The sequence below is a fragment of the Streptomyces massasporeus genome, from assembly GCF_014648995.1.
GTDB lineage: Bacteria > Actinomycetota > Actinomycetes > Streptomycetales > Streptomycetaceae > Streptomyces > Streptomyces massasporeus.
Window position 1 is genome coordinate 166,905 of record NZ_BMSE01000009.1, and the last position, 56,665, is coordinate 223,569.

At 71.7% G+C, this 56,665-nt stretch carries 49 protein-coding genes, 1 pseudogene and 1 riboswitch (2 of these 51 only partly in view); of the genes and pseudogenes, 29 read left to right on the forward strand and 21 right to left on the reverse strand.

Features of this window, described 5'->3' with window-relative positions:
• Positions 1–140: the final stretch of a geranylgeranyl reductase family protein gene (locus IE153_RS21200; RefSeq protein ID WP_030839958.1), read on the forward strand. 1,153 nt of this gene lie to the left of the window's left edge; 140 of the gene's 1,293 nt are visible here — the last part of the coding sequence; its start codon lies beyond the left edge, outside the window; the stop codon is at positions 138–140.
• A gap of 87 nt (positions 141–227) precedes the next feature.
• Here the strand turns inward: IE153_RS21200 and def are convergent, their stop codons facing one another.
• Both def and IE153_RS21210 read right to left on the reverse strand, forming a co-directional pair.
• Positions 228–854 carry a peptide deformylase gene (gene def / locus IE153_RS21205; RefSeq protein ID WP_189591451.1) on the reverse strand — a complete coding sequence of 209 codons (627 nt, stop codon included), beginning with the start codon at positions 852–854 and terminating at the stop codon, positions 228–230.
• A gap of 380 nt (positions 855–1,234) precedes the next feature.
• Positions 1,235–2,065 carry a C40 family peptidase gene (locus tag IE153_RS21210; protein WP_142160736.1) on the reverse strand — a complete coding sequence of 277 codons (831 nt, stop codon included), beginning with the start codon at positions 2,063–2,065 and terminating at the stop codon, positions 1,235–1,237.
• 724 nt (positions 2,066–2,789) lie between these two features.
• Between IE153_RS21210 and IE153_RS21215 the strand changes: the two genes are divergently transcribed.
• The 15 genes from IE153_RS21215 to recQ all read left to right on the forward strand — a co-directional run bounded on the left by IE153_RS21215 (position 2,790) and on the right by recQ (position 21,215).
• A complete protein-coding gene (locus tag IE153_RS21215; RefSeq protein WP_003974383.1) occupies positions 2,790–3,149 on the forward strand; it encodes an NADH-quinone oxidoreductase subunit A in 360 nt (119 codons plus the stop codon).
• A gap of 13 nt (positions 3,150–3,162) precedes the next feature.
• Positions 3,163–3,717, forward strand: coding sequence for a NuoB/complex I 20 kDa subunit family protein (locus tag IE153_RS21220; protein ID WP_018528252.1), 555 nt, complete (start codon positions 3,163–3,165; stop codon positions 3,715–3,717).
• Positions 3,714–4,454, forward strand: a complete 741-nt coding sequence (locus tag IE153_RS21225) for an NADH-quinone oxidoreductase subunit C (RefSeq protein WP_189591452.1) — start codon at positions 3,714–3,716, stop codon at positions 4,452–4,454. The genes IE153_RS21220 and IE153_RS21225 overlap by 4 nt, the downstream gene beginning before the upstream one ends.
• The gene (locus tag IE153_RS21230; protein WP_189591453.1) at positions 4,451–5,773 is read left to right on the forward strand and encodes an NADH-quinone oxidoreductase subunit D; all 1,323 of its coding nucleotides are present in this window, start codon (positions 4,451–4,453) and stop codon (positions 5,771–5,773) included. Before IE153_RS21225 ends, IE153_RS21230 begins: the two co-directional genes overlap by 4 nt.
• Positions 5,770–6,681, forward strand: coding sequence for an NADH-quinone oxidoreductase subunit NuoE (nuoE, locus tag IE153_RS21235; RefSeq protein ID WP_189591454.1), 912 nt, complete (start codon positions 5,770–5,772; stop codon positions 6,679–6,681). The genes IE153_RS21230 and nuoE overlap by 4 nt, the downstream gene beginning before the upstream one ends.
• Positions 6,681–8,027 (forward strand): NADH-quinone oxidoreductase subunit NuoF, encoded by a 1,347-nt coding sequence (nuoF, locus tag IE153_RS21240; RefSeq protein WP_435811960.1) that lies wholly within the window; start codon positions 6,681–6,683, stop codon positions 8,025–8,027. The genes nuoE and nuoF overlap by 1 nt, the downstream gene beginning before the upstream one ends.
• On the forward strand, positions 8,024–10,528 hold the full coding sequence (locus tag IE153_RS21245; protein WP_189591456.1) for an NADH-quinone oxidoreductase subunit G: 2,505 nt from the start codon (positions 8,024–8,026) through the stop codon (positions 10,526–10,528). Before nuoF ends, IE153_RS21245 begins: the two co-directional genes overlap by 4 nt.
• A complete protein-coding gene (gene nuoH, locus IE153_RS21250; RefSeq protein WP_189591457.1) occupies positions 10,525–11,898 on the forward strand; it encodes an NADH-quinone oxidoreductase subunit NuoH in 1,374 nt (457 codons plus the stop codon). Before IE153_RS21245 ends, nuoH begins: the two co-directional genes overlap by 4 nt.
• Positions 11,891–12,556 (forward strand): NADH-quinone oxidoreductase subunit NuoI, encoded by a 666-nt coding sequence (gene nuoI, locus IE153_RS21255; RefSeq protein ID WP_189591458.1) that lies wholly within the window; start codon positions 11,891–11,893, stop codon positions 12,554–12,556. The genes nuoH and nuoI overlap by 8 nt, the downstream gene beginning before the upstream one ends.
• The gene (locus IE153_RS21260; protein ID WP_189591459.1) at positions 12,553–13,395 is read left to right on the forward strand and encodes an NADH-quinone oxidoreductase subunit J; all 843 of its coding nucleotides are present in this window, start codon (positions 12,553–12,555) and stop codon (positions 13,393–13,395) included. Before nuoI ends, IE153_RS21260 begins: the two co-directional genes overlap by 4 nt.
• The gene (gene nuoK / locus IE153_RS21265; protein WP_003992252.1) at positions 13,392–13,691 is read left to right on the forward strand and encodes an NADH-quinone oxidoreductase subunit NuoK; all 300 of its coding nucleotides are present in this window, start codon (positions 13,392–13,394) and stop codon (positions 13,689–13,691) included. Before IE153_RS21260 ends, nuoK begins: the two co-directional genes overlap by 4 nt.
• Before the next feature lie 15 nt (positions 13,692–13,706).
• On the forward strand, positions 13,707–15,671 hold the full coding sequence (gene nuoL, locus IE153_RS21270; RefSeq protein ID WP_189591460.1) for an NADH-quinone oxidoreductase subunit L: 1,965 nt from the start codon (positions 13,707–13,709) through the stop codon (positions 15,669–15,671).
• A 5-nt stretch (positions 15,672–15,676) separates the two neighbouring features.
• Complete coding sequence (locus IE153_RS21275; protein ID WP_189591461.1) at positions 15,677–17,248, forward strand: NADH-quinone oxidoreductase subunit M; 1,572 nt, start codon at positions 15,677–15,679, stop codon at positions 17,246–17,248.
• Positions 17,245–18,894 carry an NADH-quinone oxidoreductase subunit NuoN gene (gene nuoN / locus IE153_RS21280; RefSeq protein WP_189591462.1) on the forward strand — a complete coding sequence of 550 codons (1,650 nt, stop codon included), beginning with the start codon at positions 17,245–17,247 and terminating at the stop codon, positions 18,892–18,894. Before IE153_RS21275 ends, nuoN begins: the two co-directional genes overlap by 4 nt.
• A gap of 209 nt (positions 18,895–19,103) precedes the next feature.
• A complete protein-coding gene (gene recQ / locus IE153_RS21285; RefSeq protein WP_189591536.1) occupies positions 19,104–21,215 on the forward strand; it encodes a DNA helicase RecQ in 2,112 nt (703 codons plus the stop codon).
• A 44-nt stretch (positions 21,216–21,259) separates the two neighbouring features.
• Here recQ and IE153_RS21290 read toward each other — a convergent pair whose 3' ends face one another.
• The 8 genes from IE153_RS21290 to fahA form a co-directional block, all read right to left on the reverse strand.
• On the reverse strand, positions 21,260–24,082 hold the full coding sequence (locus IE153_RS21290; protein ID WP_229829090.1) for a fumarate reductase/succinate dehydrogenase flavoprotein subunit: 2,823 nt from the start codon (positions 24,080–24,082) through the stop codon (positions 21,260–21,262).
• Between the two features lie 11 nt (positions 24,083–24,093).
• A complete protein-coding gene (locus IE153_RS21295) occupies positions 24,094–24,939 on the reverse strand; it encodes an ABC transporter ATP-binding protein (RefSeq protein WP_229829091.1) in 846 nt (281 codons plus the stop codon).
• A complete protein-coding gene (locus IE153_RS21300) occupies positions 24,923–25,831 on the reverse strand; it encodes an ABC transporter permease (RefSeq protein WP_189591463.1) in 909 nt (302 codons plus the stop codon). Before IE153_RS21300 ends, IE153_RS21295 begins: the two co-directional genes overlap by 17 nt.
• Positions 25,828–27,189, reverse strand: a complete 1,362-nt coding sequence (locus IE153_RS21305) for an ABC transporter substrate-binding protein (RefSeq protein WP_438817927.1) — start codon at positions 27,187–27,189, stop codon at positions 25,828–25,830. The genes IE153_RS21300 and IE153_RS21305 overlap by 4 nt, the downstream gene beginning before the upstream one ends.
• Positions 27,190–27,234: 45 nt before the next feature.
• A complete protein-coding gene (locus tag IE153_RS21310) occupies positions 27,235–27,462 on the reverse strand; it encodes a 4Fe-4S dicluster domain-containing protein (RefSeq protein ID WP_003992261.1) in 228 nt (75 codons plus the stop codon).
• Positions 27,463–27,495: 33 nt separating this feature from the next.
• Positions 27,496–28,284, reverse strand: coding sequence for a GntR family transcriptional regulator (locus tag IE153_RS21315; protein WP_031109733.1), 789 nt, complete (start codon positions 28,282–28,284; stop codon positions 27,496–27,498).
• 140 nt (positions 28,285–28,424) lie between these two features.
• Positions 28,425–29,363: a M56 family metallopeptidase gene (locus IE153_RS21320; RefSeq protein WP_097223142.1), complete on the reverse strand. Its 939-nt coding sequence runs from the start codon at positions 29,361–29,363 to the stop codon at positions 28,425–28,427.
• Positions 29,364–29,580: 217 nt separating this feature from the next.
• A complete protein-coding gene (gene fahA / locus IE153_RS21325; protein ID WP_189591464.1) occupies positions 29,581–30,792 on the reverse strand; it encodes a fumarylacetoacetase in 1,212 nt (403 codons plus the stop codon).
• A gap of 310 nt (positions 30,793–31,102) precedes the next feature.
• Here fahA and IE153_RS21330 point away from each other — a divergent pair, with 310 nt between their 5' ends.
• The 5 genes from IE153_RS21330 (at position 31,103) to IE153_RS21350 (ending at position 38,277) form a co-directional block, all read left to right on the forward strand.
• Positions 31,103–32,362 carry a DegT/DnrJ/EryC1/StrS family aminotransferase gene (locus tag IE153_RS21330; RefSeq protein WP_189591465.1) on the forward strand — a complete coding sequence of 420 codons (1,260 nt, stop codon included), beginning with the start codon at positions 31,103–31,105 and terminating at the stop codon, positions 32,360–32,362.
• Positions 32,355–34,622: a lipopolysaccharide biosynthesis protein gene (locus tag IE153_RS21335; protein ID WP_229829093.1), complete on the forward strand. Its 2,268-nt coding sequence runs from the start codon at positions 32,355–32,357 to the stop codon at positions 34,620–34,622. The genes IE153_RS21330 and IE153_RS21335 overlap by 8 nt, the downstream gene beginning before the upstream one ends.
• A 120-nt stretch (positions 34,623–34,742) precedes the next feature.
• Positions 34,743–36,710, forward strand: a complete 1,968-nt coding sequence (locus IE153_RS21340; protein WP_229829094.1) for a glycosyltransferase — start codon at positions 34,743–34,745, stop codon at positions 36,708–36,710.
• The gene (locus IE153_RS21345) at positions 36,707–37,135 is read left to right on the forward strand and encodes a hypothetical protein (protein WP_189591466.1); all 429 of its coding nucleotides are present in this window, start codon (positions 36,707–36,709) and stop codon (positions 37,133–37,135) included. Before IE153_RS21340 ends, IE153_RS21345 begins: the two co-directional genes overlap by 4 nt.
• On the forward strand, positions 37,132–38,277 hold the full coding sequence (locus IE153_RS21350; protein WP_229829095.1) for a glycosyl hydrolase: 1,146 nt from the start codon (positions 37,132–37,134) through the stop codon (positions 38,275–38,277). Before IE153_RS21345 ends, IE153_RS21350 begins: the two co-directional genes overlap by 4 nt.
• A gap of 13 nt (positions 38,278–38,290) precedes the next feature.
• Here IE153_RS21350 and IE153_RS21355 read toward each other — a convergent pair whose 3' ends face one another.
• Genes IE153_RS21355 through IE153_RS21365 form a run of 3 tightly spaced genes read right to left on the reverse strand, consistent with a single transcriptional unit; the run spans position 38,291 to position 41,595 of the window.
• Positions 38,291–39,133 carry a polysaccharide deacetylase family protein gene (locus IE153_RS21355; RefSeq protein WP_229829096.1) on the reverse strand — a complete coding sequence of 281 codons (843 nt, stop codon included), beginning with the start codon at positions 39,131–39,133 and terminating at the stop codon, positions 38,291–38,293.
• A complete protein-coding gene (locus IE153_RS21360; RefSeq protein WP_229829097.1) occupies positions 39,130–40,503 on the reverse strand; it encodes a glycosyltransferase family 2 protein in 1,374 nt (457 codons plus the stop codon). Before IE153_RS21360 ends, IE153_RS21355 begins: the two co-directional genes overlap by 4 nt.
• Positions 40,504–40,524: 21 nt before the next feature.
• On the reverse strand, positions 40,525–41,595 hold the full coding sequence (locus tag IE153_RS21365; RefSeq protein WP_438817929.1) for a GNAT family N-acetyltransferase: 1,071 nt from the start codon (positions 41,593–41,595) through the stop codon (positions 40,525–40,527).
• 186 nt (positions 41,596–41,781) lie between these two features.
• Between IE153_RS21365 and IE153_RS21370 the strand changes: the two genes are divergently transcribed.
• A complete protein-coding gene (locus tag IE153_RS21370; protein WP_189591468.1) occupies positions 41,782–42,630 on the forward strand; it encodes an HAD family hydrolase in 849 nt (282 codons plus the stop codon).
• Here IE153_RS21370 and IE153_RS21375 read toward each other — a convergent pair.
• Positions 42,594–43,373 (reverse strand): transglycosylase SLT domain-containing protein, encoded by a 780-nt coding sequence (locus tag IE153_RS21375; protein ID WP_189591469.1) that lies wholly within the window; start codon positions 43,371–43,373, stop codon positions 42,594–42,596. The two genes, IE153_RS21370 and IE153_RS21375, sit on opposite strands and share 37 nt — an antisense overlap.
• Positions 43,374–43,376: 3 nt before the next feature.
• A riboswitch (cyclic di-AMP (ydaO/yuaA leader) is annotated at positions 43,377–43,554 on the reverse strand.
• A 500-nt stretch (positions 43,555–44,054) separates the two neighbouring features.
• Between IE153_RS21375 and IE153_RS21380 the strand changes: the two genes are divergently transcribed.
• The 4 genes from IE153_RS21380 to IE153_RS21395 all read left to right on the forward strand — a co-directional run bounded on the left by IE153_RS21380 (position 44,055) and on the right by IE153_RS21395 (position 48,467).
• Positions 44,055–45,065, forward strand: a complete 1,011-nt coding sequence (locus IE153_RS21380) for a polyprenyl synthetase family protein (RefSeq protein WP_189591470.1) — start codon at positions 44,055–44,057, stop codon at positions 45,063–45,065.
• 231 nt (positions 45,066–45,296) lie between these two features.
• Positions 45,297–46,538, forward strand: coding sequence for a LolA family protein (locus IE153_RS21385; RefSeq protein ID WP_189591471.1), 1,242 nt, complete (start codon positions 45,297–45,299; stop codon positions 46,536–46,538).
• A 41-nt stretch (positions 46,539–46,579) separates the two neighbouring features.
• A complete protein-coding gene (locus IE153_RS21390) occupies positions 46,580–47,566 on the forward strand; it encodes an ABC transporter ATP-binding protein (RefSeq protein WP_189591472.1) in 987 nt (328 codons plus the stop codon).
• Positions 47,553–48,467, forward strand: a complete 915-nt coding sequence (locus IE153_RS21395; protein WP_189591473.1) for an ABC transporter permease — start codon at positions 47,553–47,555, stop codon at positions 48,465–48,467. The genes IE153_RS21390 and IE153_RS21395 overlap by 14 nt, the downstream gene beginning before the upstream one ends.
• Before the next feature lie 3 nt (positions 48,468–48,470).
• Here the strand turns inward: IE153_RS21395 and IE153_RS21400 are convergent, their stop codons facing one another.
• The 3 genes from IE153_RS21400 to IE153_RS21410 all read right to left on the reverse strand — a co-directional run bounded on the left by IE153_RS21400 (position 48,471) and on the right by IE153_RS21410 (position 50,814).
• On the reverse strand, positions 48,471–49,052 hold the full coding sequence (locus tag IE153_RS21400) for a flavodoxin family protein (RefSeq protein WP_189591474.1): 582 nt from the start codon (positions 49,050–49,052) through the stop codon (positions 48,471–48,473).
• An 83-nt stretch (positions 49,053–49,135) separates the two neighbouring features.
• Positions 49,136–50,260 (reverse strand): amidase family protein, encoded by a 1,125-nt coding sequence (locus tag IE153_RS21405; RefSeq protein WP_189591475.1) that lies wholly within the window; start codon positions 50,258–50,260, stop codon positions 49,136–49,138.
• Positions 50,261–50,310: 50 nt separating this feature from the next.
• On the reverse strand, positions 50,311–50,814 hold the full coding sequence (locus IE153_RS21410; RefSeq protein WP_189591476.1) for a DUF6668 family protein: 504 nt from the start codon (positions 50,812–50,814) through the stop codon (positions 50,311–50,313).
• Positions 50,815–50,973: 159 nt separating this feature from the next.
• Here IE153_RS21410 and IE153_RS21415 point away from each other — a divergent pair, with 159 nt between their 5' ends.
• Positions 50,974–52,374, forward strand: a complete 1,401-nt coding sequence (locus IE153_RS21415) for a tetratricopeptide repeat protein (RefSeq protein WP_189591477.1) — start codon at positions 50,974–50,976, stop codon at positions 52,372–52,374.
• A gap of 15 nt (positions 52,375–52,389) precedes the next feature.
• Here the strand turns inward: IE153_RS21415 and IE153_RS21420 are convergent, their stop codons facing one another.
• Together IE153_RS21420 and IE153_RS21425 are read right to left on the reverse strand one after the other, a co-directional pair.
• The gene (locus IE153_RS21420) at positions 52,390–53,340 is read right to left on the reverse strand and encodes a M28 family metallopeptidase (protein WP_189591478.1); all 951 of its coding nucleotides are present in this window, start codon (positions 53,338–53,340) and stop codon (positions 52,390–52,392) included.
• Positions 53,341–53,557: 217 nt separating this feature from the next.
• Entirely contained in the window at positions 53,558–54,031 is a 474-nt protein-coding gene (locus IE153_RS21425; RefSeq protein ID WP_189591479.1) for a VOC family protein, read from the reverse strand.
• Between the two features lie 69 nt (positions 54,032–54,100).
• Between IE153_RS21425 and IE153_RS21430 the strand changes: the two genes are divergently transcribed.
• Entirely contained in the window at positions 54,101–54,676 is a 576-nt protein-coding gene (locus IE153_RS21430) for a CGNR zinc finger domain-containing protein (protein ID WP_189591543.1), read from the forward strand.
• Here the strand turns inward: IE153_RS21430 and IE153_RS21435 are convergent.
• A complete protein-coding gene (locus tag IE153_RS21435; RefSeq protein ID WP_189591480.1) occupies positions 54,663–55,112 on the reverse strand; it encodes a winged helix-turn-helix transcriptional regulator in 450 nt (149 codons plus the stop codon). The genes IE153_RS21430 and IE153_RS21435 overlap by 14 nt on opposite strands.
• Positions 55,113–55,279: 167 nt before the next feature.
• On the opposite strand from IE153_RS21435, the pseudogene IE153_RS21440 reads away from it, so the two are divergent.
• A pseudogene (locus tag IE153_RS21440) lies at positions 55,280–56,359 on the forward strand (MFS transporter); the annotation flags it as partial.
• 80 nt (positions 56,360–56,439) lie between these two features.
• Here the strand turns inward: IE153_RS21440 and rarD are convergent.
• On the reverse strand, positions 56,440–56,665 hold the 3' portion of the coding sequence (gene rarD / locus IE153_RS21445; RefSeq protein WP_308432200.1) for an EamA family transporter RarD. 788 nt of this gene lie beyond the right edge of the window; 226 of the gene's 1,014 nt are visible here — the last part of the coding sequence; its start codon lies off the right edge, out of view — the gene reads right to left on this strand; its stop codon occupies positions 56,440–56,442.

The window sequence follows — 56,665 nt, forward strand, 5'->3', positions numbered from 1 at the left end:
TCGCGGCCCAGCGGGGTCTCACGCACCCGATGCTGATGAAGTTCACGCTGAAGCTCCTCGCGAACCTCACCGACCCGACGGGCGGCGACGCGATGGACCGCATCATCAACGGGCTGAGCAGGGTGGCCCCGAAGGCCTGATCGAACCGGCGGCCCCGGCGGGCTGCCGGCTTGCGCCGACACCACGGGCCGAGCGGGAAGCCGCCTCCCGTGGTGCCGGCGGTCCGATCAGGCGTTCAACGCCGCGATGTTGGCGGCCCGGCGTGCGTACACCGACTCCCGCCGGTCCGCCGTCTGCCGCAGCGCGGCCTTCCGCTCCCGCGCGGAGAGCCGGTCCAGGTAGAGCTGTCCGTCGCAGTGATCGGCCTCGTGGGCGAGGCAGCGGGCGAAGTACCCGGTGCCCTCGATCACGAGCGGCTCGCCGTCCCGGTCGACGCCGCGCACCACGGCCCGGTCCGGACGCGGCACGTCCATGGTGGCGCCCGGCACGGAGAGGCAGCCCTCCGCCTCGTCGAGGAGCCTCCTGCGCGAGGCGTCGAGCGGATCCAGGACCGGGTTGACGATGTGCCCGACGTGCCGCACCCCGTCGTCGTCCGGACAGTCGTACACGAACACCCGCAGATCGACCCCGACCTGGTTCGCCGCGAGCCCGGCCCCGTCCGCGGCGTACATGGTCAGGAACATGTCGGCGATGAGCGCGGCGAGGTCCGGACCGAACTCGGTGACGTCCCGGCACGGCTTGTGCAGGACCTCCTCGCCGGCCTCGGTGATGCGCCGGACCTTCCCCCGCCGGGCCTCGGGCGCGAGCCGCGGGTACGAGTCGACGGGCCGTCCCTGCACGAAGACGCTTGGCATCGGTTGTCTCCCTGTGATGGTGCCGTGGTGGCGGGAGAGCGGGCTTCCGGCATCGGGAGCCCTCCCCGCCCTTCGGCACTCATCACAACAGAACACCCGGACCGGCCCCAGGAGCAGTCCGGTCACGCGGGGCGGCCGGCGTCAACGCCCGGCCAGGCCGTGACAATTCGGGCGCAAGGTGCCGGAGTGACGGGGGCGCACGGACGGGCCGCGATGAGGGGTGGCCCCAGAAGGGCCCTGAAGGGCCCTGGAGCGGCCCGGAGCCGGGCCGAGAGGGTTACGGGGCCTGGACGGCCCCGGACAGGCCGGGAGGGCCGATGCCTCACCACGGCAACGACCCTCGAGCCCGAACGTACGGATGTGTCAGACGACGTGTGACGTCAGAGGACGCGCACCGCGCCCGACGCCGGGTAGCCCGACAGGTCCTGGATGACGACGCCCTTGGACGGGTTGGCCGCGTCCAGGTACTGGCCGTTCCCGATGTAGACACCCACGTGGTACGCGGAGCCCTTGCCACCCCAGTACAGGATGTCGCCGACCTGGACGCTGGACAGCGGCACGTCCGTGCCGGCCATCGACTGGTCCTGCGAGACGCGCGGCAGATCCACACCAACCTGCTTGTACGCGGCCTGCACGAGGGAGGAGCAGTCCCAGGCGTTGGGACCGGTGGCGCCCATGACGTAGGCGTCGCCCACCTGGGCCTTGAGGAACGCGATGACCGTCGCGACGCTGCCGCTGGCGGGGGCCGACACGGACGTCGAGGTGGACGCGGAGGCGGAGAGGGTGGTGCGCTCGGCGCTGCGCGTGGCGCGCTCGGCGGCGGCCTTGCGGGCGGCCTCGGCGGCCTTCTTCTTGGCCTCCGCCTTCTTCGCCGCGGCGAGGTCCTTCTTGGCCTCCGCGGCGGCCTTGGCGGCGGCCGCGTCACGCTCGGCGCGCAGCTCGTAGTTCGCGGCGGTCTGCTGGGTCGCGGCCGCGGACTGGGCGACCTGAGCGGACAGGTCGGCCGTCAGGGTGGGCAGTTCGATGGTCTGCGTCACCGGCTCGGCGGCGCTCGCCGAGGCCGAGGCACCTGCCGCCGCCATGCTGAGGACGCCACCGGCAACTCCGGCACGCACGGCGATCGAAGAGGTCGCGCTGCGGCGGGGTTTCCGGTGGCTGCGTATGTGAGCGGTGTGGGACATGGGAATAACCGGTACCAGGGGCTCCTTCATATCTTCAAGAAACGTGTGCTGCGCCACAGTTGTTCATCCGGGCCCTCAAAACCCCCGAACGAGGCCCTTTATTGACGCCGTAACGGACATTGCGGGCGGCCCGTGACCGGGCTGTGATCACGGTGTTTGATCAATACGCCCGAATTGCCCCGCGCCTACCATCGGTTGGCTTGATTGGCCAAGCCCCGTTCTCATGGGTCTCTCATCAATGTGACGGAGGTCACGGAACGGCTGCCCCGCCGGTCGCGTCCCGGCGCGTAGATCACGGCAGGGTCACGACCTCGCGAAGATCGTGAACGCGTGCACGCGTCCACACTCCGCCTCGCATGTCCCCTGATGTGTGAACGCGCCTCTATCAAGAGATCAAGTCCATCACCAATTTGCATGCAAGAGAACCCTCTTGATATTGAGACGACCCCTCCGGCCTGCACTGACGAGCCAAAATGTCACCTCTCGTGATCACTCGGACGCTTCGCGTGTGAAGATCACCGCTCATCCGACTTCATGATCGATCGCCAGGTGGTGGAGATCACAAAGGTTGAGTAATACCCCGTGTCGCAGATCACAGAGCGTCGGGCATAAGATGCACGCGGTTGGGCTTGTGACCTGCTTCACATGTTCCCGATCTTCGCCGGGGCGGGCGGGGTTCGAGGGACAGGTGGGGCGGGCGTGAGCCCGACGCAAACCGCCAGCAGTCAGTGCCGACTGAGAGGAGCGAGGAGCGGTGAACGCTTATGCGCCCATCCTCGTACTGGGAGCCCTCGGGGCAGGCTTTGCGATCTTCTCCGTGGTCATGGCCACGTTGATCGGGCCCAAGCGGTACAACCGGGCCAAGCTCGAGGCCTACGAGTGCGGTATCGAGCCGACCCCCACGCCGGCCGGCGGCGGGCGCTTCCCCATCAAGTACTACCTGACGGCGATGCTCTTCATCATTTTCGATATCGAGATCGTCTTCCTCTACCCCTGGGCCGTCACCTTCGACGCCCTGGGGATCTTCGGGCTCGTGGAGATGCTGCTCTTCGTGCTCACCGTCTTCGTCGCGTACGCGTACGTATGGCGGCGCGGCGGCCTGGAATGGGACTGAGGGGCCACACGTCATGGGACTCGAAGAAAAGCTGCCGAGCGGCTTCCTGCTGACCACCGTCGAGCAGGCCGCGGGCTGGGTGCGCAAGTCGTCCGTCTTTCCTGCCACGTTCGGCCTCGCCTGCTGTGCCATCGAGATGATGACCACCGGAGCGGGCCGCTACGACCTGGCGCGCTTCGGCATGGAGGTCTTCCGGGGCTCGCCGCGCCAGGCGGACCTGATGATCGTCGCCGGCCGGGTCAGCCAGAAGATGGCGCCGGTGCTCCGGCAGGTCTACGACCAGATGCCGAACCCCAAGTGGGTGATCTCCATGGGGGTCTGCGCCTCGTCCGGCGGCATGTTCAACAACTACGCCATCGTCCAGGGCGTCGACCACATCGTGCCGGTCGACATCTACCTCCCCGGCTGTCCGCCCCGGCCGGAGATGCTCATGGACGCGATCCTCAAGCTGCACCAGAAGATCCAGAGCTCCAAGCTCGGCGTGAACGCCGAGGAGGCGGCCCGCGAGGCGGAGGAAGCGGCGCTCAAGGCGCTGCCCACCATCGAGATGAAGGGGCTGCTGCGGTGAGCGACGCGAACGGCAACGGGGTCAACCCCGAGAAGGACCTCTCCGCGGAGAACCTCCCGGGCCAGCGCGGCCAGGGCGGTGAGGAGATCCGCGTCCAGCGCGGCATGTTCGGCGCCAACAACGGCGGAGACACCTCCGGCTACGGCGGCCTGGTCCGCTCGGTCCGGCTCCCGGGACCGGCGAGCCGCCCCTACGGCGGATGGTTCGACGAGGTCGCCGACGAGCTCGAGGGCGCGCTGGAGGAGCAGGGCCTGGTCCCCGCCAACGCCATCGAGAAGACGGTCGTCGACCGCGACGAGCTGACCTTCCACATCGAGCGCGAACACCTCGTCCGCGTCGCCCGCACCCTGCGCGACGACCCGGCCCTGCGCTTCGAGCTGTGCACCGGCGTCAGCGGCGTGCACTACCCGAACGACAAGGGCCGCGAGCTGCACGCCGTCTACCACCTGCGCTCGATCACCCACAACCGGCTGATCCGCCTGGAGGTCAGCGCCCCCGACAGCGACCCGCACATCCCGTCGCTGTTCGAGGTCTATCCGACGAACGACTGGCACGAGCGCGAGACGTACGACTTCTTCGGAATCGTCTTCGACGGCCACCCCGCCCTGACGCGGATCATGATGCCGGACGACTGGCAGGGCTTCCCGCAGCGCAAGGACTACCCCCTCGGCGGCATCCCCGTCGAGTACAAGGGCGCCCAGATCCCGGCTCCGGACCAGCGGAGGTCGTACTCATGAGCACTTCCCACGCCTCCCCTCGGGAGACGACCGAGGGCACCGTCTACACGGTCACCGGCGGCGACTGGGACGAGGTCGTCCAGTCCGCGGCCCGCGCCGACGACGAGCGCATCGTCGTCAACATGGGCCCGCAGCACCCGTCCACCCACGGCGTGCTCCGTCTGATCCTGGAGATCGACGGCGAGACCGTCACCGAGGCCCGCTGCGGAATCGGTTACCTGCACACCGGCATCGAGAAGAACCTCGAGTACCGGACGTGGACGCAGGGCACCACCTTCGTGACGCGCATGGACTACCTGACGCCGTTCTTCAACGAGACGGCGTACTGCCTCGGCGTCGAGAAGCTCCTCGGCATCGAGGACCAGATCCCGGACCGCGCCTCGATCATCCGCGTGCTCCTGATGGAGCTGAACCGCCTCTCCTCGCACCTGGTGTGCATCGCCACCGGCGGCATGGAGCTCGGCGCGACCACGATCATGATCTACGGCTTTCGTGATCGTGAACTCATTCTCGATATCTACGAGCTGATCACCGGCCTGCGGATGAACCACGCGTACATCCGCCCCGGCGGACTCGCCCAGGACCTGCCGCCCGGCGCGGTGGACCAGATCCGCGAGTTCGTGAAGAAGATGAAGAAGAACCTCCCGGAGTACGACAAGCTCGCCACCGGGAACCCCATCTTCAAGGCGCGTATGCAGGACGTCGGCTATCTCGACCTGGCCGGCTGCATGGCCCTCGGCGCGACGGGCCCGATCCTGCGCTCCACCGGCCTGCCGCACGACCTGCGCAAGGCGCAGCCGTACTGCGGCTACGAGACGTACGACTTCGAGATCCCGACCGCCGACACCTGCGACTCCTACGGCCGCTTCCTCATCCGGCTGGAGGAGATGCGCCAGTCCCTCCGGATCGTCGAGCAGTGCCTGGACCGGCTCCAGCCCGGCCCGGTCATGGTCGCCGACAAGAAGATCGCCTGGCCGGCCCAGCTCGCCCTGGGCCCCGACGGCCTCGGCAACTCCCTCGACCACATCAAGAAGATCATGGGCACCTCCATGGAAGCCCTGATCCACCACTTCAAGCTGGTCACCGAGGGCTTCCGCGTCCCGCCGGGACAGACGTACACGGCGGTCGAGTCGCCCAAGGGCGAACTCGGGGTGCACGTCGTCTCCGACGGCGGCACCCGCCCCTACCGGGTCCACTTCCGGGACCCGTCCTTCACCAACCTTCAGGCCATGGCTGCGATGTGCGAGGGCGGCCAGGTCGCCGACGTCATCGTCGCCGTCGCGTCCATCGACCCCGTGATGGGAGGCGTCGACCGGTGACCACATCGTCTTCCGAGCGGGGCGTCAGCCTGGGCATGCCCGAACTGCCCGCCCCTGCCTACCCGGACGACGTCCGGGCCCGTCTGGAGACGGACGCGCGCGAGATCATCGCCCGCTACCCCGACTCCCGGTCCGCCCTGCTGCCGCTGCTGCACCTCGTGCAGGCGGAGGAGGGGCACGTCACCCGCACCGGCATGCGGTTCTGCGCGGACGTGCTCGGCCTGACTACGGCCGAGGTCACCGCGGTCGCCACCTTCTACACCATGTACCGCCGCCGCCCGAGCGGCGACTACCAGGTGGGGGTGTGCACCAACACCCTGTGTGCCGTCATGGGCGGGGACGCGATCTTCGAGGAGCTCCAGGAGCACCTCGGCGTCGGCAACGGCGAGACCACCGGCGACGGCAAGGTCACCCTGGAGCACATCGAGTGCAACGCGGCCTGCGACTTCGCGCCCGTCGTGATGGTCAACTGGGAGTTCTTCGACAACCAGACCCCGGCCAGCGCCAAGAGCCTCGTCGACGACCTGCGCGCGGGACGGCCGGTCACGCCCACCCGCGGCGCGCGCATGTGCACCTTCAAGGAGACCGCCCGGATCCTGGCCGGCTTCCCCGACGAGCGGGACGGTGCCGTGGAGTCCGGCGGAAGCGCGGGACCCGCTTCCCTGATCGGCCTGAAGCTCGCCAAGGGGGAGGCCTCTCCCGCCCGCGTGGTGCACCCGCGCGGTGAGGCGGCCCGGACCGGGGCACCGCACGAGCCGTCACCGACCGAGCACCTGAGCTCGCACGACGCGCCGCAGGACACATCGGCCTCCGACCCTTCCCACCCGTCGCCCCCCACCGCCCCTGATGGAGGGGCTTCGCCCCGCCCCGCTGATACGGCCGGGCCCACCGCCGAGGAGGGGGAGTGATGACCTTGGCACCCGAGCTGAAAGACACCAGCCCCGAGAAGCTGCTCGCACCGGTGCTGTCGGCCTTCTGGGACGAGGACAAGTCCTGGACGCTGGACGTGTACCGCAGGCACGACGGCTACGAGGGGCTGCGCAAGGCGCTCGCCATGTCGCCGGACGACGTGATCGCGTACGTCAAGGACTCCGGTCTGCGCGGGCGCGGCGGCGCGGGATTCCCCACCGGGATGAAGTGGCAGTTCATTCCCCAGGGGGACGGAAAGCCGCACTATCTCGTTGTCAACGCCGACGAGTCGGAGCCGGGGACGTGCAAGGACATCCCGCTCCTCTTCGCGAACCCGCACAGCCTCATCGAGGGCATGATCATCGCGTGTTACGCCATCAGGTCGTCGCACGCCTTCATCTATCTGCGTGGTGAAGTCGTCCCCGTGCTGCGGCGGTTGCACTCCGCCGTGCGCGAGGCGTACGAGGCCGGCTTCCTCGGCGAGAACATCCAGGGCAGCGGACTCGACCTCGACATCACCGTGCACGCGGGCGCGGGCGCGTACATCTGCGGTGAGGAGACCGCACTGCTCGACTCGCTCGAAGGCCGCCGGGGCCAGCCGCGGCTTCGTCCCCCCTTCCCCGCCGTCGCGGGCCTCTACGCGTGCCCGACTGTGGTGAACAACGTCGAATCGATCGCGTCGGTTCCCGCGATCATGCAGCGGGGCAAGGAATGGTTCCGGTCGATGGGGAGTGAGAAGTCGCCCGGCTTCACGCTCTACTCCCTCTCCGGCCATGTCGCCGGCCCCGGCCAGTACGAGGCGCCGCTCGGGATCACGCTCCGCCAGCTCCTCGACATGAGCGGCGGGATGCGCCCCGGGCACCGCCTCAAGTTCTGGACGCCGGGCGGCTCCTCGACGCCGATGTTCACCGACGAGCACCTCGACGTCCCCCTCGACTACGAAGGGGTGGGCGCCGCGGGTTCCATGCTCGGCACCAAAGCCCTCCAGTGCTTCGACGAGACGACCTGCGTGGTCCGAGCCGTCACCCGCTGGACCGAGTTCTACGCCCACGAGTCCTGCGGCAAGTGCACGCCCTGCCGCGAAGGGACCTACTGGCTCGTGCAGTTGCTGCGCGACATCGAGGCCGGCAAGGGACAGATGTCCGACCTCGACAAGCTGAACGACATCGCCGACAACATCAACGGCAAGTCCTTCTGCGCCCTCGGCGACGGCGCCGCCTCGCCGATCTTCTCCTCGCTCAAGTACTTCCGCGAGGAGTACGAGCAGCACATCACGGGCCGGGGCTGCCCCTTCGACCCGGCCAAGTCGACGGCCTGGGCCGACCGCACGGAGGTGAACGCATGACCGTGACCACCAGCTCTCCCTCCGGCGGGGGAGAAGCGGCGGTCCCGCCGGAGGACCTCGTGTCGCTGACGATCGACGGCGCGGAGATCAGCGTGCCCAAGGGCACCCTGGTCATCCGGGCCGCCGAGCAGCTCGGCATCGAGATCCCCCGGTTCTGCGACCACCCCCTGCTCGACCCGGCCGGCGCCTGCCGCCAGTGCATCGTCGAGGTCGAGGGACAGCGCAAGCCCATGGCGTCCTGCACCATCACCTGCACCGACGGGATGGTGGTGAAGACCCACCTCACCTCCCCGGTCGCGGAGAAGGCCCAGAAGGGTGTGATGGAGCTCCTGCTCATCAACCACCCGCTGGACTGCCCGGTCTGCGACAAGGGCGGCGAGTGCCCGCTGCAGAACCAGGCCATGTCGCACGGCGACGCCGACTCCCGCTTCGAGGGCCGCAAGCGGACCTACGAGAAGCCCGTCCCGATCTCCACGCAGGTGCTGCTCGACCGTGAGCGGTGCGTGCTGTGCGCCCGCTGCACCCGGTTCTCCAACCAGGTCGCGGGCGACCCGATGATCGAGCTGATCGAGCGGGGCGCCCTCCAGCAGGTAGGCACCGGCGAGGGCGACCCCTTCGAGTCGTACTTCTCCGGCAACACCATCCAGATCTGCCCGGTCGGCGCGCTGACCTCGGCGGCGTACCGATTCCGCTCCCGCCCCTTCGACCTGGTCTCCTCCCCGTCGGTGTGCGAGCACTGCTCCGGCGGCTGCGCCACCCGCACCGACCACCGGCGCGGCAAGGTCATGCGGCGCCTCGCGGCGAACGACCCCGAGGTCAACGAGGAGTGGATCTGCGACAAGGGGCGGTTCGGGTTCCGCTACGCCCAGCAGCGTGACCGGCTTCGGACGCCGCTGGTACGCAACGCCGAGGGCGAGCTGGAACCGGCCTCCTGGCCCGAGGCGCTCCAGATCGCGGCCCAGGGGCTGCTGGCCTCCCGGGGCCGCACCGGAGTCCTGACCGGCGGCCGCCTCACCGTCGAGGACGCCTACGCGTACAGCAAGTTCGCGCGCGTGGCGCTCGACACCAACGACATCGACTTCCGCGCGCGCGTGCACAGCAGCGAGGAGGCCGATTTCCTCGCAGCTGAGATCGCCGGGCGCGGCCGGGACCTCGACGGCACGGGCGTCACGTACACCGCGCTGGAGAAGGCCCCCGCCGTTCTGCTCGTCGGGTTCGAGGCGGAGGAGGAGGCCCCCGGCGTCTTCCTGCGGCTGCGCAAGGCCTGGCGAGGGCACGGGCAGAAGGTCTACTCCCTGGCCACGCACGCCACGCGCGGTCTGGAGAAGGCCGGTGGCACGCTGCTTCCGGCGGCTCCCGGCACCGAGACCGAGTGGCTGGACGCGCTCGCGGGCGGCGGCGGCCTGGAGGACGACGGTGCGCTCGCCGCCGAGGCGCTGCGCGCCGAAGGTGCGGTGATCGTCGTCGGCGAGCGGCTGGCCGCCGTGGCCGGCGGGCTCACCGCCGCCGCCCGCACCGCCTCCGCCACCGGCGCCCGGCTGGTGTGGATGCCGCGCCGGGCCGGGGAACGCGGTGCGATCGAGGCGGGCGCGCTGCCGTCGCTGCTGCCGGGCGGGCGCCCGGCCACCGACCCCCGCGCGCGTGACGAGGTCGCCGGCGTCTGGGGCGTCGCCGGTCTCCCGCACCGCTACGGACGGGACACCGGCCAGATCGTGGAGGCCGCCGCGACCGGCGAGCTCCAGGCCCTGCTGGTGGCGGGCGTGGAGATCGCCGACCTGCCCGACCCGGCACGCGCGCGTGCGGCGCTGGACGAGGTGGGCTTCCTGGTCTCGCTGGAGCTGCGGCCGAGCGAGGTCAGCCGCAAGGCCGACGTCGTCCTGCCCGTCGCCGCGGTCGCCGAGAAGGCCGGCACCTTCCTCAACTGGGAAGGCCGGATCCGCTTCTTCGAGGCCGCGCTCAAGCCCGACCAGATGACCCACAGCTCCGCGCCCACCGACGCGCGCGTGCTGCAGATGCTGGCCGACGCCATGGACGTCCACCTCGGACTGCCGGATCTGCGTACCGTGCGCGGCGAGATCGACCGGCTCGGCGCCTGGGACGGCCCGCGGGCCGGCGAACCCCTGGAGACCGCGGCCGCGCTGCCGCGGCCCGCCGCCGGGGAAGCCGTCCTCGCGGGGCACCGGCTGCTGCTCGACCAGGGCCTCCTCCAGCAGGGCGACGAGGCACTCGCCGGAACCCGGCACGCGGCACGCGCGCGAGTGTCGGCCCCGACGGCCGCCGAGGCGGGCGTCAAGGACGGCGACCTGCTCGCGGTGACCGGCCCCCAGGGGGTCGTGGAACTCCCGCTCCAGATCAGTGACATGCCCGACCGGGTGGTGTGGCTGCCGCTGAACTCCACCGGCGGCGGCGTCGCCTCCGACACCGGGGCGCGGCCCGGCTCCCTCGTCCGCATCGGCCCGGCGACGCTCGCCGGCGAGGCCCCCAAGGAGGTGGAGGCATGAGCCCGTACCTCGCCGCTGAAGACCTCTCGATGTTCGGCACCGATCCCTGGTGGCTGGTCGTCATCAAGGCGGTGTTCTGCTTCGCCTTCCTGATGGTGACCGTGCTGGTCTCCATCGTGATGGAGCGCAAGGTCGTCGCCTGGATGCAGTTGCGCATCGGTCCCAACCGGCACGGCCCCTGGGGCATGCTCCAGTCGCTCGCCGACGGCATCAAGCTGATGCTGAAGGAGGACGTGATCGTCAAGCGCGCGGACAAGGCGGTCTACGTCCTCGCGCCCGTCATCGCGGCCATCCCGGCCTTCATGGCGATCGCGGTGATCCCGTTCGGCCCGGCCGGCAACGAGATCTCGATCTTCGGCCAGCGCACCACGATGCAGCTCACCGACCTGCCGATCGCGATGCTCTACATCCTCGCGGTCGCCTCGGTCGGCATCTACGGCATCGTCCTGGCCGGCTGGAGCTCCGGCTCGACCTACCCGCTGCTGGGGGGCTTGCGCTCCTGCGCGCAGATGATCTCCTACGAGATCGCGATGGGCGCCGCCTTCGCCTCCGTCTTCCTCTACTCGGGGTCCATGTCGACCTCGACGATCGTCGAGCAGCAGGCCGACCGCTGGTACATCGTGCTGCTGCCGGTCTCCTTCATCATCTACATCGTCACGATGGTCGGCGAGACCAACCGCGCCCCCTTCGACATGCCGGAGTCCGAGGGCGACCTGGTCGGCGGCTTCAACACCGAGTACTCGTCGATCAAGTTCGCGATGTTCATGCTCGCCGAGTACGTCAACATGGTGACCGTCTCGGCCGTCGCCACCACGCTGTTCCTCGGCGGCTGGCGGGCCCCCTGGCCCATCAGCACCTTCTGGGAGGGCGCCAACCACGGCTGGTGGCCGCTGCTCTGGTTCACGGTCAAGGTCCAGCTGCTGCTGTTCATGTTCATCTGGATCCGCGGCACCCTCCCGCGCGTGCGCTACGACCAGCTGATGAAGCTCGGCTGGAAGGTCCTCATCCCGGTCTCGCTGGTGTGGCTGATGCTCGTCGCGAGCGTGCGGGCCTTCCGGAACGAGGGCTACGACTTCGCCGACATCGCCCTGTACGTGGGCGGCGGCGTCCTCGCCCTGCTGCTGCTCTCCTTCGTCGTCGACATGTTCCGCGAGAAGGCCAAGAAGACCGACGAGCCGGCCGAGACCCCGGCCGCCTTCGACCCGATGGCGGGCGGATTCCCCGTACCGCCCCTGCCCGGACAGGAACTTCCGCCGGTCCCGCGCCGCTCGCGTCGTGAGCGGGAGCTGATTGTCAGTGGTGGGCCCGATACTCAGAGTGACGGATCTCTGGGCGGATCTACGGATGGAAAGGAGGCGTCCGATGGCTGAGGAACTCGAGCGTTCGAAGGCTGAGGAACCCAAGGACACCAAGCCCGGCTTCCAGAACCCCGTGGCCGGCTTCGGCGTGACCTTCAAGGCCATGTTCAAGAAGCGGCTGACCGAGCAGTACCCGGAGCAGCAGAAGACCACGGCTCCGCGCTTCCACGGACGGCACCAGCTCAACCGCCATCCGGACGGCCTGGAGAAGTGCGTCGGCTGCGAACTGTGCGCCTGGGCCTGCCCCGCCGACGCGATCTACGTCGAGGGCGCGGACAACACCGAAGAGGAGCGCTACTCGCCGGGCGAGCGGTACGGCCGCGTCTACCAGATCAACTACGCCCGCTGCATCCTGTGCGGCCTGTGCATCGAGGCCTGCCCCACGCGCGCGCTCACGATGACCAACGAGTTCGAGCTGGCCGACTCCAGCCGGGCCAACCTCATCTACACCAAGGAGCAGCTGCTCGCCGGTCTGGAGGAGGGCATGGTCGACTCGCCCCACGCCCTCTACCCCGGCACCGACGAGCAGGACTACTACCGGGGCCTGGTGACGGAGGCGGCGCCCGGCACCGAGCAGCAGGTCGCGCACTCCAAGGGCGAGGTCGTGCAGGAGGCCGACTCGACCTCCGGCGGGACGGAACCCGCCTCGGAGAAGGTGATCGGCCGATGACCGCCCAGCTCGCCGCCTACTCCACCTCCACCGGAGAGGCCTTCCAGTTCTGGATCCTCGGCACCGTCGCGGTGATCGGCGCCCTGTGCACCATCCTCATGAAGAGGGCTGTGCACAGCGCGCTCTGCCTCGCCGGCACCATGATCATCCTGGCGGTGTTCTACCTCGCCAACGGCGCCTACTTCCTGGGCGTCGTCCAGATCGTCGTCTACACCGGCGCGATCATGATGCTGTTCCTGTTCGTGGTGATGCTCGTCGGCGTCACCGCGGCGGACTCCCTGAAGGAGACCATCAAGGGCCAGCGCTGGCTGGCCCTGCTGTGCGGACTCGGCTTCGGCGTCCTGCTGATCGCCGGGATCGGCAACGCGTCCCTGACGGAGTTCAACGGCATCGGCCAGGCGAACGCCGGGGGCAACGTGGAGGGCGTCGCCGCCCTCCTCTTCACCAAGTACGTCTTCGCGTTCGAGATCACCGGCGCCCTGCTCATCACGGCCGCTGTCGGCGCCATGGTGCTCACCCACCGCGAGCGCACCGAACGCGCCAAGACGCAGCGGGAGCTCGCCGTGGAGCGCGTCCGGTCGGGCAAGCAGCTGCCGCCCCTGCCGGCACCGGGTGTGTACGCCCGGCACAACGCGGTCGACATCGCGGGCCTGCTGCCCGACGGCACCCCGTCCGACCTCACCGTCAGCAAGACCCTGCGCGAGCGCGGCCAGATCCGTGACGTGTCGCAGGAGGCGCTCAACGACCTCAAGGCCCTGGAGCAGCGGTCCGAGGAGCGTCTCGAGCGCAGGGCGGTCGGGCCGGCGAAGTTCCAGCGGCCCGAGGAGGCGTCGAAGTGAACCCCGTCAACTACCTCTACCTCGCGGCCCTGTTGTTCACGATCGGCGCCACCGGCGTGCTCATCAGGCGCAACGCGATCGTCGTGTTCATGTGCATCGAGCTCATGCTCAACGCCTGCAACCTCGCGTTCGTCGCCTTCTCCCGGATGCACGGCAACCTCGACGGGCAGATCATCGCCTTCTTCACGATGGTCGTCGCCGCCGCCGAGGTCGTGGTCGGGCTCGCGATCATCGTGTCCCTGTTCCGTGCCCGCCACTCGGCCTCGGTCGACGACGCCAGCCTGATGAAGCTGTAAGGGGTCGGAAGAATCGTGGAGAACCTCATTGCGCTGCTGGTGGCGGCGCCCCTGCTCGGAGCGGCGGTCCTGCTGTGCGGCGGCCGGCGGCTGGACGCCGTCGGCCACTGGCTCGGCACCCTGTTCGCGGCCGTCTCCTTCGTGCTCGGTCTGGTGCTGTTCACCGACATGCTCGGGCAGAGCGCCGAACACCGCGAGATGTCCCAGCACTTGTTCAGCTGGATCCCCGTCGAGGGCTTCCAGGCGGACGTCGCCTTCCAGCTCGACCAGCTGTCCATGACGTTCGTGCTGCTGATCACGGGCGTCGGATCGCTGATCCACCTGTACTCCGTCGGGTACATGGAGCACGACGAGCGGCGCCGCCGCTTCTTCGGCTATCTGAACCTGTTCCTCGCGGCGATGCTGATCCTCGTCCTCGCCGACAACTACCTGCTGCTGTACGTCGGCTGGGAGGGCGTCGGTCTCGCCTCCTACCTGCTGATCGGCTTCTGGCAGCACAAGCCCAGCGCCGCCACGGCCGCGAAGAAGGCCTTCCTGGTCAACCGCGTCGGCGACATGGGCCTGTCCATCGCGATCATGCTGATGTTCCTGTGGTTCGGCACCTTCGCCTTCGGGCCGGTGCTCGGCACCCACACGGAGGCCGGGCTCGCCGGTGCCGCCGGTGAGGACAAGCTGACCGCGATCGCGCTGATGCTGCTCCTCGCCGCCTGCGGCAAGTCCGCCCAGGTGCCGCTGCAGTCCTGGCTCGGGGACGCGATGGAAGGCCCGACCCCGGTCTCGGCCCTCATCCACGCCGCGACCATGGTGACGGCGGGCGTCTACCTGATCGTCCGCTCCGCGGCCGTCTTCAACGGCGCCCCGGACGCGCAACTGGTCGTCACCATCGTCGGCGCGGTCACGCTGCTGTTCGGTGCGATCGTCGGTTGCGCGAAGGACGACATCAAGAAGGCCCTGGCCGGCTCGACCATGTCGCAGATCGGCTACATGATCCTTGCCGCCGGCCTCGGCCCCATCGGCTACGTCTTCGCGATCATGCACCTGGTGACGCACGGCTTCTTCAAGGCCGGGCTGTTCCTCGGCGCCGGCTCGGTCATGCACGGCATGAACGACGAGGTCGACATGCGCCGCTACGGCGGCTTGCGGAAGTACATGCCGGTCACCTTCATCACGTTCGGCCTCGGCTACCTGGCCATCATCGGGTTCCCGGGTCTGTCCGGCTTCTTCTCCAAGGACAAGATCATCGAGGCGGCGTTCGCCAAGGGCGGCACCGAGGGCTGGATCCTCGGCGCCTGCGCCCTGCTCGGTGCGGCCATCACGGCGTTCTACATGACGCGCGTGATGCTGATGACGTTCTTCGGCGAGGAGCGCTGGCGCAACGCCCCGACGCCGTCCCCGGCCCGGCCGGACGTGGAACCGGCCGCCGAGACGCGCGGCGAGTACACGCCGCCGCACCCGCACGAGTCGCCCAAGATCATGACGATCCCGATGATCGTGCTGGCCGTCGGGTCCGTGGCCGGAGGCGCGTTCTTCAGCATCGGCGACCGGTTCATGCACTGGCTGGAGCCCGTCACCGGGCACAGTCACGGCAACCCGCCGATCAGCGCGGGTGTGGTCACCGGCGCGACCGTCGCCTGCATGATCATCGGCGTCGCCATCGCCTGGGCCCAGTACGGCCGCCGCCCGGTCCCCGCCGTCGCCCCGCGCGGCTCGCTGCTCACCCGGGCCGCCCGGCGCGACCTGCTCCAGGACGACTTCAACCACGTCGTCCTGGTCCGCGGCGGCGAGCACCTCACGCGGTCCCTGGTCTACGTCGACCACACCCTGGTCGACGGCGTCGTCAACGGCACGGCGGCCTCGGTCGGCGGCCTCTCCGGGCGGATGCGCAAGCTGCAGAACGGCTTCGCCCGCTCCTACGCGGTCTCGATGTTCGGGGGTGCGGCGGTCATCGTCGCCGCGACCCTGCTGATGAGGGCGGTCTGATACCGATGTCCTTTCCTCTGCTGACAGCGACAGCGGCGCTCCCGGCCGTCGGGGCGATCGCCACGGCCGCCGTACCGGCCGCGAAGCGCACCGCCGCCAAGTGGCTGGCGCTGCTCTTCTCGCTCGCCACGCTCGTCCTGGCGGTCACCGTCCTGGTCCGCTTCGACCCGGACGGCGCCCGCTACCAGCTCACCGAGTCCCACGCCTGGATCGCGGACTTCGGCGTCCGCTACGAACTGGGTGTGGACGGCATCGGGGTGGCGCTGGTCGCGCTGACCGCCCTGCTGATCCCGTTCATCATCCTCGCGGGCTGGCACGACGCCGACCCGTTGGAGACCGGCAGCAGCCGGTGGCGGCCGACGCAGGGCTTCTTCGCCCTGATCCTGGCCGTCGAGGCGATGGTGATCCTCTCCTTCGAGGCCACCGACGTCTTCCTCTTCTACATCTTCTTCGAAGCCATGCTGATCCCGATGTACTTCCTCATCGGCGGCTTCGGGGACCGTGCCCACGAGCACGGCGAGAAGGCGGCGGCGACCCAACGGTCGTACGCGGCCGTCAAGTTCCTCCTCTACAACCTGGTCGGCGGTCTGATCATGCTGGCCGCGGTGATCGGCCTGTACGTGGTCGCCGGGAACTTCTCGCTGACGGAGATCGCCGAGGCCCGTGCCAACGGCACGCTCGACATGGCGACCAACACCGAACGCTGGCTGTTCCTCGGGTTCTTCTTCGCCTTCGCGGTGAAGGCGCCGCTGTGGCCGCTGCACACCTGGCTGCCCAACGCCATGCAGGAGTCCACCGCCCCGGTCGCCGTGCTCATCACGGCGGTCGTCGACAAGGTCGGCACCTTCGCGATGCTCCGCTTCTGCCTCCAGCTGTTCCCGGAGGCCAGCAAGTGGGCCACGCCCGCCATCCTCGTCCTCGCCCTGATCAGCATCATCTACGGGGCGCTGCTCGCGGTCGGCCAGCGGGACATCAAGCGGCTGGTGGCGTACGCGTCGATCTCCCACTTCGGCTTCATCATCATGGGCATCTTCGCGATGACCAGCCAGGGCCAGTCCGGCGCGACGCTCTACATGATCAATCACGGCATCTCGACGGCCGCGCTGATGCTGGTGGCCGGCTTCCTGATCTCCCGGCGCGGCTCGCGGCTCATCGCCGACTACGGCGGAGTGCAGAAGGTCGCCCCGGTGCTCGCCGGCACGTTCCTGATCGGCAGCCTCGCGACCCTGTCCCTGCCGGGGCTGGCGCCGTTCGTCAGCGAGTTCCTGGTCCTGGTCGGTACGTTCACGCGCTACCCGGTGATCGGCATCATCGCCACCTTCGGCATCGTCCTCGCCGCGCTCTACACCCTCGTCCTCTACCAGCGGACGATGACGGGCCCGGTGAAGCCGGCGGTCTCCGCGATGCCGGACCTCAGGATCCGTGAGCTCGTGGTGGTCGCCCCGCTGATCGTCCTGCTGATCTTCCTGGGCGTCTACCCGAAGCCCGTCACGCAGATCATCGACCCGGCGGTCAAACAGACCATGTCCGACGTCCAGAAGAAGGACCCCCAGCCCGAGGTGGAGGCGGCCAAGTGAGCGCAACAGCCGTCCACAGCCTGTGGACAACCGCGGCCGACCCGATCTCCAAGATCGACGCGCCGAAGTTCGAGTACGGCCAGCTGTCGCCGACCCTGATCGTCGTCGGCGCGGCGATCATCGGGATCCTGATCGAGGCGTTCGTCCCGCGGAAGTCGCGCTACTACGCCCAGATGTTCGTGTCCGTCGTCGCCCTCGCCGCCGCCTTCGCCGCGGTCGTGGCGCTCGCGGCCGACGGGTACGGCACGACCAAGGCGCGCATCGCGGCCATGGGCGCGATCGCCGTCGACGGGCCGGCCCTGTTCCTCCAGGGCACGATCCTGCTGGCGGCCCTGGTGGGCCTGTTCACCTTCGCCGAGCGGCGTCTGGACCCGGAGGCGCACGGCAACCGCGTCGACTCCTTCGCCGCGCAGGCCGCGTCCGTGCCGGGCAGCGAGAGCGAGAAGGCCGCGGTCAAGGCCGGGTTCACCACCACCGAGGTGTTCCCGCTGCTGCTGTTCGCGGTCGCCGGCATGCTGATCTTCCCGGCGGCCAACGACCTGCTGACGCTGTTCGTGGCGCTGGAGGTCCTCTCCCTGCCGCTGTACCTGCTGTGCGCGCTGGCCCGCCGCAAGCGGCTCATGTCGCAGGAGGCGGCGGTCAAGTACTTCCTGCTCGGCGCCTTCGCCTCCGCGTTCACCCTGTTCGGCATCGCGCTGCTCTACGGCTACGCGGGCTCGATGTCGTACGCGACGATCGCGCAGGTCGTCGACGGCACCGTCCAGGACGTCAACCCGGCGCTCGCCGACACCATGGGCAACGACGCGCTGCTGCTGATCGGCGCCGCGCTGCTGGTCATGGGCCTGCTGTTCAAGGTGGGCGCGGTGCCGTTCCACATGTGGACGCCGGATGTGTACCAGGGCGCGCCGACGCCGGTGACCGGCTTCATGGCGGCGGCGACGAAGGTGGCGGCGTTCGGCGCGCTGCTGCGGCTGCTGTACGTCGTCCTGCCGGGCCTGCGCTGGGACTGGCGGCCGGTCATGTGGGCCGTGGCCATCGTCACCATGCTGGGCGGTGCGATCGTCGCGATCACGCAGACCGACATCAAGCGGCTGCTGGCGTACTCGTCGATCGCGCACGCCGGGTTCATCCTCGCGGGTGTCATCGCGACCACGCCCGACGGTGTCTCGTCGGTGCTGTTCTATCTGGCGGCGTACTCGTTCGTGACGATCGGCGCCTTCGCGGTGGTCACGCTCGTCCGTGACGCCGGGGGCGAGGCGACGCACCTGTCCAAGTGGGCGGGGCTCGGGCGCAGGTCCCCGCTGGTGGCGGCCGTGTTCGCGGTGTTCCTGCTGGCCTTCGCGGGCATTCCGCTGACGTCCGGCTTCGCCGGGAAGTTCGCCGTGTTCAAGGCGGCGGCGGAGGGCGGGGCCGCCCCGCTCGTCGTCATCGGTGTGATCTCGTCGGCGATCGCGGCGTTCTTCTACATCCGGGTCATCGTGCTGATGTTCTTCAGCGAGCCGCGGCCGGAGGGCCCGACGGTGGCCGTGCCGTCGCCGCTGACGATGACGGCGATCGGGGTGGGCGTGGCGGTCACGCTGGTGCTCGGTGTGGCGCCGCAGTACTTCCTGGATCTGGCGGGGCAGGCGGGCGTGTTCGTCCGCTGACGTCCGCGTAGGGCCGCATGGGGTCCGGTCTCCTTCGGGAGCCGGGCCCCACGGCGTTTCCGGGCGAGGTGCCGCCGTGGCGAGCCATGTCGAACGTATGTATGTGCATCGCCTTCACCGGGCGGGACCTGTGGATAACTCCGGGGCTGTCGGTGCGGGCGCCTATGGTGGACGCAGTGGTCGAGGCGCGACGCACGGGGGACGCAACGATGGGCGCGACGGGCGGGACGGGTGTGATGACGGAACTGGACGCGGTGACCGGAGCCGGGGTGACCGGGGCCGGGGTCGGCGCGGGCAGTGGTCCCGCCGGGCCTCTCGGCGCCGACGCGAGCGAGGCGCTGGCCGCGCTGCACCGGGTCTTCGGGTACGAGGCCTTCCGCGGTGAGCAGGAAGCGGTCATCGAGCATGTGGTGGCGGGCGGCGACGCCGTCGTGCTCATGCCCACCGGTGGCGGCAAGTCGCTGTGCTACCAGATTCCGTCCCTGGTCAGGCCGGGTACGGGTGTGGTCGTCTCCCCGCTCATCGCCCTGATGCAGGACCAGGTGGACGCGCTGCGGGCGCTGGGCGTGCGGGCCGGGTTCATGAACTCCACGCAGGACTTCGACGAGCGGCGGATGGTCGAGGCCGAGTTCCTCGCCGGCGAGCTGGACCTGCTGTACCTGGCGCCGGAGCGGCTGCGGGTGGGGAGCACGCTCGACCTGCTCTCCCGCGGCAAGATCTCCCTCTTCGCGATCGACGAGGCGCACTGCGTCTCCCAGTGGGGCCACGACTTCCGGCCCGACTATCTGGCGCTGTCCCTGCTCGGTGAGCGCTGGCCGGACGTGCCGCGCATCGCGCTGACGGCGACGGCCACGCACGCGACGCACCAGGAGATCACCGAGCGGCTGAACATGCCGACGGCCCGCCATTTCGTGGCGAGCTTCGACCGGCCCAACATCCAGTACCGGATCGTGCCCAAGGCCGACCCGAAGAAGCAGCTGCTGAGCTTCCTGCGCGAGGAGCACGCGGGCGACGCGGGCATCGTCTACTGCCTGTCGCGCAACTCGGTGGAGAAGACCGCCGAGTTCCTCAGCCGCAACGGCGTCGAGGCGGTGCCGTACCACGCGGGCCTGGACGCGGGCACCCGCGCCGCCCACCAGTCCCGCTTCCTGCGGGAGGACGGCCTGGTCGTGGTGGCGACCATCGCCTTCGGCATGGGCATCGACAAGCCGGACGTCCGTTTCGTCGCCCACCTCGACCTGCCCAAGTCGGTCGAGGGCTACTACCAGGAGACGGGCCGGGCCGGCCGCGACGGGCTGCCGTCGACGGCCTGGATGGCCTACGGACTGAACGACGTCATACAGCAGCGCAAGCTGATCCAGTCGGGTGAGGGGGACGAGGCCTTCCGGCGCCGGGCCCAGGCCCACCTGGACTCGATGCTGGCGCTGTGCGAGACGGCCCAGTGCCGCCGGGGGCAGCTCCTCGCCTACTTCGGCCAGGACCCGGACTCCTCCGGCTGCGGCAACTGCGACACCTGCCTGACCCCGCCGGAGACCTGGGACGGCACCGTCGCGGCGCAGAAGGCCCTGTCCACGGTGGTCCGGCTGCAGCGGGAGCGCGGGCAGAAGTTCGGCGCGGTGCAGATCGTCGACATCCTGCTGGGGAAGCGGACCGGCAAGGTCATCCAGTTCGACCACGACCAGCTGTCCGTGTTCGGTATCGGCGAGGAACTCACCGAGGGCGAATGGCGGGGCGTCATCCGCCAGTTGCTCGCCCAGGGGCTGCTCGCGGTGGAGGGCGAGTACGGCACGCTGGTGCTGACCGAGGCCAGCGGGGCGGTGCTGCGGCGGGAACGGGACGTGCCGCTGCGCAAGGAGCCCAAGAAGCCGGTGACCTCCCGGGCGGGGTCCTCGTCCACGGGCTCCGGGCGAGGCGAGCGCAAGGGCAAGGCTGCCGCCGCCGAGCTGCCCGAGGAGCTGCTGCCGGCCTTCGAGGCGCTGCGGGCCTGGCGCGCCGAGCAGGCTCGTGAGCAGGGCGTCCCGGCGTACGTGATCTTCCACGACGCCACCCTGCGGGAGATCGCCACGGTGTGGCCGACGTCGGTGGGGGAGCTCGGCGGGATCAGCGGCGTCGGCGAGAAGAAGCTCACCACGTACGGGGAGGGTGTGCTGGAGGTGCTCGCGTCGCTGGGCGGGCCGGCGGGCTCCGCCCCCGCGGGCGACTCGTCGCCGGCCCCGACAGCGTCCGGCCAGGCTCCGGCTCACACCCCCGCTCAGGACGCGGGCGAGCCGGACCACTGGCCGGAGATGGACGAGGAGCCGGAGCCCGACGACTGGATATAGGGCCGGGCTCCGGCCGGGTCAGACGGATCCGGAAGCCGGGCCGGTCACAGCGCCCGTCCCGCGTACGCCCTGACATCCGCGTCGGAGTCCGTCGTCGCCGTGGCGAGCGCCGCCCGGGCCTCCTCGGTGCCGCGATGCCGGGTCAGTGCCAGGACGGCGGCCTTGCGGACATCGGCGTTGGCGTCCGCCAGGGCCTTGGCGAGCGCCGGGACGGCCACGTCGGGGTCGGCGACCGACAGGGCGGTGGCGGCTCCGGACCGGACCTGCCAGGCCGTCTCGGACAGGGCGGCCACGGCGCGTGCGGTGAGGGGCGCCGGGCAGCCGGTGGTGCCGAGTGCTCCGTAGGCCGCGGCCCGCACCAGGGCATCGGGGTCGTCGAGGAGGCCGGTGAGGGCCGCTTCGATGGCGCCCGCGGCGGGATCGGCGGCGGCAGGGGCGTCATCCGCGAGCCGCTCGGCACCCACCGTGGCCAGGCCCTTGGCGATCGCGACCCGGACCTCGCGGGAGGGGTCGGCGAGCGCCACGCGGGCCAGTTCGCCGGCGGCGTCGACGGACACCAGGGCGCGTACGGCCTCGATGCGCACGGCGATGTCGGAGTCCGCGAGAGAGCCCGCGAACAGGGCGGCGTCTCCGAGGCGCAGGGCGCGCAGGACGTCCAGGGCCGCGGCGCGGACCACCGGGTCCGGCTCGGCCAGGGCGGCGGCGAGACCGTCGCGCAGGTCCGGCTCGGCCGGGAGCGTCTCGACCAGCTCCCGCAGTGACGCGGCCGCGGCGGCACGCACCTCGGCGGCGCTGTCGCGCAGGGCGGCGGCGAGGGCCGTGCCCGTCCCCGGTGGGAGCGTCTCGGTGAGCACGGCGACGGCCTCACGGCGGACGGCGTCGACAGGGTCGGCCAGGTAGGGCCGAAGGGCGGCCAGTTCGGGCTCCTCCTCGGCGAGGGCGACGAGTTCGAGGAGACGGGCGGCGGACTGCTCATCGGAGGGGGCGGAGGCCGAGGACTGGGGTGCCGAGACCGGCTCCGTCGCCTCGACGGCAGCCCCGGCCGCGGACGCGACCGGCGCCAGGTCACGCGAGCCCGCCGTGGCCACCTCCTCGGCGTGGACCTCGCCGATGGCCCGGGAGGGGCCGCCGACGGGGTCGAAGCCGTCGACCGGAACGAGATAGGGAGCCACGGGCCGGGCCGTGAACTCCATCGCACCAGAGGGGGACTTGTGCAGATCGAGGTGGTGGAACCAGGACGTGTCGTCGCGCTGCGGATGGTCGAGACGGTCGTGGTAGAGGCCCCAGCGGGACTCCGTCCGGGCCAGGGAGGACCGGGCGGCCATCTCCGCGCAGTCGCGGATGAAGGTGACCTCGGCGCAGCGCATCAGCTCGTGCGCGGTGCGGGCGCCCATCCCGGCGATGTCGGTGTGCATCCGCTCGAATGCCTCCAGGGCCAGCGACAGCCGGGCACCGGACTTGGGCGGGGCGACGTAGTCGTTCACGAAGCGGCGCAGCTTGTACTCGACCTGGGGCTGCGGCGGGCCGTCGGGATTGCGCAGCGGGCGGTAGATCAGTTCGTGCGCCTCGCGCAGCTGATCGGACGGCAACTCGCCCGCGTAGGCCTGGTACTGGGACGCGTCCGCGCCCGCCAGGTCTCCGAAGACGAACGCGCCGATCATGTAGTTGTGCGGCACGCAGGCCAGGTCGCCGGCGGCGTAGAGCCGGGGGACGGTCGTGCGGGCGTGCTCGTCCACGCGGACGCCGGAGGCGGAGTGGCCGCCGCACAGGCCGATCTCCGAGATGTGCATCTCGATGTCGTGGGTGCGGTAGTCGTGGCCGCGGCCGGAGTGGAAGGTGCCGCGCGTGGGGCGCTCGGTGGAGTGCAGGATCGTCTCCAGGGCCGAGACCGACTCCTCGGGGAGATGGCTCAGCTTCAGGTAGACGGGCCCCCGGTCGGACGCCACCTCGGCGGCGAACTCGGCCATCATCTGGCCCGACCAGTAGTCGGAGTCGACGAAGCGTTCGCCGTGCCGGTTGACCTGGTAGCCGCCGAAGGGGTTGGCGACGTAGGCGCAGGCCGGGCCGTTGTAGTCCTTGATCAGCGGGTTGATCTGGAAGCACTCGATGCCGGTGAGTTCGGCGCCCGCGTGGTAGGCCATGGCGTAGCCGTCGCCCGCGTTGGTGGGGTTCTCGTAGGTGCCGTAGAGGTAGCCGGAGGCGGGCAGCCCGAGGCGGCCGCAGGCGCCGGTCGCGAGGATCACCGCGCCCGCGCGGACCTGGACGAACTGTCCCGTGCGGGTGTTGAAGCCCGCCGCTCCGACGGCCCGCCCGTCCGCCGTGAGGACCCGCACCGGCATCACGCGGTTCTCGATGCGGATCTTCTCCCGCATCTCGCGTCGCCGCAGCTGCCGGTAGAGGACCTTCTTGACGTCCTTGCCCTCCGGCATCGGCAGTACGTAGGAGCCGGAGCGGTGGACCTGGCGGACGGAGTAGTCGCCGTGCTCGTCCTTCTCGAACTTCACGCCGTAGGACTCCAGCCGCTGCACCATGCCGAAGCCGCGGGTGGCGGTCTGGCGGACGGTGGACTGGTCGACGATGCCGTCGTTGGCGCGGGTGATCTCGGCGACGTAGTCGTCGGGTTCGGCGCGGCCGGGGATGACCGCGTTGTTGACGCCGTCCATGCCCATGGCGAGCGCGCCGGAGTGGCGGACGTGCGCCTTCTCCAGCAGCAGCACGTTCGCTCCGTGCTCGGCGGCGGTCAGGGCGGCCATGGTGCCGGCGGTGCCGCCGCCGATGACGAGGACGTCGCAGGTCAGTTCCTCGGCGTCGGCGAGGGACGGGACGGCCAGGGGGGTGTCCGCAGGGGGGTTCACGGAGGTGGTCACCGGGGTGCCTTTCACGTACCGAGCGAGGTGAGGACGTCGCGCCGCAGGGCCACGCGCGCCGGGTCGTCGTGCGCGCCGCGGTCCCGCGGCCGGGGGATGTCCCGGACGGCGACGAGGCCGCCCGCGCCGAGCAGGGCCACGCGGTCGCCGAGGAACAGGGCCTCGTCCACGTCGTGGGTGACGAAGACGACGGTGGCGCCCGTGCCCTGGAGCACCTCCACCAGCAGGTCCTGCATGCCCGCCCGGGTCTGCGCGTCGAGCGCGCCGAACGGCTCGTCCATCAGGACGGCGCGCGGGCGCCCGGCCAGGGCGCGGGCCAGCTGGACGCGCTGGCGCTGCCCGCCGGAGACCCGGTGCGGCAACTGCCGTGCCTGCGAGCCGAGTCCGACCCGCTCCAGCCAGGCCTGGGCCTGTTCGCGGCGCCGGGCGCGGGGCACGCCGCGGATGGCGAGGGGCAGTTCGACGTTGGCGCGCAGGGCGCGCCAGGGGAGCAGGGCGTCCTCCTGGAAGACCAGGGCGCGGTCGGCCGAGGGGCCGGTCAGCGGCTGCCCGTCCTGGGCGATCTCGCCCGCGAGCGGCGCCAGCAGGCCGGCCAAGGTGCGCAGCAGGGTCGACTTGCCGCAGCCGGACGGGCCGACGACGGTGAGGATCTCGCCGGGGGCGACGTCCAGGTCGACCTTGTCCAGGGCGGGCGCTCCGGGGCGGCCGAGGGAAGCGCCGGTGAGGGTGAGCCGGGTGCCGCGCACCGGGGTGGTGGGGGCGGCGGCCCCGGACGACGTGCTGCGGCCGGTGTCGGTCGACCTGCTCGGGGCGGTGTCGGACGACGTGTTCGGGACGGTCTCAGACGAGGTGCTCATCGCGTGCCTCCTCGGATCGGGTCACGCCGGTGCCGGTGCCGGTGCCGGTGCCGGTGCCGTTGGTGGGGGCGGGGGCGGCCGCTGCCGGCGTCACGGACCGGTCGGGCCGGGGCGGCCGGGCCCCGGGCACGTACGCGCTGCGGGGCAGCCAGCGGGTGAGGCGGCGGCCCAGGAGTTCCACGGCCGTGGAGGTGAGCCAGCCGAGGACGCCGATGGTGACCATGCCGACGAACACGCCGGGGTAGTCGACGACGGTGTAGTCCTGCCAGGTGCGGTACCCCACGCCGTACTGGCCGGAGATCATCTCGGCGGAGATCACACAGATCCACGAGACGCCGATGCCGACGGACAGACCGCCGAACACACCGGGCAGCGCGCCCGGCAGCACGACCGAGCCGAGGATCCGCCACCGGCCGCCGCCCATGGTGCGCACGGCCTCCTCCCACACGGGGGTCAGGGCGCGCACCGCGTGCCGGGTGGAGACCAGGACCGGGAAGAAGGCGGCGGTGCAGGTGATGAAGACGATGCCCTGCTCGTTGGAGGGGAACAGCAGGATCGCGACGGGGACCAGGGCGATGGCCGGGATCGGCCGGATCACCTCCAGCACCGGACCGAGCAGGTCCTCGGCGAGACGCGAGCGCGCCACGAGCACGCCCGTGGCCACACCGAGGACGGCGGCCAGCAGGAAGCCGGTGAGGATCCGGGTGAGGCTGTCGGTGAGGTCCGTCCAGTAGTCCGGCCCGGACACCCGGGCGGCGAAGGTCCGGGCCACGTCGGTGACCGTCGGGAACTGCGAGAAGCGCAGCCACAGGTCGATGTCCAGGCTGGTCAGCGCCTGCCACAGCCCCAGCGCGGCGGCCAGCGACACCACGCGGAGCGCGTACCGCTTCACGACGCCCGCTCCAGGGCGTCGGCGTACGGGACGACCCGCGCTCCGCCGTGCCCGGCGATGTACGCCTGCGCGGTGTCGGGGGCGACGAAGGGCAGCAGCTTGTCGCCGTCGGCCACCCACACGGCCTTGTCGGCGAACCAGAGGGTGCCGGTGGTGGTGTCGGGGACGTAGGCGGCGCGCAGGGCGTCGCGATGCCCGGCGACGTAGCGCAACAGCTTGGAGGGGGAGTCGAACGTGACGGTCTTCGAGGCGCCCTTGGGCCAGGCCTCGCTCGCGGCGGGCGCGGGCTTCGTGGCGAGGTGCTCGGTGTACGCCGCCGGTCCGAGGGCCTTCTTCACGTACTGGTCGTCGACGAAGGAGTCGACGTCCACGTCGCCGGTGAGCTTCGCCGACTTGAGGATCGCCACGTCCTGCTTCAGCGCGGAGACGAGCCGGGGCTTGATGGCCGGGTCGAAGGTGGCGATGCCGTGATCGCCGTTGTAGAGGTAGACGACCTCGGCGGGCAGGCCCGTCGCCTTCGCGACCTTCTCGGCGGCGTCCACCGGGTGGTCGTTCAGGTAGTCGGTCGCCTCCGCCTGGGCCTTCAGGAACGCCTCCAGCACGGCCGGGCGCTCCTTCGCGAAGTCCTCGCGGGCGGTGACGCCGTGGAAGGTGGGCAGGTTCAGCCGGGCGCCGTCGTAGATCGCCTTCGCCTTGCCCTGGAAGGCGAGCAGGCCGGGCCAGGCGACAAACTGGGAGAGCGCGTCCGTGCTGCCCGCCGTGAGGGCGGAGGCACCGACGGAGGGCTGCTGGTTGAGCTTCTCGATGCCGCCGTTCGGGTCGATGCCGGCGCGCTGGAGAGCCCGCACGAGAGTGCCGTCGGCGGCCGAGCCGACGCTCGTGGAGACCTTCTTGCCCTTCAGGTCCTTCAGGGAGGTCAGCTTGGAGCCGGGCGCGGTGACGATGGTGTTGAGGCCGCCGCGGAGGTTGTAGCCGGTGACCGAGACCAGGCGGGTGGGGCTGTTCAGCTGCTTGCCGCGGGCCGCGTTGATGAGCAGCGGGAAGTCACCCATCGAGCCGATGTCGATCTTCCTGGCGGTCATCTGGGCGGTGATGGGGGCGCCGGTGGCGTAGTCCTGCCAGTCCACCTTGTAGCGGACGCCGTCGTGCAGCGAGTTCAGCTGCTTCTCGAAGGCGCCGAGCGAGCGGAGCAGGGTGCCCGCCGTGACGGTGTTGATCGTCCTGGACTGGTAGCCGACGGTGACGGTGACCGTGGAGCCGCTGCCCGCCTCGGCGTCACCGCCGCAGGCGCTGAGCGGGAGCAGGAGAACGCCGGCGGACACCGCGACCGCACTGCGTTTCAGGGTGGTTCGGGGCATGACGGTTCGGGACGTCGTGGTTCGGGACATGACGGTTTCGGCCTCTCACCGGAGCAGATAGGGCATGTTGACCGTGACGGCTCCGGTGGGGCAGCGGGCCGCGCACGGGCCGCAGTACCAGCACTCGTCGACGTGCATGTAGGCCTTGCCGTTGCGCTCGTCGATGGCGAGGGAGTCCAGCGGGCACATGTCCACGCAGAGCGTGCAGCCGTCGATGCACTTCGACTCGTCGATGGTCACGGGCACGTCGGCCCGCTGGGGCGCCAAGGGCATGGCTGTCTCCAGGGATGTGCGCGAGCGGGGTGGTTACCGGGTCCGGTGCAGCAGGCCGCTCATGGTGATGCGGTCGCCGCGGAAGCGGATGAACTCCAGGTCGACCGGACGGCCGTCCGCGAGGTGGGTGAGGCGTTCCAGCATGAGGACGGCGGCGCCGCGCGGGGCCTCGAGCACGGCGGCCGAGTGGGTGTCCGCGCTGACCGCTTCCAGGGTGATCTCGGCGTGGCCGAGGTGCTGGCCGGTGACGGCTTCCAGGAGGCGGAAGACGTCGGTGTTCTCCAGGTCGGCGCCGAGCAGTTCGGTGCCGATGTCGAGGGGGATGTAGGTGAGGTCGAGGGACAGGGGCAGACCGCCGAGCCTGCGCAGGCGTTCGATGTAGAGGACGTCGGTGCCGGGCGCGAGCCCGAGGCGGTCGGCGACCGGGGCGGGTGCCGGGGCGGGGCCCATGGTGCGGACCTCGTTGGTGACCCGCCCGTGTTCGCGGAGGGTTTCCGCGAGGCCCATCAGGCGGTCGAGGCCGTGGGGGTACTTGTGGGCCACGACCACGGTTCCGACGCCGGGCTGACGCTCCACGAGACCCTCGGCCCGCAGCAGGTCGAGGGCCTCGCGGACCGTGTTGCGGCTGGTGCCGTACTCGGTGGCGAGGGTCGACTCGTGCGGGAGGGTGCCGCCGGGGAAGGCGCCGGTGAGCGCCTGCTGGCGGAGCAGGTCGGCCAGTTGCCGGGCCCGGTCGGCGCGCAGCCGTCGCCGCGCGCGGTGGGCGGCGACGGTGGTCGCGGCTCCCTGTCCGGCGTGGTCTCGGATGCGGTCACTGGGCATGGCTCGGACCATACCTATCCGATAGGAAAAGTGGTGTTGCGGGAATGTTGCGCCACCGGGAGTGTGACCTGTTCGACTGTTGAGCTGCGGTTTCGGCCGGCCCGCGGGGAGATCCGCCACCACGGCACGGGCCCGCCCGGCTACGACAGCGCCGTCAGCCCCGGGGCGAACGCGATCAGCAGGGGCAGCAGCGGGACGAGTGCGGCCGTCGTGGTGGTGAGGGCGCGGTGCAGGCGGTCCAGCCGGGGCGGCGGTTCCAGGAGCCGGTCGACCCGTTCGCCCAGCAGGCGGTTGCTGGAGGCGCAGGACAGGACGCCGCGGTGCTGGTTGAGCTCGATCAGGGCCAGGGCGGTCGTCAGGTGGCCGCAGCGGCGGGAGGCCGTGTCGTCGGCGGCCAGTTCGACCAGGCGGTGCGTCTGGTCGCAGAAGTGCGCGAACAGCGGGATGCGGGGGAAGCCGGTGGCCAGGGCGGTGGAGAGGTGCAGCAGCCAGTCGTGGCGGGCCCGGGCGTGGCCGCGCTCGTGGGTGAGGACGGCGTCGAGCTGGTGGCCGGTGAGGCGGTGCAGGGCGCCCGTGGTGACGATCAGCTGGGGCGGGCTCCCCGGCATCCACCAGGCGTCCGGGTACTCGTCCTCAAGGACCAGCAGCGGACCCCGGGCCGCCGGCAGGCCGGCCGGCAGGTCGGGGGCGCGCTCGCGCAGATGGGCGCGCGCCTGGGCACGCCGCCTGCGCGCCTCGACGAGCTCCCGCGCGAGCATGGCGGTCGTCCAGGCGGCGCCGCAGGCCAGCAGCAGGGTGAGGGCGGCGGCCCACGGCGGGGCGGTGGACAGGTCGTACGCCGCGGTGACCGCGGGCGGCGCCGGGGCGAACAGCTGGGCGCGGACCGTGCCGAACACGGCTGCGGCGCCCAGGGAGAGCGCCGTCACGCAGGCCAGCAGGACCGTGGCGACCAGGCACTGCCAGACCCACAGCGCGACGACCGGTTCCCGCTCGGGCCACGCGGCCCGGGTCAGCGCCCGGGGAACGGGGACGGCGGCCGTCACGGCGACGACGCTCAGCAGGAGCAGGCAGACGGTCATGGCCACGGGCTCCGGTTCCTCGTCGGAAGAGGGGCGGACACGGGTGGTGCGGGGGAGGGCGGCCGCCGCGCGCACCGATGGTCACGACGAGCGTGACGTACGTGCGGGCACACCGCCCCGCGCCCAGTATGACGGGCCGGGCGGTGTGCGTCAGGGGTCGAACGACAACGGAAGGGACCGCAGGGGCGACCGTCGGCCGGCCCCCGGCCGTCCGGCGTCAGCCCTGGACCACTCGCCCGGTCACCTCGCCCAGCCCCACCCGCACGCCGTGCGGCCCCGGGGCCCAGGCCGTAAGGGTCACCTCGTCGCCGTCCTCCAGGAACGTGCGCTTGCCGTCGGGGAGTTCGAGGGGCTCGCGGCCGTTCCAGGTCAGCTCCAGCAGGGAGCCGCGCTCCCGTTCCGACGGGCCGCTGACCGTGCCGGAGCCGTAGAGGTCGCCGGTGCGCAGGGAGGCGCCGTTGACGGTCATGTGGGCCAGCTGCTGGGCGGCCGTCCAGTACATGGTGGAGAAGGGCGGCTCGGAGACGACGTGACCGTTGATCGCGACGCTGATCCGCAGGTCGTAGCCGCCGGGTTCCTCGTCGCTGTCGTCCAGGTAGGGCAGCAGCTCGTGCGTCCGGGCCGGGGGCGCCACGAGGGCCTCCTCCAGGGCGTCCAGCGGGGTGATCCACGCCGACACCGACGTGGCGAAGGACTTGCCGAGGAACGGGCCGAGGGGCACGTACTCCCAGGCCTGGACGTCGCGGGCGGACCAGTCGTTGAGGAGGCACAGCCCGAACACGTGCTCGCGGAAGTCGCCGAGGGCCACCGGCGCGCCCATCCGGGACGGCACACCGACGACGAAACCGACCTCGGCCTCGATGTCCAGGCGGACGGACGGGCCGAATACGGGAGCGGCGTCCGTGGGGGCCTTGCGCTGGCCGGACGGCCGTGCGACCTCCGTGCCGGAGACGACGACCGTGCCGGAGCGGCCGTGGTAGCCGATGGGCAGGTGCTTCCAGTTGGGGGTGAGGGAGTCCTCCGCGTCGGGGCGGAAGATCTGCCCGACGTTCCGGGCGTGGTTCTCGGAGGCGTAGAAGTCGACGTAGTCCGCCACCTCGAACGGCAGGTGCAGATCCACCGACGACAGGGGGTGGAACAGCGGTGCGACGGTCTCGCGGTGGGACGGCACGGTCACCCAGGCGGTCAGCGCCCGGCGCACGTCCGACCAGGTGGTGCGCCCCGCGGCCAGCAGCGGGTTGAGGGTCGGTCGGGCGAGCAGGGAGGCGTACGGCGAGCCGAGCGCGTGGGCCGCGGCGCCCGCGTCCAGCACATGGTCGCCGAGCCGGACGCCCACGGTCCGGTGGGACGAGCCGGGCAGGGAGAACACGCCGTACGGCAGATTGTGCGGGCCGAAGGGGTCACCCTCGGGGACATCGAAGGGGGGCATCGGGTGCTGCCTCGCTTTCGGGTGTGCCATGTCGTCACCACGTATTCGTGGTCGTGCCACACGTTACGGGTGACACGCCGGTCCTGGGCAGAGTCCGAGGAGGTGGAGAGGGACGAACGGGGCAGGTGGGCCCGGGTGGGACCGGACGGGGCGACTCCGGCGGGCCGGACGGGACGCCGCATTCGTACGTGCCGGAAGTTATCCACAGGACGCGACGCAATCTTGACGGAGCGGTGCGAACGGGGCGACTCTGGGCGGGTGCCGGAAGGCCTCGGGGAGGGGGCTTTCCCACGGCACATCTGGGGGGCGGATGGCCATAGGGGAGGCCGGTCCGGGTTCGGTGCGGCGTGGTGCACAGCCGAAGCGGCTGGAAGAGACCATGCGCGTCCGGCTCGGCCGGGAATGTGTGTACGTACCGTCGTGCCGTTTCGGGCTGTACGTGGCGCTGCGCCACTGGTGCCCGCCCGGCGGACGCGTGCTGATGTCGCCGGTCAACGACGACGTGATCTTCTTCGTCGTGCTCGCGGCCGGACTGCGCCCGGTGCAGGCGCCGTTGAACCCGCTCGACGCGTCCATCGACATCGATGCCGTGCCGGACGGGGTGTGGGGCTCGGTGTCGGCCGTGCTCACGACGAACCTGTACGGCAACCCGGACCCGGCGCCGCGCCTGAGGCAGAAGTGCGACGCGCTGGGGATCCCGCTGTTCGAGGACGGGGCGCACGCGATCGGCAGCCGGGTGGGGGACCGGCCGGTCGGGGCGTGGGGCGAGGCCTCGGTGTTCAGCCTGTCCAAGCACGTCGGGGCGAAGGCCGGAGGCATGCTCTCGCTCGCCGACCCCGGGTTACGGGAGGCGGTGGAGAAGACCTGCGCGGGACTGCTCGCGCCGCGCCGGACGAGCGCCGAACTCGCCTACCTGGTCCGGCCGTACGCGGAGGCGACGGTGCGTGGCCTGCGGCTGCGGCGCGCCGCCTGGGCCGCGATCCGGCTGCTGGGTCTGGCGGACCGCGAGGAGATCCGGATGCCGCTGCGCCCGGAGGAACTCGCCCTCGCCGCCCGCCAGACGCCCGGGCTCGACGCCCACCACCCGTGGGTGCGCGTCGACATGCACGACTACCGCCTGGAGCCCGGCCGGCTGCGGCTGCGGCGCATCGGCCACAAGCTCGACCGGCTGGACGAGGTGCTGGACGCCTGCCGGGCGGGCACGGAGCTGCTGCTGTCCACGCCCTGGGCCAAGCCGCGCGAGGGCCACGGGACGCAGCCGCTGTTCCGCGTCCCGCTGTTCGTGGCCGACCGGGACGCGGCGATCGCGGCCCTGGCCCGGCAGGGCATCGTCGTCGGCTACCTCTACGACCCGCCCCTGGACGACTACGCCGGTGCGGAGTTCACCGACCCCTCACCGGCCCCCGGGGCGGCCCGCTGGTTCGCGCGGCACGCGCTGCCCGTGGACCCGCTGCGGGCGCGGACGGTCGTCGAGGTGCTGGAGCGCTCCGGGGCACAGCCGGTCCGGGCGCCGGGAGAACTGCCCGGGAGCAGGCAGACACCGGGAGGGCTGGGACAGTCCCGTGGCTGAGATCCAGGTGCACGAGCCCGCCGCCGCGCGCACCGACGGCGGCGGACCGAAGCCTGCCAGCAGCGACCACACCCACGACTCACTGTTCAAGAACGCCTACTTCCTCATGCTCAGCACCGGCGTCTCCGCCGTACTGGGCCTGGGATTCTGGCTGGTGGCCGCCCGCTACTACACGGAGGAGGCCGTCGGCCAGGGCTCGGCCGCGATCGCCGCGATGCGGCTGCTCGCCAGCATCACCGCGACGACGATGATCGGCGCCGTCGTCCGCTTCGTCCCGCGCGCGGGGCGGGAGACCGGGCGTCTGGTGTGGGGCACGTACGTGGCCAGTTCGCTGGTCGTCGCGCTCGCCGCCGCCGTCTTCCTGCTCACGCTCGACGCCTGGGGAGCGTCCTACGCCCCTCTGGGCACGCCCATGGCGGGCGCGGTGTTCGTCGCGGCCTGTGTGGCCTGGGCGTTGCTCACCCTCCAGGACGGGGTGCTCACCGGACTGCGCAAGGCGGAGTGGGTGCCCGCCGGGAACGCGGTGTTCTCCGTCGGGAAGCTGGCCCTCCTGGCCGTCTTCGCCGGCACGCTGCCCGTCCTCGGCATCTTCGTCTCCTGGGCGGTGGCGATCGCCTTCTCCACGCTGCCGCTGGGCTGGCTGATCTTCCGCCGGCTCATCCCGCGGCAGGCGGAGGCCGACCGCGACAAGGAACCCCCGAAGATCAAGGACATGGGCCGCTTCCTGGCCGGGGACTCGCTGGGCGCGCTGTTCAGCCTGGCGATGATCAACCTGCTGCCGGTGATGGTCGCCGTCCGCTTCAGCGCCGCCGAGAACGGCTACTTCTACGTGGCCTACACCGTCGGCGGCACGATGGAGTTCATGGCCATCAACATGGCCTCGTCGCTCACCGCGCACGCCTCGCACGACCCGCGCCAGCTCGCCGACGGCGTCCGCGGCGCCCTGCGGCGCATGACACTGCTGCTGGTCCCGGTCGTGGCCGTGCTGGTCGTCTTCGCCCCCTACATCCTCACGCCCTTCAGCCCGGACTACGCCGAGCACGGCTCGACCGTGCTGCGGTTGCTCGCCCTCGGCGCCCTGCCACGGGTGGTGGTGGAGCTGTACATCGGCGTGCTGCGCGTCCAGGGGCGCACGGGCGTGCTGGCCGCCCTCCAAGGCGCCATGTGTGCCCTGGTGCTGGGCTGCGCCGCCGTGCTGTTCACCCCGGCCGGGATCGCCGGCGCGGGCTGGGCGGTGCTGCTGAGCATGACGCTGATCGCCGTCGTCTCCACGGCCGGTCTGCGCGCGGCCCTGCGCCACGACGACAGCGCACCCCCCGCCCGTACGCCCGCCGGCCCCGCCTACGGCACCCACTGGGCGAAACTCAACGCCACCGCCGGGTACGGCACGACCTGGGCCCGCCGGGCCGCCTACCAGCCCAGGGACGGCGACCAGGACACGGTCACGCTGTTCATCGGACGCCCCGGCTACGAACGCGAGGCGCTCCAGGCGGACACGCTGGCGCTGATCGTGCGACCGGAGGGACCGACCAGGGAACCCCCGCCCCACGAGCCCGGAGAACCGGAGCAGGAGCCGCAGGAGCGGCGGCTGAGAGGTGCCCTGTGGAGCCTGCTCGCAGTGGCCTGCCTCTTCTTCCTCGCTCCGCTGCGGGACCTGCCGTGGCTCGACGGCGCCTCGCGGGCCGCCCTGACCGGACGTCAGTTGCTGGAGGGCCTGCCCCTGCCGTCGCTCACCGCGGGCGGCCTGCTGCTCGTGGTGTTCGTCGCCGCCGTCACGCTGAGCACCCGGCGCGACCCGTGGCTGCCCGGCACCGCACTGGCCGCCGCCCTGCTCGCCCTGTACACCGCACCGGTCGCCCTCGGACGGGAACCGCGGCCGGTGGACGGGGCGTTCTATGAGAAGACGGCCGGCTTCCTGGCGGACGCGCTCGGGCTCGACGGGCCCGAGCCGCTGCTGCGCTGGGCGCCGCCGGCCTGCCAGCTGCTGTGTCTCCTACCGCTGGGGCTGCTGCTCGCGAGGGCGGGCGGACGGCCGACGTGGCCGGGGCGCTGGGGGGTTCTGTATCTCGTCGCGGTCGGCGGCTGGGTGTGGCGCGACGCGCTCGCACCCCTCGCGCCGCCCCTGCTCGTCGCCCTCGCGCTGCTCCTGCTGCTCCATCACGCCGCCTCGGCGTGGGCGCGCTCCCGCACCACGGCCTCACCAGGCCCCATAGCCAACCGACCGGCCGACGGGCCACCGACCGGCCCGCCCCGCGACTGATCACACCCGAAGCCGAGACGGATCCGGTCTCAGGGCCGAACAAGCCCGAGCAGAGCCCGAGCAAAGCCGAAACAGAGCCGAAGCAGAGCCGAAGAGAGCAACCGCCAGGGGGGAACCACCGTGCGTCCGCCAACCACACCGAGGGAGAGATCCACGCCGGAACCCACACCCGCACGGGACGGCGCGAACACCTCCGGCAGCGGCCCCGAGACGGCCAGCCAGTCCTCCAGCCCCTCCTCCTCGGAGTCCTCCAGCCCCGCCCACGAGCCCGTGACGGATCTGTCCGACCTGCCCCCCGCCTGGTCCGGGCGGGGCGCCCAGGCCTGGCCCGGTGTTCCGCTGCTCGTGGCGCTCGCCCTGTGGGTGTACGCCATGCGGCACACCGACGTCTCGCGGCTCGACGACTACGGGCTGGTCAGCGCGCTGCACCCGGCCTTCTGGGCGGGACTCGCGGTGCTCACCACCGGCTTCTGGTTCACGGTCCGCGACGCGCGCCGGCCGGCCGCCTGGTCGGCGGTGTACGTGCTCGGTCTGCTGGTGATGGAGCGGGCCACGCAGGCGGTGCTCTACCCGACCCCGCTGTACGCCTGGGCGTGGAAGCACGAGGCGGTCATCGACCATCTGCTCACGGCCGGCGGTCTGCAGACGGCCGATCAGGTCGGCGACATGGCCGTGTACGACCAGTGGCCGGGCTTCTTCGCCGCCCAGGCCGCCCTGCAGCGGCTGCTCGGCGTGGACTCCGCGGCGATGTTCATGGCCTGGTGGCCCCTGGCCTCCAGTCTGATGCTGCTGCTCCCGCTGCTGCTGATCTACCGCACCTTCACCGAGGACCGGCGGCTGATCTGGACCGCGGTCTGGCTCTTCTACGTCGCCAACTGGGTCGGGCAGGACTACTTCTCCCCCCAGTCGGTGGCGTACGCGCTGCACGTGGGCGTCCTCGCCGTCGTCCTGCGGCGCTTCGGCCGGTCCGCGGTGCGGCGGGGCCGTCCGCGGCAGGCCGTGTGGACGGTGGTGATCACCGTCATGATCACGGCGATCGTCATCTCCCACCAGCTCACCCCGGGCATGCTGGTCGTCTGCCTGCTCGCCCTGTGCCTGAGCCGCCGCTACCGCGACTGGGTCCCGGTGGTCACGACCGTCGTGATCTTCCTGGCCTGGTGCCTCACGGCCGCGCTGCCCTTCCTGTCCGCGGCGATGCCGGACATGATCCGCTCCATCGGCGACGTCGGGGCCAACGTCGAGACGGGCTACGGCGCCACCCCGACCGGCACCGGAGCGATCGCCACCTCCTGGGCGGCCCGGCTGCTGTCCGGTTCCGTGCTGCTGCTCGCGGCCGTCGGCGTGCTGCGCCAGCGGGTGCTGCGCCACCGCGCGTGGCCCCTGCTGCTGGTCGCGGCGGCCCCGCTGCCGATGTTCGCGGCGAGCAGTTACGGCAGCGAGATGATCTTCCGGGTGCTGCTGTTCATGCTGCCCGGCGCCGCCTTCTTCGCCGCCGCCGCGCTGCTGCCCAAGGTCCGCACGCTGGCCGCCGACGCCGCCGCACAGGAGGCCGGCAACCGCCGGGCCACCGGCCCCGCCAAGGCCCGCCGGTGGGGGATCGGCACCTGGGTGCCGCTGGCCGCGCTGCTCGGCGGAACCCTGGCGTTCGTCCCGGCCTACTCGGGCAAGGACCGGATCAACTACTTCCCGCCGCAGGAGGTCGCCCTCGTACGGCAGCTCTTCGACCAGGCGCCGGACGGCTCGCTGGTCGTGGCCGCCAACCGCAACTACCCGGACGCGTACGCCTCCTACTGGAGCGTCGACCACTACTGGTTCCTCGACGACGCCCGCAGTCACGTCGACCGGATCGTCAGGAGCCCCGCCGCCACCCTCGCGCGGGACATGGCCGGGGTGGAGCGGCCGGGCCGGGCCTACTTCCTGCTCACCCAGGGGCAGCTGGCCAACTCCGAGATGAACGGGCAGCTCGACAAGGCGCAGCTGAACCGCATCCAGAGGTCCGTCGCCGCGTCGCCGCGGTTCCGGCTGGTGGCGGAGAACAGCGCCGGGTGGCTCTACGTCCTGAAGCAGTCAGAGGGAGCGGAGCGATGACACCGCAGGAACTCGTGGTCCGGATGCTGCCCCCATTCGGCGGCTGGCTGGCGCTGGCCGCGCTCGCCCTGCCCGGCGGATCGCCGCTGCGGGGCGCGGCGGTCGTGCTCTTCCTGGCGGCGGGCCCGGGCGCGGCCGTGGTCAGAGTCTGCGCCCCCGCCCTGGGGGCGCGGCCCGCCGAAGGGCCCGTGGAGCGCCGGGACCCGGACTTCGCCCGCCACTCCGACCTGCTGGAACGGCTGATGCTGACGCTGTTCCTGAGCATCGGAGCCTTGATGCTCGTCGCGACCGTGCTGATCGCCACACACGCCTTCAGCGCACAGCGGGTGCTGCTGACGCTGACGCTGCTGACCACACTCGCCGCGTTCTGCCCGCCCCTGCGCGCCTCCCCGCGGCCGAGGACACCGAAGGGTTCCGCTCAGTGAGGTTCAACCGTCCCCACCGTCCCTTTCGCCGCACGCCGAGCACGACCGGAGGACAGCACCGAAAAGATCCACACGAGGAGCAGTCCGCCGGCCCGTCGGCATCGGGCCGGCGCCGACTGCTGATCACGTCCGCCACGGTCGTCAGCGCCGTCCTGGTCGCCGCGTTCGCCCTGCGGGACGCATCGGGGCCGGGCTCGGGAGCCGCCGGCTCCAAGGCGGACTGCCGCCCCACGGCCCTCCTGGAGCCGCCCTGCGGCGCCTGGTTCGGCGCGTTCGTGCCGCACGAGCGCGACGACCTCCCGGAGAAGGTGCGCGCCTACGAGAAGCGCGTGGGACGCGAGCTCGACATCGTGTACACGTACCACGACATGTCCCTGGCCTCGGGCGCCCGCCGCGAGGGCCAGCTGCTCACCCCCGAGGAACAACGCGTCGGCGAGGACCATCTGCTGCTGCTCTCCTGGGAGAGCAAGTGGTGGGGCGGCACGAAGCAGCAGCAGCCGACCTGGAAGCAGATCGCCTCCGGCGAGCTGGACGACAAGGTCATCGACGTCCAGGCCCGGCGCATCAAGGACTACGGCAAGAAGGTGTTCCTCTCCTTCGACCTGGAGATGGACACCCGCACCCCGGCCAGCGGCACACCCGCCGACTATGTGAAGGCCTACCGGCACATCCACGACCGGTTCCGCGAACTGGGCGTGGACAACGTGGTGTGGACGTGGATCACCACCGGGTACCTCGACCACGCGGACGAGATCAAGAAGATGTACCCGGGCGACGACTACGTCGACTGGGTCGGCTACAACCAGTACAACTACTACCGCTGCCACGACGCCGGCTGGCTGACCTTCGCGCAGACGCAAGCCGCCACGCACGACTGGATCCGGGACAACATCTCCGACGACAAGCCGCTGATGCTCTCCGAGTTCGGCACCGCCGCCGACGCGAACCGCCCGCAGCGGCAGGCCGAGTGGTACGCGCGGGTGCCCGGGGTGCTGAAGGACCTGGACGGTGTCAAGGCCGCCCTTCAGTGGAACTACCGCGACCCCGGACCGCACTGCAACCTGGCGCTGGCGAACGACGCGGCCTGGGACAGCCTACGCAAGGCGGTCGCCGACCCGTACCTCAACCAGCCGCCGCGGTAGTCCCCACCGGGGTTCACCCCGCGAACTCGGGCCCGTGCACCACCGCACGGGCCCGGCGGTACCAGCGCCAGGCGATCGTCTTCGGCCCGTCGCGGTACGGCGCGACCCGCGCGCCCGCCCCCGCCAGCCAGCCCTCGACGTCGGCGACGGTGTGGGTGCGCCGGACGATGAGCCGGGCGATGCGGTACCGCTCGTCGCGGTCGGAGCTGAGCGCGTGCCGCACCGCGGTCGCCGTCTCGTAGCCCGCCCGGGCCGACATGGCCCGCACCCGGGGGCTGTTGTAGCCGTGCGGATAGGCGAGGTGCCGGATCTCGTGCCCGAGGGCGTCCTCCAGCACCGCCTTGGAGGTGCGCAGTTCGTACGTCAGGGCCTTGGCGGACAGGGTGTCGAGCTGCGCGTGCGTGACGGTGTGACTGCCGATCTCCATGCCGGAACGTTCCAGCTCCGCCGCCCGGGCCAGGGTCATCATCGGGGCGGGCGGCAGCAGACTGCGGCCGCCCGGGGCGATGGCGCCGGTGGTGAGGTAGGCGGTGGCGGGCAGCCCGCGTGCGGCCAGGACCTCGGCGGTGGGGCCGGGCAGATCGGCGAACCCGTCGTCGAAGGTGAGCAGCACGGGCCGGGGCGGCAGGGGCGCCCGACCGGCCAGATGATCGGCGACCGTACTGATCGTGACGGGCGTACGCCCGCTGCCGGCGATGACGTCGAGATGCGCCGCGAACTGCCGTGGCGTGACCGTGAACTCGGCGATCCACTCCGGCGGGTCGTCCATCACCGCGTGGTAGAGGAAAACGGGGATGGCCGGGGTGCCCGAGGGCGATATCGGCCCCTCACCACGGGTACGTGCCGACGTCGTCATCTCGCCCCCTGAGCGGTCTTCGCCCCCTGAGCGGCCTGCTCCCGCAGGGCGGTCTTCGCCCCCTGAGCGGTCTTCGCCCGCTCAGCTCTCTGCTCCCGAACCGCCGCGCGCAGCGCGTACCGCGCCCGCAGATAGCCGACGGGCCCGTAGACCATCCCCCGGCGCTGCAACCGCGACAGCCGCCGCGGCCAGGGATGCGTCCGCTCGTCGTGGTCGCCCGGTGCGCCGGTGCCGCCCGCCGCGTCCGTGTCGCGCACGGCCGTCAGAGTGCGGGCGTGGGCGAGGCCGCGGGGCAGCCTCGCGAGGAACGCCGGCAGCAACGCGGGCCGGTTCACGAGCACCGCGGTGAGGTACGCCGTGAGCCCGGCGCCGTAGCCGTACGCCTGAGTCTCCAGATCCCGCCAGGTCTCCCGGTGGTGGTGCCACACCAGGGCGTACGGCGTGTAGTGCAGCCGGTGGCCCTGGGCCAGGACGCGGACGAAGCCGTAGAGGTCGTCGCCGCCCCGGGCCGCCGTGCCGGCCCCGGTGGCCGGGTCGAAACCGCCGACGGAACGCAGCACCGCCGTGCGGAACGCCATGTTCGCGCCCGAGCCGAACCGCCCGGCCGTGAACGGGAACAGCGGCTCGTCGCCCGGCGGACGCGCCGGGTCGTACGTCCTTGGAGTGAAGCCTTTCGCGAAGCCGCCGTGGCTCTCCAGCAGCACCTGGGCCGGGGTCGTCAGCCGCGCCGGCAGGATCAGCCCGGTGCCGCACCCGAGTCCGGCGTCGGCGGCGAAGGGCGCGGTCAGCTCGGTCAGCCAGCGAGGGTCGGTGACCACGTCGTCGTCGGTGAAGGCGACCACCTCGCCGCGCACGGCGTCCAGCCCGGCGTTGTGGGCGGCTGCGAGCCCCGGAACGGGCTCACAGACGTACCGCACGCGCTCGGCGTACTTCCGCTCGATGAGCTCCCGCGTCTCGTCCGTGACCGGCGCGTTGTCGACGACGACGATCTCGAACCGCGGATGGTCCTGCGCCAGCAGCGAGTCCAGCGCCCGGGCCAGCTGCCCGGCCCGCTCCCGGGTCGCGACGACGACGGTCGTGAACGGCGGCTGACCGGGTCCGCCGAAGACGGCCGGCCCGCACTCCGCCCGCGCCCGCTCCGCCAGCACGGCTTTCGCATCCGCCCCCTCCGGTACCCGCCCGAGCAGCGTGCCCACGGGCCGGCCGCCCCTCCTGACCAGGACGAACACCTCTCCGTGCGTCACGGGCGGACTCCCCGGGCCGGGTCTGAGCACCGCCTCGTCACCGTCGAGGTCCAGCTCGGCGACCTGCACCGCTCCGATGTCCAGGAACCGCCGTATCTCCTCCTGCGCACGCGCCGAACGGGCCATGCGCCCACCCCCCTCGTGAAGTCAGGTACGGCGCAGCCGGGCCGCGCCCTTCAGCGTCCGCGCGGCCAGCGACGCGAGCCGAGGCCTGCCGCGGACGAAGCTGTGCGCGCGGCGTGCCGGCTCGCGGCTCAGCCAGTGCAGTGCCGCGCCCGCCCCCGGACGGGTCACCGCACCCTCGTACACGGGCAGTTCGCCCGTCTTCAGCGCGTCCTTGTACTCGGCCGCGCCCCTCCCCAGGTCGAGCGTGCCGATCCCTTCGGCGGCCGCCGCCTCGGCCATCCGCAGGTGCAGCACCAGACCCGGTGAGAACTTCGCGAACTCCGGGTCGTAGGCCGGGAACCAGCAGGCCAGCACCGAGGCCGAACGCAGCCCGAAGTGCGCGGCGACGGGCCGCTCACCGGCGTACAGCACGGACAGCGTGCCGCTGCACTCCGGCGCCCGGGTCCCGGCCAGCTGCCCGACGAGCCGGGTGATCCACTCCTGGGCGAACCGGTCCCGGCGGCCGGTCCTGCGGTACTGCGCGGACTTCCACTCCATGAGCGTGCGCAGCGCGGCCGGATCGCGTTCGTCGAACACGAAGCGCAGTTCGCCGGCCTGCCGGCCCAGCCTGCGCTCCTTGGCCAGCGTGGTCTTCAGGAACTTCGGCGACTGCGCACGCAGCACCGACTCGTAGGTCTCGTAGCCCTTCTCCACGTCGATGACGTAGGTGGCGTACTCCTCGGCCGCGTACCGGACGAACAGCCGCTGCTCGGCCTCCAGATTGTCGAAGGCGAAGCTCGACAGCGAGCAGGCCCTCAGCAGTTCGCCCGTCTCCAGGTCGAGGCCGGGCCGCAGGATCGCGCCCTGCGCGTCCGAGACGCCGAGCCCGATCGCCCGGCCCTGGCCCCACCGGCCCCGCTCGTAGGGCAGGAAGCCGGCCGGCTCCGGCCCCTCGTACACCACGGCCACCCGGGCCCCGGGCCTGACCCGGCCGACGGCTTCGGTGAACTCCGGCTCCATGAAAGGGTTGCGCGGTGCCTCCGAGGCGGCGCGCAGCGCACGCCAGCGCTCCCTCTCCCCTTCGCCGAGCTCCCCGGGCCCAGCCACGCGAATGCGCCCACTGCTCAACCCGACCCCCCGATCAAGTCCCCCCTGGACACTTGGAAGGTACCGCTCTATGCGGCCCCACGGGTAGGTAGCGGAGCATGTTGTTGCCAACTGGTGCAGAGGCCTTCAACCGGGCAATCGGCATCCACCGTGCGATGAAACGAAGGGCCGCACTGTCCGTATTCTCTGATCATGGCCGCACCCCTCGCATATTCACTCATCGCCACCGACCTGGACGGGACGCTGCTGCGCGGCGACGACACCCTCTCCGACCGGTCCCTCGCCGCGCTCGCGCGGGTGGCGGAGACCGGTGCCCAGCACCTCGTGGTGACGGGCCGGCCGGCGCCGAGAGTGCGGCCGCTCCTGGACGACCTCGGCGCGACGGGGCTCGCGGTGTGCGGGCAGGGCGCTCAGGTGTACGACGCCGGCGCGGACCGGCTGCTGTGGTCCATCACCCTGGACCGGGAGCTGGCCGAGACCGCCCTCGGCAAGATCGAGGCCGAGGTGGGGCAGGTGTACGCGGCGGTCGACCAGGACGGGGTCGACGGGCTCACGCTGATCGAGCCGGGGTATCTGATGCCGCACCCGACCCTGCCCGCCGTGCGGGTCGACCGGCGCGAGGAGCTGTGGGGCGAGCCCATCAGCAAGGTGCTGCTGCGCCATCCCCATCTGTCGGACGACGAGTTGGCGGCGACGGCCCGCTCGGTGGTCGGCTCGCTGGCGACGGTGACGATGTCGGGGCCCGGCACGGTCGAGCTCCAGCCGTGCGGGATCACCAAGGCCACGGGTCTGGCGCTGGCCGCCGAGCATCTGGGGCTGCGGCCGGCCGACACCATCGCCTTCGGCGACATGCCCAACGACATCCCGATGTTCGACTGGGCCGGCCACGGCGTCGCGATGGCCAACGCCCATCCCGAACTCAAGGCCGTGGCCGACGAGGTCACCCTGTCGAACGAGGACGACGGCATCGCCGTCGTCCTCGAGCGACTGCTGGGCGGTACGGCTCAGTACGGGCCGTTGACGTTGTCGATCGAGCCGTAGCGGTCGGCCGCGTAGTTGCAGGCCGCCGTGATGTTGGCGACCGGGTCGTACGGGTCGAAGGAGGTGCCGTCCACGTGGTAGGCGGCGAACGTCGGGTCGATCACCTGGAGCAGGCCCTTGGACGGGGTGCCCGCGACGGCGTTGGAGTCCCAGTTGTTGATGGCCTGGGGGTTGCCGGACGACTCGCGCATGATGTTGCGGTAGATGCCGTCGTAGGAGCCCGGGATCCCCTTCTGCGCCATGATGTCCAGCGACTCGCGGATCCACCCGTCGAGGTTGTTCGCGTAGGTCTTCGCGGACGCCTGGGTGGCCTGGGCGACACCGCCGGCGGGCTTGGCGGCCGGCTTGGCGGGGGCGGACGACGTGGTCGCCGTCTTCTTCGCCGCGTCCGTCTTGGTGGTCTTCACCGTCAGCTTCAGACCCGGGTGGATCAGCTTCGGGTTGTCGCCGACGGCAGCGCGGTTGTCCTTGTAGAGCTGCTTCCAGCCGCCCGAGACGTCGTACTTGTCCGCGATGCGGGCGAGCGAGTCGCCCTTGACCACGGTGTACGTGAGGGACTTGGCGGGCTGGGCCGCCCGCGGCACGGACTGTGCTGCGGCGGGTGCGCTCTGGGGCTCGGCGGCGCTCGCGTGGGTGGCGCCGAGAAGCGGAAGGGTGAGTGCTGCTCCGCCGGTACCGGCGGCGATGATGCCTCGGGTCAGCGGGTTGGTTCTGGGGCGACGGTGCTTGCCTCGTGCGGCCATGGCGATGTTCCTCTCCGGCGCCTGCGAGGTGAGCTGTCGGGTTCGGGCCGGGAGGTGCCCGGCCGCGTACGGCGCTGTGTGCCGTGCGCGGCTTCACCCCGAGCCGTGCCGCTGTGCGGACCGGCGACTTACCTGGGTCCCCCGCTCCTGCCCTGCGTGAGTGAGTCGGTTCCGTGGGAAGTCCGGGCGGCGGCAGGATTAGGCGTCCGCCGGACAGGGCCGGAACGTATGCGAGAGCACATGTCGGGAACAAGCACCTCAGTCACATATCGCGCGGTTGACCTTGGTCGGGGGTGTTTGGGCCGCTTGATCCTTTGCGGGAGCCAAGGCTCAACTGGCTTTCAGGGGAAGGCGTTAGGGGCCGCTGTCGCGGGGAGGGGAAAAGCGGAAGGAGTGATTCAACTCACTGATCACGAGTTCGTAGGGCAATTTCCGCCAAGGGGAATTCGCCGACTCATCACGGCAAATCGTGCATAACTCGCTACCCCTGGGTAAGTCGATAAATATCTGTTCTTATGGGTTGATCGAAAACATAACGGTCGTGATCGGATACCACCCGGCCTGTAGCCATGGGTGCTGGCGGTGATCGAAACGTGACCGGATACGCTGACTCGAGTGAGGGCAGCGACCTATCGACAATCCGCGTAACCACCGGCAGACACAGCAGACAGGAGACCCCTCGTGACCGACGTCGGGCCGTTCGGGCTGAGCGTGCGGGACCAGGCTCTGGAAGCCGATGTCCAGGCCGGATTGGCGGCTGTCGAGGAAGGCTTGCTCGAGGCCACCAAGAGTGAGGTGCCCTTCATCACGGAGGCCGCCCAGCATCTGGTCCGGGCCGGCGGCAAGCGGTTCCGCCCGCTGCTCGTGATGCTCGCCGCCCAGTTCGGGGACCGTCACGCGCCCGGCATCGTGCCGTCGGCCGTCGTCGTGGAGCTGACCCACCTCGCCACGCTCTACCACGACGACGTCATGGACGAGGCCGCCGTGCGCCGCGGCGTCGCGAGCGCGAACACCCGCTGGGGCAACTCCGTCGCGGTCCTCACCGGCGACTTCCTCTTCGCCCGCGCCTCGCACATCCTGGCCGACCTCGGCCCGGAGGCCGTGCGGGTGCAGGCCGAGGCGTTCGAGCGGCTGGTGACCGGCCAGATCCTGGAGACGGCCGGACCGCAGGACGGCCGCGACCCCGTCGAGCACTACCTGGACGTGCTGGGCGGCAAGACCGGCTCGCTCGTCGCGGTGTCGTGCCGGTTCGGCGCGATGATGTCCGGCGCCGACGAGACGGTCGTGGACGTCCTGACCCAGTACGGCGAGCGGCTCGGCGTCGCCTTCCAGCTCGCGGACGACGTCCTGGACATCGCCTCCGACTCCCACGAGTCCGGCAAGACCCCCGGCACCGACCTGCGCGAGGGCATCCCCACGCTGCCGGTGCTGCGGCTGCGCGAGCGGGCGGCCCGGCTCGGGCTCGCCGAGGACATCGCCCTGTGCGAGCTGCTCGACTCCGACCTCACCGACGACGCACGGCATGCCGAGGCCCTGCGCCTGCTGCGGGCCCACCCGGCGCTGGAGCAGGCCCGGCAGGACACCGTCCGCTACACCCAGGACGCCCGTTCGGCGCTGGCACCGCTGCCGGAGTGCACCGCGAAGGCGGCGCTCCTGGAGCTGTGCGACGCGGTGGTGCACCGGGCCGGCTAGCACGTCTCCCCCGTACGACCCCTACGGGTCGGGGGAGAAGCCGCCCCTCCGTGTCATACCCCAGCAGTACACGGAGTTGAGCCCGGGGTCTGACGTATCTCCCTGGCCGATTTGGTCAGATGGTGACCACGGAAAACACCACTCCTCACCTGTTCGGGTGAGAATGGCGGCTCAGGGACGAGTGCGTGCACGACACGGACAGCCGCCGCCGACCACGGAGGTAGGGCACACATGGCACCGTACGCATCCGACGACAGCACGACCGCCGGGGAGGTCGACGAGCAGCGCTCCGGGCGGCGCAAAGCCGCGCGGTACGTCGTCCCGGTCACGGTGATAGGGGTGGCGGCCGCGACGATCGGGCTGGTCCCCGCACTCGCCGACTCCGGTGACCCCGACCTCCCGAAGATCACCGCACAGCAGCTCATCGAGAAGATCGCCGAGTCGGACGTCCAGCAGCTGTCCGGGACGGTGAAGATCAGCACCGACCTCGGCCTGCCGAACCTCGGCGGCCTGGAGTCCGGCCTGCTGTCCGGCGCCGCGGGCCAGGGCGAGGGCGGCTCCTCCGCCGACCCGACGGCCAAGCTCACCGAACTCGCCTCCGGCACGCACACCCTGCGCGTCGCCGCCGACGGCCCCGACCGGCAGAAGCTGTCGCTGCTGGAGAACGCCGCCGAGTACAGCATCATCCACAACGGCAAGGACGTCTGGGGCTACGACAGCAAGTCCAACGAGGTCTACCACGGCACCTCTTCGAAGAGCCCGGAGCACGGCAAGGACCAGCAGCCGCCGGCCACGCCGAAGGACTTCGCCGAGGAGGCCCTGAAGGCGGTCGACGACACGACCTCCGTGACCGTCGACGGCACCGCCCAGGTCGCCGGCCGGGACGCCTACAAGCTCGTCGTCAAGCCGAAGCAGTCCGGCTCGACGGTCGGCGCGATCAGTGTCGCCGTGGACGCGAAGACCGGCATGCCGCTGAAGTTCACCCTGACCCCGGCGAGCGGCGGCGCGGCCGTGATCGACGTCGGCTTCACGAAGGTCGACTTCGCCAAGCCGGCCGCCTCCACCTTCGACTTCACCCCGCCCAAGGGCGCGAAGGTCACCGAGGACAAGGACGCCGGCAAGGACTCGGAGAAGGCCCCCGGCACGACCTTCGACAAGGGCGGAGCGCGCGAACACGTCCCGAAGGCCGGGGAGGACTTCGGCAAGGGCCTCGACGGCATGAAGACCATCGGCGAGGGCTGGAACGCCATCGCCACCTTCGACACCGGCGGCGAGGGCGTGCCCTCCGGCGGTGCCGGCGGCGACCTCGGCGGCTTCATGGACTCGCTCGGCGACAAGGTCCATGGCGAGTTCGGCTCGGGCACGGTCTTCTCGACCCGCCTGGTCAACGCCCTCGTCACCGACGACGGCAAGGTCTACGCCGGCCTGGTCACCAAGGACGCGCTCGTGAAGGCGGCCGACGCCGGGAAGTAGGTCCCGTAGGCGTACGGGACGTCGAGAGAACGAGGAAGCCGATGGGCGAGGTGTCCGCAGCGGAACCGGAGCGGAGGGAGGCGCGGGCCGAGACCGGGGAACCGGTCATCGCCACCCGCGGGCTCACCAAGCGCTACCGCGGCGGACAGCTCGCCGTCGACGGACTGGACCTGACCGTCCCGGCGGGCAGCGTCTTCGGCTTCCTCGGCCCCAACGGCTCCGGCAAGACCACCACCATCCGCATGCTGATGGGCCTCATCGAGCCCACCTCCGGCACGGCCCGGGTGCTGGGGCGGCCCATGCCCCGGGCGACCCGCGCCGTGCTGCCGCACGTCGGCGCCCTCATCGAGGGCCCCGCCCTCTACGGCTTCCTCTCCGGCCGCGACAACCTGATCCGCTACGACAGCGCCGACCCGGCCGCCGACCCTCGCACCCGGCGCACCCGGGTCGCCTCGGCCCTGGACCGGGTGGGCCTGACGGCCGCGGCGGGCAAGAAGGCCAAGGCGTACTCCCTGGGCATGAAACAGCGGTTGGGCCTCGCGGCCGCGCTGCTCCAGCCGCGCCGGCTGCTCGTCCTCGACGAGCCGACCAACGGTCTCGACCCGCAGGGCATGCGCGAGATCCGCGCCCTGGTCCGGGAACTGGCCTCGGACGGCACGACCGTCTTCCTCTCCTCCCACCTCCTCGACGAGATCGAGCAGGTCTGCACCCACGTGGCCGTGATGGCGCAGGGCCGGCTGATCACACAGGGCCCGGTCGCCGAGCTGTCCGCCGGGGCGCGCGGCCGGCTGGTCGTGACCACGCCGGACCCGGCGGAGGCGGCCCGGGTGCTGAAGGAGCAGGGCGTCGGCGACGTGGTCGTCACCGACGACCGGGTGACCGGCGAACCACCGGATCGCGACCTCGCCGAGGTGAATGCCGCGCTGGTGACGGCCGGGGTCCGCGTGCGGGGCTTCACGGTCGAACGGGCCTCGCTGGAGGACGCGTTCGTGGCGCTGACGGGGGAGGGCTTCGATGTCGCGGGCTGATCTGAGCGCCCCTCAGGGGCGCGGGGAACTGCGGGACCGGCCACAGACGGCCCGCACCCGCCGTACGACCTTCCGCGCCACCCTCCTCCGCAACGAACTACTGACCACGTTCCGCCGCTGGCGCACCTTGGCCCTGCTGGCGGTGTTGGCGGCCGTCCCCGTCCTCGTGGGCATCGCGGTGAAGATCGAGACCGGCGACGGTTCCTCGGCAGGCCCCGGAGGCGGCGGCGGACCGGCCTTCATCTCACAGATCACCAACAACGGCCTGTTCCTCGTCTTCACCGCCCTGGCCGCCACGCTCCCGTTCTTCCTGCCGATGGCGATCGGTGTCGTCGCGGGAGACGCGATCGCCGGCGAGGCCAACTCCGGCACGCTCCGCTATCTGCTGGTCGCCCCGGCCGGCCGCAGCCGCCTGCTGCTCACCAAGTACGCGACGGTCGTCGTCTTCTGCCTGGCCGCCACACTCGTGGTCGCCGTGTCGGCGCTGACGGTCGGCGCGCTGCTCTTCCCGCTCGGCGATCTGACGACCATCTCCGGTACGCAGATCAGCTTCGCCGAGGGCCTGGGCAGAGCCCTGCTGATCGCCCTGGCCGTCGCCGCGTCACTGATCGGTGTCGCCGCGCTCGGCCTGTTCGTCTCCACCATGACGGGCAGCGGCATCGCGGCGATGGCGACCACGGTCGGCCTGCTGATCACGGTCCAGATCCTCGACCAGATCCCGCAACTGCACGCCCTCCAGCCGTACTTCTTCTCCCACTACTGGCTCTCCTTCGCCGACCTCATGCGCGAACCGGTCTACTGGGACGACCTGACGAAGAACCTGGGCCTCCAGGCCCTGTATGCGGCGGTGTTCGGATCGGCGGCGTGGGCGCGCTTCGCGGCGAAGGACGTCACCGCGTAACGCTCAGTCCTCGTACAGGAACCTGGCCAGGGGTGCCTCCTGCTCGAAGAAGGTCTTGGCGCGGGTCAGTGCCGCGTCGTCGGTCAGCACGTCACCGGGCTTGCTGCCGTTGCCGAGCAGCACCCCGCCGAAGCGCATCCCCATGTACGCCGCGGAGTTGTGGAGCGTCCCGACGAGCGGGTCGGCGACCACCTCCTGCGTGTGCGCGAGGGCGGTGACGCCCCACAGGGTGCGGCCGGCCAGGGTCGCCTTGAAGTCGAGGCCGGGCGTGCGCAGCCAGCCCGACCAGTAGTCGAGGTAGCGCTTGGTCTGTGCGGAGACCGAGTACCAGTACAGGGGCGAGACGATCACGATGTCCGTCGCGGCGAGTGTGGCGTCCAGCAGCCGGGCCACGTTGCCCTCGGTCGGGCGGACGTGGTCGCTGTCGTGCCGCAGGTCCTCGAAGTCCGGCACGGGGATCTCGGTGAGGTCGATCCACTCCTGCTCGACGTCCGCGGGCAGCTGCTCGGCGGCCCGGCGGGCCAGCAGCTCGGAGTTGCCCTCGGCACGAGCGCTGCCCAGGACGAAAAGGAAACGGCGGGTCATGGTGTCCCCCAGAAGAAAGGCGTACGGCGATAACACGCGTATGCATCATATGCGTGCGCATTCAAATCCGCCAGGGGTGCCCGTCAGCCTCCGGTCCGCGCCTCCGTCTCCCGCGCCACGGCCAGCAGCAGTGCCTCCCGCCCGTGCGGCGCGGCCAGCTGAAGCCCGGCCGGGCAGCCGTCGGCGCCGAACCCCGCGGGCAGGCTCAGTGCAGGGTGTCCGCTGAGGTTGAACGCCCAGGTGAGCGAGGTGGAGTAGCGGTCCCCGGGCCCCTCGTGGCCGTGCGGGGAGGTGGGGGCCGTGGGCGTCAGCAGCAGCTCGGCGTCGGCGAACAGCGCGGCGAGCCGCCGGTCGTTCTCGGCCCGGACGCGGTGGGCCCCGGCCGGGTCGGCGCCGGGCGTGCGCAGCGCGAGCCACGCGGGCCCGGGATCCATGAGCCGCACCGGCATCCGCGGCCGTACGAGCCGTAGGACACCCGCGGCCACGAGCCGTTCCACCGCGGCCCGGCCGAGCGCGACCGGCTCCGGATCGGACCCGGCGAAACCGAGGTCGGGGGACCAGACGGCGGTGACGGGGAGGGCGGGGAGGGCGGGCTCCGGCTCGCCTGCCGCCACCTGCCACCAGGTCGCCGCGTCCGCGGCGGAACGGGCGAGCACACCGGGGACCGCGAGCCCCGTACGGTCGGCGGAGGGCAGCCGCCCGGCCGTGGTCTTCAGGCCGGCCACCCCGCACCACGCCGCCGGGATCCGCGCCGACCCGGCCCCGTCGCCGCCCGTCGCCAGCGGCACCAACCCGGCCGCCACGGCCGCCGCCGCCCCGGCCGACGAGCCGCCCGGCGTACGGTCGGCCCGCCACGGATTGACGGTACGGCCCCGGGCCCCGAGCCCCCAGGTCTGCCAGGGCGTGCCCGGCCCGGGCACGGACGTCGCCCCCACGGCCACGGCCCCGGCCGCGAGCAGCGGACCCGCCGCGCGCAGCCCGTGCCGCCCCTTCACGGCGACCGGCACACCGGCCAGCGGAAGGGAGGGATCCGCGCCCCACCGTTCGAGTCGCCGGTCCACCTCACCCGCCCGCCGCAGCGCCTCCTCGCCCCACACCTCGACGAACGCGCACAGCCGCGGATCGGTCCGCTCGATCCGGTCCAGGGCCTGCGCGACCACGTCCGTCGCGCGCAGCTCCCGGGCCCGTACACCCGCCGCGATCTCCACGGCCGACAGGGGCGCGCCGGGCAGGGGTGCGGCCGGCCCGGGGACGGCCGTCAGCGTGCCGCTCCCGTCAGCCGGGCGAGGGCCTCCGTCTCGCGCGGCGGGTGCCCGAGCTCGCCGAGCCGCCAGGACGGCACCCACGGGACGCGGTAGACGTCGATGACCGACTCCAGCGCCCTGACCCGCTGGGCGAGCGGGCGCGGCAGCCGGCCCGGGGCGTCCGCCACGAGGACGACGGCGTCCAGGTCGAGCCCCTGCGGAGCCCGGCCGCGCCGGAAGATCTCCACCGCCCCGGCGACCGTGTCCAGCCCGGCCGCGTGCGTCCGCGCGACCAGCAGCACCGACGGGGGATCGCCGGGCCCGGGCCAGGACCGGCCGCAGTCCTGGCCGCCGTAGACCGCGGCGAGTGTGGAGGCGCCCGCGCCGCCGTGCGTGCCGACCCAGGAGAAACGCCGGGCCGCGGCATGGGCGTGCGCGGGCTCCGGCGGCACCGGCTCCGGGGGCGTCACCGGGCCGCGCAGCCAGATCTCCGGTCCCTGTCGCATGCCTGTGTGCATGCCCCTCTCCTCCCTCGTACGCCCGGTCTTCATGCCCGTCACCACGACCGAGCCGGGGCCGACGGCCCTTGGGACGAGCCTGTGACACCGTAGTGACGTGAGAAACGGGGGCGAGCGGACACACTCGACCGTAGGTGTACGACGCCGAGTGAGGGGACGATGTCGCGACTCAGCCGCGAGAAGAAGCGGGAACAGAAGCAGGCCGCACGCGCGGCGACCCCGGCGGCGCCGATCGACGTCCATGTCCCCGGGGCCGGAACGGACGTGGGAGGGGGAGTCGGCGGGGTGTCCGACGGTGCCTCCGTCGGTGGCGTCCCGGTCTTCGCGGCCCCCGGTGAGGAGATCCAGCGGGCCGTCCTGAACCGCCTCCACCACATCGCCCTCGCCACCGGCCACCCCGTCCTCGCCACGATCCGAGACGAGCGCATCGGGTACGTCGTCCCGCTCCAGGTCGATCCGGACGGCTCCAGCCACTTCACGGCCGAGCCGGTCGCCACGGCCCCGCCGGAGCCGCCGCGGCACGTCCGTGGTGACCTGCCGCCGGAGCCCCAGCACGCGCGGGGCACCGACGCCGTGCAGCCGCGGGAGCCTCAGCACGCCCGGGGCGCCGACGCCATGACGCCGCCCGAGCCGGAGCACGCCCGGAGCGGCGGCGCCCCGGCGCCCGAGCCCCGGCCCGCGCGCGAAGACAGCGCCACGCATGTGCTGCGCCCGCCGCACGAGTCCGGCTCGGCCCCGACGTTCCCGCTGCGGGCCGTGCCCGAGCCGCAGCCGGCCGATGAACCCGTGCCGACGTTCGAGCTGGGCGCCGTACCGGAGTCGGCGGAGCCCGTCCCGGAGGACGCGCCACCGGCCCCGGGCGCGGCCATGCCGCCCGGCACCGTCGCGCCGCCCACCGGCGCGTTCGGCCCGCCCCCGCCCATGGACGCGAGGCCGCTCCCCGTTCCGGAAAAACCCCCGGCTCCGCGACCCGGGGCGGTCCCCGACCCCGCCCTGATCGCCGCCGACCCCGACCCCAAGCCCACCCCTCCGCGCGGCTTCGACGCCGTCGCGGAGGCCGTGCTCGGGGACGAACCCCTCACCGCCCCGGGCGACCCCGGAGCGCCCGCGCTCCTCGCGGAGCCGGTCGGGCGGATCAACGAGGCGGTGAAGGAAGGCAGGATCGAGGACGCCGCCGGGCTGGCGGAGCAGACCGTCGTGCAGGCGTCGGGGGCGCTGGGGCCGGAGCACCCCGAGGTGCTCCGGCTGCGCGAACTCACCGCGTACATCGCCTACTTGGCGGGCGACCCGCTCCGCGCCTGCCGGCTGTCGCTCGACCTGGCCGGTGCCCGCCGCCGGGCCGGCGACGCGGAGGCCGCCTACGGCAACGTGGAGAGCGCGGCCACCGCCTGGCGGGCGGTGCGCGACCCGGCGCTGGGGCTGGAGCTGGGACGCGACCTGATCGGCCTGTGGACGGAGCTCGCCGCCGAGGACGGCCCGGCCGCCGAGGAGGTCGAGCAGCTGGAGTCGGCCCGCGCCCGTATGGGCCGTCTCACCGAACGCGCCGCCCGCACCCCGTAGGCGCTGCGCCGGGGGCTACTCCGACAGCTCCCACACCGCGTACGCGAGGGCGTCGCTGTTGCGGTTCAGGGCGGTGTCGTTGATGTTGGCGGTGGTGTCGCAGGAGGAGTGGTAGCAGCGGTCGAAGGCCCGCCCCGCCGTACCGCCCCACTTGGCCGCCTGCGCCGCCGTCATCGTCCGGCTCGCCCCGGTGAACAGACCGCCCACCGGCACGCCCGCGCTCTTGAAGGGCGCGTGGTCGGAGCGGCCGTCGCCCTCGGTCTCGATCTCGGTCGGGACGCCGATGCCGCCGAAGTAGTCCTTGAAGGTCTTCTCGATCGCCGGGTCGTCGTCGTAGACGAAGTAGCCGGGGTTCGGGGAGCCGATCATGTCGAAGTTCAGATACGCGCTGATCCTGGAACGGTCGCCGGTGGCCAGCCGGTTGACGTAGTAGCGGGAGCCGACCAGGCCGAGCTCCTCCGCGCCCCACCAGGCGAACCGCAGGTGCTTGGTGGGCTTCAACTGCGCCCGGGACACGGCCAGGGCGGTCTCCAGGACGGCGGCCGAGCCGGAGCCGTTGTCGTTGATGCCGGCACCCGAGGAGACGCTGTCGAGGTGCGAGCCGGCCATCACGACCTGGTTCGCGTCGCCGCCCGGCCAGTCGGCGATCAGGTTGTAGCCGGTGCGGCCGGACGCGGTGAACTGCTGGATCGCGGTGGTGTACCCGGCGGCGTCCAGCTTGGCCTTCACGTAGTCGAGCGAGGCCTTGTAGCCGGCCCTGCCGTGCGCCCGGTTGCCGCCGTTGGCGGTGGCTATGGACTGCAGCTGGGACAGGTGGGTCTTGACGTTCGCCACGGGTATGTCCGGCGCGGCGGCCGCTCTGGGGGGAGCGGACGACGCGGCGTCGGCCACGGCACCGCCGGTCAGGAGCATGGCTGTTGCCATGCCGCCTGCGGCGACGGCGCGCGCGGAAACGGAGAGCTTCATGTGGGGGCTCCGGATTCCGTCGGGAAGCCCGTGGGGTGTCCACGGGCCGCCCACAGTGAATGGGGTGCCTGGATGGTGAAGCTGGTACTGACTCTCCGTCAAGGTACGTATTTGGCCAGGGAGTTACGGAGCGCAGGCCTCCGGCGCCCGCGTCACGGGGCGCAGCACTCGGTCTCGCCGGCGGCCGTGTCACAGGGCGTATCACCCGGTCCCCGCGTCACTGCACGCAGAACTCGTTCCCCTCCGGGTCCGCCATCACGACCCACTCGCCGCCCTGCTCCTTCACCCGCCGCAGCGCACTGGCACCGAGCCCCTCCAGCCGTGCGACCTCCTCGTCGCGGCGTCCCTCGCCCGGGTGCAGATCGAGGTGCAGCCGGTTCTTGCCCGTCTTCGCCTCCGGCACCCGCTGGAACAGCAGCCTCCGCCCCAGCCCGGTCCCGCTCTCCTCCTCGTACGGATCCTCGGGGTGCCGTACGGCGACCAGGTCCCGGAAGGCGCGGCGGCCGTGGAACTCGACCGTGGCCTCCTCCGGCAGGGCGCCGAAGCCGAGCAGCTTCCCGATCAGGGCGCTGTTGTCCTCGACCTCGTAGTGAAGGGCGGCGGCCCAGAAGTCGGCCTGCGCGTGCGGGTCGTTCGCGTCGATGACCAGTTTCCAGTGCACGGGAGTCGGTGATGCGGGTGTCTGCGTCATGTAACCACTTATACTGGTTAGGTGAGTGGACGCGCAGGGGAAACGCCGGATCGAACGCCCGGTCTGACACTGGTCTCGGGCCAGGGCAAGCCCTACCGCTTCGACCCCGGCACCCTGTGCCTGGAGCTGACGGTCACGGGCGGCCCCGGGGCCTTCGCCCGCTGGGAAGTGCTGCACGAACCCGCCGACCTGGTCACCTGGGCCGGGCGCAGCCGGCTGCCGGACGGACTGGACCTCACCGTCTCCGCCGCGGAACTGGAACGGGCCCGCACCCTGCGCGACGCGGTGTTCCTGCTCGCGGCCGATCGCGCCCACGGCCGCCCCCTGCGCGCCGCACAACTGGACGTCGTCAACGCGGCTGCCGCCGCGCCCCCGCTCATCGCCCGCATCGAGCCCGACGGCGCCCGGGCCTGGGCCCCGGGCGCCACCGGCACCCACCTGCTCGCGACCGTCGCCCGCGACGCGATCGACCTGTTCACCGGGCCCCACGCCGACCGCGTCCGCGAGTGCGGCGCCCACAACTGCCACCTGCTCTTCGTCGACACCTCCCGCCCGGGCCGCCGCCGCTGGTGCGCGATGGAGCACTGCGGGAACCGCGAGAAGGTCCGGGCGCACCGCGCCCGCCACACGTCTACGGAGTCGTAGCCTCCGGGGCCTGAGCCGCACGCGTGTCGTACGCGGTCCGGGCCGCCGCGATCTCCTCCTGGTGCGCCTCCGTCCAGGTCACCAGGGACTGGATCGTGGTGTGCAGCGTCCTGCCGAGGGAGGTCAGTTCGTACTCCACCCGCGGCGGAACCACCGGGTGCACCGTCCGCTTCACCATGCCGTCCCGCTCCAGTGAGCGCAGGGTCACCGTCAGCATCCGCTGGCTGACACCGTCGATCTCCCGCCGCAACTCGGTGAAGCGCAGCCGCCGGTTGTCCAGCAGCGCGATGACCAGCAGCGACCACTTGTCGGCGATCCGGTCGAGGATCTGCCGGACCTGGCAGTCCTCGCGGGTGTCCCACTGGAAGGGATCGGCGTCGCCGTGGTCCACGGTGCTCTCGCAGTGACTCGGTGACTCAGAAGTGCCTTCTTCCATGTCTGTCGATGCTGCCGCAGGGTGGGCCGTGGTTACAAGAGGGAACCGACCCTCACTTGCGTAACCGCCCCTTACCGGAGGAGTGTTGACTCATGGGCACCCGTGCCTGGGCGCTACTGCTCGTTCTGTGCGGAACGATCTTCCTCGAAGGCATCGACGTCGCGATGATGGCGGTGGCGATCCCGGCCGTCCGCGCCGATCTCGGCCTCGCCACCGGCACCGCGGCCTGGGTGATGAGTGCCTACGTGCTCGGCTACGCCGGCTTCACCCTGCTGGGCGGGCGGGCCGCCGACCTGCTCGGACGGCGGCGGATGTTCCTGCTCTGGCTGACCGTCTTCCTCGCCTTCTCGGGGCTCGGCGGCTTCGCGACGGGCGGCTGGATGCTGATCGTCGCCCGGTTCGTCACGGGCGTCGCCGCCGCGTTCATGACCCCGGCCGCGCTCTCCCTGATCACCACGTCGTACGAGGAGGGCCCGCAGCGCAACAAGGCCCTGCTGGTCTTCGCCGGGACGGGCGCGGCCGGCTTCTCCCTCGGCCTGGTGATCGGCGGCCTGCTCACCGAGATCGGCTGGCGCTGGGTGTTCTTCGCCCCCGTGCTGCTGGCCGCCGCCCTGCTCCTCGCGGCCGTACGGCTGATCCCGCGGCGCGACGCTCCGCCCAAGCGCGGGCGCACCTTCGACCTGCCCGGCGCGATCACCGCCGCCGGCGCCATGCTGCTCGCCGCCTACACCGTCGTGCGCCTGGAGCACGGCCTGCACCACTGGCCGCTCACCCTGGCCTCGGGCCTCGCGGCGGTGATCACGGCCGGCGTCTTCGTCGCGGTCGAGCGCCGCTGCCCCGACCCGCTCGTCCGGCTCGGCATGCTGCGCTGGAGCCCGGCCGTGCGCGCCGACCTCGGGGCGCTGCTCTTCCTCGGCGCCTTCTTCGGCTTCCAGTTCGTCGTCACGCTCTACTTGCAGGAGCTGCGCGGCTGGTCGTCCCTGCAGACGGCGGTGGCCTTGGTCGTCATGGGCATCGACGCCGTCCTGGCGCCGACGCTCACGCCCAGACTGGTCGCCCGCTTCGGCAACGCCCGGGTGATCACCGGCGGTTTCGTCCTGGCCGTGGCCTCGTACGCGCTGTTCCTGCCGGTCGGCATGGACTGGTCCTACGCCATGATGTTCCCGACCCTGTTGCTCTCCGGCTTCGCGTTCGCCCTGGCCTACGGGCCGCTGACGATCGCGGCGACGGACGGGGTGACCGAGTCGGAGCAGGGCCTGGCCGGCGGGCTGCTGACCACCGCCACCCAGTTCGGAGCCGCGATCGGCATCTCGGCGGTGACCGCGGTCTACGGCCTGGCGTCCACCGGGTCCGGCCCGGAGGCCACGCTCTCGGCGTTCCGCGCGGCACTGACCGTGCCGGTCGCCCTGGTGGTGCTCGGCACGCTGATCTCGCTGGTCAGTGTCCGGGAGGCCCGGCGGGCGGCGCGCAAGGCGTCCCAGGTGAGCAGCGTCAACGCCAGCCACACCAGCGCGAACCCGGCCCAGCGCTCCGGCGGCATCTCCTCGTGGAAG

What these genes read in the sequence shown, in the direction of transcription:
- def (WP_189591451.1), bottom strand. Translation starts at nt 854, where the DNA reads ATGCCAAGCGTCTTCGTGCAGGGACGGCCCGTCGACTCGTACCCGCGG.
- IE153_RS21210 (WP_142160736.1), bottom strand. Translation starts at nt 2,065, where the DNA reads ATGAAGGAGCCCCTGGTACCGGTTATTCCCATGTCCCACACCGCTCAC.
- IE153_RS21220 (WP_018528252.1), top strand. Translation starts at nt 3,163, where the DNA reads ATGGGACTCGAAGAAAAGCTGCCGAGCGGCTTCCTGCTGACCACCGTC.
- IE153_RS21230 (WP_189591453.1), top strand. Translation starts at nt 4,451, where the DNA reads ATGAGCACTTCCCACGCCTCCCCTCGGGAGACGACCGAGGGCACCGTC.
- nuoF (WP_435811960.1), top strand. Translation starts at nt 6,681, where the DNA reads ATGACCTTGGCACCCGAGCTGAAAGACACCAGCCCCGAGAAGCTGCTC.
- IE153_RS21245 (WP_189591456.1), top strand. Translation starts at nt 8,024, where the DNA reads ATGACCGTGACCACCAGCTCTCCCTCCGGCGGGGGAGAAGCGGCGGTC.
- nuoH (WP_189591457.1), top strand. Translation starts at nt 10,525, where the DNA reads ATGAGCCCGTACCTCGCCGCTGAAGACCTCTCGATGTTCGGCACCGAT.
- nuoI (WP_189591458.1), top strand. Translation starts at nt 11,891, where the DNA reads ATGGCTGAGGAACTCGAGCGTTCGAAGGCTGAGGAACCCAAGGACACC.
- IE153_RS21260 (WP_189591459.1), top strand. Translation starts at nt 12,553, where the DNA reads ATGACCGCCCAGCTCGCCGCCTACTCCACCTCCACCGGAGAGGCCTTC.
- IE153_RS21275 (WP_189591461.1), top strand. Translation starts at nt 15,677, where the DNA reads ATGTCCTTTCCTCTGCTGACAGCGACAGCGGCGCTCCCGGCCGTCGGG.
- recQ (WP_189591536.1), top strand. Translation starts at nt 19,104, where the DNA reads ATGGGCGCGACGGGCGGGACGGGTGTGATGACGGAACTGGACGCGGTG.
- IE153_RS21295 (WP_229829091.1), bottom strand. Translation starts at nt 24,939, where the DNA reads ATGAGCACCTCGTCTGAGACCGTCCCGAACACGTCGTCCGACACCGCC.
- IE153_RS21305 (WP_438817927.1), bottom strand. Translation starts at nt 27,189, where the DNA reads ATGCCCCGAACCACCCTGAAACGCAGTGCGGTCGCGGTGTCCGCCGGC.
- IE153_RS21310 (WP_003992261.1), bottom strand. Translation starts at nt 27,462, where the DNA reads ATGCCCTTGGCGCCCCAGCGGGCCGACGTGCCCGTGACCATCGACGAG.
- IE153_RS21315 (WP_031109733.1), bottom strand. Translation starts at nt 28,284, where the DNA reads ATGCCCAGTGACCGCATCCGAGACCACGCCGGACAGGGAGCCGCGACC.
- IE153_RS21320 (WP_097223142.1), bottom strand. Translation starts at nt 29,363, where the DNA reads ATGACCGTCTGCCTGCTCCTGCTGAGCGTCGTCGCCGTGACGGCCGCC.
- fahA (WP_189591464.1), bottom strand. Translation starts at nt 30,792, where the DNA reads ATGCCCCCCTTCGATGTCCCCGAGGGTGACCCCTTCGGCCCGCACAAT.
- IE153_RS21330 (WP_189591465.1), top strand. Translation starts at nt 31,103, where the DNA reads ATGGCCATAGGGGAGGCCGGTCCGGGTTCGGTGCGGCGTGGTGCACAG.
- IE153_RS21345 (WP_189591466.1), top strand. Translation starts at nt 36,707, where the DNA reads ATGACACCGCAGGAACTCGTGGTCCGGATGCTGCCCCCATTCGGCGGC.
- IE153_RS21355 (WP_229829096.1), bottom strand. Translation starts at nt 39,133, where the DNA reads ATGACGACGTCGGCACGTACCCGTGGTGAGGGGCCGATATCGCCCTCG.
- IE153_RS21360 (WP_229829097.1), bottom strand. Translation starts at nt 40,503, where the DNA reads ATGGCCCGTTCGGCGCGTGCGCAGGAGGAGATACGGCGGTTCCTGGAC.
- IE153_RS21370 (WP_189591468.1), top strand. Translation starts at nt 41,782, where the DNA reads ATGGCCGCACCCCTCGCATATTCACTCATCGCCACCGACCTGGACGGG.
- IE153_RS21375 (WP_189591469.1), bottom strand. Translation starts at nt 43,373, where the DNA reads ATGGCCGCACGAGGCAAGCACCGTCGCCCCAGAACCAACCCGCTGACC.
- IE153_RS21385 (WP_189591471.1), top strand. Translation starts at nt 45,297, where the DNA reads ATGGCACCGTACGCATCCGACGACAGCACGACCGCCGGGGAGGTCGAC.
- IE153_RS21390 (WP_189591472.1), top strand. Translation starts at nt 46,580, where the DNA reads ATGGGCGAGGTGTCCGCAGCGGAACCGGAGCGGAGGGAGGCGCGGGCC.
- IE153_RS21395 (WP_189591473.1), top strand. Translation starts at nt 47,553, where the DNA reads ATGTCGCGGGCTGATCTGAGCGCCCCTCAGGGGCGCGGGGAACTGCGG.
- IE153_RS21400 (WP_189591474.1), bottom strand. Translation starts at nt 49,052, where the DNA reads ATGACCCGCCGTTTCCTTTTCGTCCTGGGCAGCGCTCGTGCCGAGGGC.
- IE153_RS21410 (WP_189591476.1), bottom strand. Translation starts at nt 50,814, where the DNA reads ATGCACACAGGCATGCGACAGGGACCGGAGATCTGGCTGCGCGGCCCG.
- IE153_RS21415 (WP_189591477.1), top strand. Translation starts at nt 50,974, where the DNA reads ATGTCGCGACTCAGCCGCGAGAAGAAGCGGGAACAGAAGCAGGCCGCA.
- IE153_RS21420 (WP_189591478.1), bottom strand. Translation starts at nt 53,340, where the DNA reads ATGAAGCTCTCCGTTTCCGCGCGCGCCGTCGCCGCAGGCGGCATGGCA.
- IE153_RS21425 (WP_189591479.1), bottom strand. Translation starts at nt 54,031, where the DNA reads ATGACGCAGACACCCGCATCACCGACTCCCGTGCACTGGAAACTGGTC.
- IE153_RS21435 (WP_189591480.1), bottom strand. Translation starts at nt 55,112, where the DNA reads ATGGAAGAAGGCACTTCTGAGTCACCGAGTCACTGCGAGAGCACCGTG.